At 60.1% G+C, this 57671-nt stretch carries 49 protein-coding genes (1 of these 49 cut by a window edge); 27 read left to right on the top strand and 22 right to left on the bottom strand.

Going from position 1 to position 57671, the window contains the following annotated elements; genetic code table 11:
- Both HMPREF3140_RS21545 and HMPREF3140_RS21540 read right to left on the bottom strand, forming a co-directional pair.
- Positions 1-1668 carry the 5' portion of an arylsulfatase gene (locus tag HMPREF3140_RS21545; protein WP_023279761.1) on the bottom strand. The gene continues 66 nt to the left of window position 1, outside the view, so only the first 1668 of its 1734 coding nucleotides appear in the window; it begins with the start codon at positions 1666-1668; the stop codon falls past the left edge of the window.
- A 44-nt stretch (positions 1669-1712) separates the two neighbouring features.
- Positions 1713-2900, bottom strand: coding sequence for an anaerobic sulfatase maturase (locus HMPREF3140_RS21540; RefSeq protein ID WP_023279760.1), 1188 nt, complete (start codon positions 2898-2900; stop codon positions 1713-1715).
- A gap of 425 nt (positions 2901-3325) precedes the next feature.
- Here HMPREF3140_RS21540 and HMPREF3140_RS21535 point away from each other — a divergent pair, with 425 nt between their 5' ends.
- The 5 genes from HMPREF3140_RS21535 (at position 3326) to HMPREF3140_RS21515 (ending at position 7180) form a co-directional block, all read left to right on the top strand.
- A complete protein-coding gene (locus HMPREF3140_RS21535) occupies positions 3326-4009 on the top strand; it encodes a helix-turn-helix transcriptional regulator (protein ID WP_002892774.1) in 684 nt (227 codons plus the stop codon).
- A 117-nt stretch (positions 4010-4126) separates the two neighbouring features.
- Positions 4127-5299, top strand: coding sequence for an MFS transporter (locus HMPREF3140_RS21530; protein WP_070553096.1), 1173 nt, complete (start codon positions 4127-4129; stop codon positions 5297-5299).
- Positions 5300-5315: 16 nt separating this feature from the next.
- Positions 5316-6431 carry a class II histone deacetylase gene (locus tag HMPREF3140_RS21525; RefSeq protein ID WP_004178883.1) on the top strand — a complete coding sequence of 372 codons (1116 nt, stop codon included), beginning with the start codon at positions 5316-5318 and terminating at the stop codon, positions 6429-6431.
- An 83-nt stretch (positions 6432-6514) separates the two neighbouring features.
- The gene (locus HMPREF3140_RS21520) at positions 6515-6817 is read left to right on the top strand and encodes a type II toxin-antitoxin system HigB family toxin (RefSeq protein WP_004178884.1); all 303 of its coding nucleotides are present in this window, start codon (positions 6515-6517) and stop codon (positions 6815-6817) included.
- A complete protein-coding gene (locus tag HMPREF3140_RS21515; protein WP_004178885.1) occupies positions 6818-7180 on the top strand; it encodes a helix-turn-helix domain-containing protein in 363 nt (120 codons plus the stop codon). It begins immediately after the preceding gene.
- A 17-nt stretch (positions 7181-7197) separates the two neighbouring features.
- Here HMPREF3140_RS21515 and HMPREF3140_RS21510 read toward each other — a convergent pair whose 3' ends face one another.
- The 4 genes from HMPREF3140_RS21510 to HMPREF3140_RS21495 form a co-directional block, all read right to left on the bottom strand.
- A complete protein-coding gene (locus HMPREF3140_RS21510; protein ID WP_004178886.1) occupies positions 7198-7740 on the bottom strand; it encodes a DUF3156 family protein in 543 nt (180 codons plus the stop codon).
- Positions 7718-9217 carry an APC family permease gene (locus tag HMPREF3140_RS21505; RefSeq protein WP_032410968.1) on the bottom strand — a complete coding sequence of 500 codons (1500 nt, stop codon included), beginning with the start codon at positions 9215-9217 and terminating at the stop codon, positions 7718-7720. Before HMPREF3140_RS21505 ends, HMPREF3140_RS21510 begins: the two co-directional genes overlap by 23 nt.
- A 372-nt stretch (positions 9218-9589) precedes the next feature.
- A complete protein-coding gene (locus HMPREF3140_RS21500; protein WP_032410970.1) occupies positions 9590-9955 on the bottom strand; it encodes a cupin domain-containing protein in 366 nt (121 codons plus the stop codon).
- A 13-nt stretch (positions 9956-9968) separates the two neighbouring features.
- A complete protein-coding gene (locus HMPREF3140_RS21495) occupies positions 9969-11270 on the bottom strand; it encodes an NAD(P)/FAD-dependent oxidoreductase (protein ID WP_017900836.1) in 1302 nt (433 codons plus the stop codon).
- A gap of 158 nt (positions 11271-11428) precedes the next feature.
- Here HMPREF3140_RS21495 and HMPREF3140_RS21490 point away from each other — a divergent pair, with 158 nt between their 5' ends.
- From HMPREF3140_RS21490 to HMPREF3140_RS21460, 7 genes are all read left to right on the top strand, one after another.
- Positions 11429-12913, top strand: coding sequence for an aldehyde dehydrogenase family protein (locus HMPREF3140_RS21490; protein ID WP_070553095.1), 1485 nt, complete (start codon positions 11429-11431; stop codon positions 12911-12913).
- 394 nt (positions 12914-13307) lie between these two features.
- Positions 13308-14390, top strand: a complete 1083-nt coding sequence (locus tag HMPREF3140_RS21485; protein ID WP_032410972.1) for a YncE family protein — start codon at positions 13308-13310, stop codon at positions 14388-14390.
- A 59-nt stretch (positions 14391-14449) separates the two neighbouring features.
- Positions 14450-16648 (top strand): TonB-dependent receptor, encoded by a 2199-nt coding sequence (locus HMPREF3140_RS21480; RefSeq protein ID WP_023341148.1) that lies wholly within the window; start codon positions 14450-14452, stop codon positions 16646-16648.
- Positions 16649-16754: 106 nt separating this feature from the next.
- Positions 16755-18131 carry a phenylalanine transporter gene (gene pheP, locus HMPREF3140_RS21475; RefSeq protein ID WP_004151811.1) on the top strand — a complete coding sequence of 459 codons (1377 nt, stop codon included), beginning with the start codon at positions 16755-16757 and terminating at the stop codon, positions 18129-18131.
- Between the two features lie 187 nt (positions 18132-18318).
- Positions 18319-19524 (top strand): MFS transporter, encoded by a 1206-nt coding sequence (locus tag HMPREF3140_RS21470; RefSeq protein ID WP_004198867.1) that lies wholly within the window; start codon positions 18319-18321, stop codon positions 19522-19524.
- A gap of 16 nt (positions 19525-19540) precedes the next feature.
- Positions 19541-20563, top strand: a complete 1023-nt coding sequence (locus HMPREF3140_RS21465) for a sugar phosphate isomerase/epimerase family protein (RefSeq protein ID WP_004183285.1) — start codon at positions 19541-19543, stop codon at positions 20561-20563.
- Between the two features lies 1 nt (position 20564).
- Positions 20565-21716, top strand: coding sequence for a Gfo/Idh/MocA family protein (locus tag HMPREF3140_RS21460; RefSeq protein WP_020802265.1), 1152 nt, complete (start codon positions 20565-20567; stop codon positions 21714-21716).
- A gap of 19 nt (positions 21717-21735) precedes the next feature.
- Here the strand turns inward: HMPREF3140_RS21460 and HMPREF3140_RS21455 are convergent, their stop codons facing one another.
- Positions 21736-22152 carry an Exc2 family lipoprotein gene (locus HMPREF3140_RS21455; protein WP_004151814.1) on the bottom strand — a complete coding sequence of 139 codons (417 nt, stop codon included), beginning with the start codon at positions 22150-22152 and terminating at the stop codon, positions 21736-21738.
- Between the two features lie 248 nt (positions 22153-22400).
- Between HMPREF3140_RS21455 and HMPREF3140_RS21450 the strand changes: the two genes are divergently transcribed.
- Complete coding sequence (locus HMPREF3140_RS21450; protein WP_002892939.1) at positions 22401-23381, top strand: LacI family DNA-binding transcriptional regulator; 981 nt, start codon at positions 22401-22403, stop codon at positions 23379-23381.
- 3 nt (positions 23382-23384) lie between these two features.
- Here the strand turns inward: HMPREF3140_RS21450 and HMPREF3140_RS21445 are convergent, their stop codons facing one another.
- Positions 23385-24629: a mechanosensitive ion channel family protein gene (locus tag HMPREF3140_RS21445; RefSeq protein ID WP_070553094.1), complete on the bottom strand. Its 1245-nt coding sequence runs from the start codon at positions 24627-24629 to the stop codon at positions 23385-23387.
- Between the two features lie 70 nt (positions 24630-24699).
- The gene (locus HMPREF3140_RS21440; protein WP_032410977.1) at positions 24700-26127 is read right to left on the bottom strand and encodes an MFS transporter; all 1428 of its coding nucleotides are present in this window, start codon (positions 26125-26127) and stop codon (positions 24700-24702) included.
- A 108-nt stretch (positions 26128-26235) separates the two neighbouring features.
- Between HMPREF3140_RS21440 and HMPREF3140_RS21435 the strand changes: the two genes are divergently transcribed.
- The 3 genes from HMPREF3140_RS21435 (at position 26236) to HMPREF3140_RS21425 (ending at position 31632) form a co-directional block, all read left to right on the top strand.
- Positions 26236-27102 carry a helix-turn-helix transcriptional regulator gene (locus HMPREF3140_RS21435; RefSeq protein ID WP_070553093.1) on the top strand — a complete coding sequence of 289 codons (867 nt, stop codon included), beginning with the start codon at positions 26236-26238 and terminating at the stop codon, positions 27100-27102.
- A 669-nt stretch (positions 27103-27771) separates the two neighbouring features.
- Positions 27772-28806, top strand: coding sequence for a DUF2157 domain-containing protein (locus HMPREF3140_RS21430; protein WP_032410979.1), 1035 nt, complete (start codon positions 27772-27774; stop codon positions 28804-28806).
- Positions 28807-28902: 96 nt separating this feature from the next.
- Complete coding sequence (locus HMPREF3140_RS21425; RefSeq protein WP_070553092.1) at positions 28903-31632, top strand: sigma 54-interacting transcriptional regulator; 2730 nt, start codon at positions 28903-28905, stop codon at positions 31630-31632.
- Positions 31633-31684: 52 nt separating this feature from the next.
- Here the strand turns inward: HMPREF3140_RS21425 and HMPREF3140_RS21420 are convergent, their stop codons facing one another.
- From HMPREF3140_RS21420 to HMPREF3140_RS21380, 9 genes are all read right to left on the bottom strand, one after another.
- A complete protein-coding gene (locus tag HMPREF3140_RS21420; RefSeq protein ID WP_004147471.1) occupies positions 31685-32671 on the bottom strand; it encodes an SIS domain-containing protein in 987 nt (328 codons plus the stop codon).
- 64 nt (positions 32672-32735) lie between these two features.
- Positions 32736-33797 carry an SIS domain-containing protein gene (locus HMPREF3140_RS21415; RefSeq protein WP_032410982.1) on the bottom strand — a complete coding sequence of 354 codons (1062 nt, stop codon included), beginning with the start codon at positions 33795-33797 and terminating at the stop codon, positions 32736-32738.
- A gap of 17 nt (positions 33798-33814) precedes the next feature.
- On the bottom strand, positions 33815-34669 hold the full coding sequence (locus HMPREF3140_RS21410) for a PTS system mannose/fructose/sorbose family transporter subunit IID (protein ID WP_004176976.1): 855 nt from the start codon (positions 34667-34669) through the stop codon (positions 33815-33817).
- Between the two features lie 2 nt (positions 34670-34671).
- Positions 34672-35415, bottom strand: coding sequence for a PTS mannose/fructose/sorbose/N-acetylgalactosamine transporter subunit IIC (locus HMPREF3140_RS21405; RefSeq protein WP_004183295.1), 744 nt, complete (start codon positions 35413-35415; stop codon positions 34672-34674).
- 14 nt (positions 35416-35429) lie between these two features.
- On the bottom strand, positions 35430-35900 hold the full coding sequence (locus tag HMPREF3140_RS21400) for a PTS sugar transporter subunit IIB (protein ID WP_004176974.1): 471 nt from the start codon (positions 35898-35900) through the stop codon (positions 35430-35432).
- Positions 35893-36327, bottom strand: coding sequence for a PTS sugar transporter subunit IIA (locus HMPREF3140_RS21395; protein ID WP_002893017.1), 435 nt, complete (start codon positions 36325-36327; stop codon positions 35893-35895). The genes HMPREF3140_RS21400 and HMPREF3140_RS21395 overlap by 8 nt, the downstream gene beginning before the upstream one ends.
- A 247-nt stretch (positions 36328-36574) precedes the next feature.
- A complete protein-coding gene (gene nfsB, locus HMPREF3140_RS21390) occupies positions 36575-37228 on the bottom strand; it encodes an oxygen-insensitive NAD(P)H nitroreductase (RefSeq protein WP_004178896.1) in 654 nt (217 codons plus the stop codon).
- A 119-nt stretch (positions 37229-37347) separates the two neighbouring features.
- Positions 37348-37716: an MmcQ/YjbR family DNA-binding protein gene (locus HMPREF3140_RS21385; RefSeq protein ID WP_004142557.1), complete on the bottom strand. Its 369-nt coding sequence runs from the start codon at positions 37714-37716 to the stop codon at positions 37348-37350.
- Positions 37716-38297 (bottom strand): TetR/AcrR family transcriptional regulator, encoded by a 582-nt coding sequence (locus tag HMPREF3140_RS21380; RefSeq protein WP_004176968.1) that lies wholly within the window; start codon positions 38295-38297, stop codon positions 37716-37718. The genes HMPREF3140_RS21385 and HMPREF3140_RS21380 overlap by 1 nt, the downstream gene beginning before the upstream one ends.
- 179 nt (positions 38298-38476) lie before the next feature.
- Between HMPREF3140_RS21380 and HMPREF3140_RS21375 the strand changes: the two genes are divergently transcribed.
- Together HMPREF3140_RS21375 and HMPREF3140_RS21370 are read left to right on the top strand one after the other, a co-directional pair.
- Positions 38477-39592, top strand: coding sequence for an MBL fold metallo-hydrolase (locus HMPREF3140_RS21375; RefSeq protein WP_165454719.1), 1116 nt, complete (start codon positions 38477-38479; stop codon positions 39590-39592).
- Positions 39593-39622: 30 nt separating this feature from the next.
- The gene (locus HMPREF3140_RS21370) at positions 39623-39964 is read left to right on the top strand and encodes a RamA family antibiotic efflux transcriptional regulator (RefSeq protein ID WP_002893035.1); all 342 of its coding nucleotides are present in this window, start codon (positions 39623-39625) and stop codon (positions 39962-39964) included.
- Between the two features lie 17 nt (positions 39965-39981).
- Here the strand turns inward: HMPREF3140_RS21370 and HMPREF3140_RS21365 are convergent, their stop codons facing one another.
- Entirely contained in the window at positions 39982-40230 is a 249-nt protein-coding gene (locus HMPREF3140_RS21365; RefSeq protein WP_002893037.1) for a DUF1158 domain-containing protein, read from the bottom strand.
- Positions 40231-40732: 502 nt separating this feature from the next.
- Between HMPREF3140_RS21365 and HMPREF3140_RS21355 the strand changes: the two genes are divergently transcribed.
- The 3 genes from HMPREF3140_RS21355 to HMPREF3140_RS21345 are packed head-to-tail and all read left to right on the top strand — an operon-like array spanning position 40733 to position 47694.
- Positions 40733-43456, top strand: coding sequence for a cation-transporting P-type ATPase (locus HMPREF3140_RS21355; RefSeq protein WP_032410986.1), 2724 nt, complete (start codon positions 40733-40735; stop codon positions 43454-43456).
- Between the two features lie 52 nt (positions 43457-43508).
- Positions 43509-44588, top strand: coding sequence for an efflux RND transporter periplasmic adaptor subunit (locus HMPREF3140_RS21350; RefSeq protein ID WP_032410987.1), 1080 nt, complete (start codon positions 43509-43511; stop codon positions 44586-44588).
- 13 nt (positions 44589-44601) lie between these two features.
- Complete coding sequence (locus HMPREF3140_RS21345; protein ID WP_032410988.1) at positions 44602-47694, top strand: efflux RND transporter permease subunit; 3093 nt, start codon at positions 44602-44604, stop codon at positions 47692-47694.
- 348 nt (positions 47695-48042) lie between these two features.
- Here the strand turns inward: HMPREF3140_RS21345 and HMPREF3140_RS21340 are convergent, their stop codons facing one another.
- Together HMPREF3140_RS21340 and HMPREF3140_RS21335 are read right to left on the bottom strand one after the other, a co-directional pair.
- Complete coding sequence (locus tag HMPREF3140_RS21340) at positions 48043-48762, bottom strand: phosphodiester glycosidase family protein (RefSeq protein WP_032410990.1); 720 nt, start codon at positions 48760-48762, stop codon at positions 48043-48045.
- Positions 48763-48809: 47 nt separating this feature from the next.
- Complete coding sequence (locus HMPREF3140_RS21335; RefSeq protein ID WP_004176954.1) at positions 48810-49925, bottom strand: YbdK family carboxylate-amine ligase; 1116 nt, start codon at positions 49923-49925, stop codon at positions 48810-48812.
- A gap of 326 nt (positions 49926-50251) precedes the next feature.
- On the opposite strand from HMPREF3140_RS21335, the gene HMPREF3140_RS21330 reads away from it, so the two are divergent.
- The 6 genes from HMPREF3140_RS21330 (at position 50252) to HMPREF3140_RS21305 (ending at position 57194) form a co-directional block, all read left to right on the top strand.
- Complete coding sequence (locus HMPREF3140_RS21330) at positions 50252-51919, top strand: ABC transporter substrate-binding protein (RefSeq protein ID WP_023279744.1); 1668 nt, start codon at positions 50252-50254, stop codon at positions 51917-51919.
- A gap of 18 nt (positions 51920-51937) precedes the next feature.
- The gene (locus HMPREF3140_RS21325) at positions 51938-52891 is read left to right on the top strand and encodes an ABC transporter permease (protein WP_004178910.1); all 954 of its coding nucleotides are present in this window, start codon (positions 51938-51940) and stop codon (positions 52889-52891) included.
- Positions 52892-52893: 2 nt separating this feature from the next.
- On the top strand, positions 52894-53787 hold the full coding sequence (locus tag HMPREF3140_RS21320; protein WP_004178912.1) for an ABC transporter permease: 894 nt from the start codon (positions 52894-52896) through the stop codon (positions 53785-53787).
- Positions 53788-53790: 3 nt separating this feature from the next.
- Entirely contained in the window at positions 53791-54828 is a 1038-nt protein-coding gene (locus HMPREF3140_RS21315) for an ABC transporter ATP-binding protein (protein WP_004223507.1), read from the top strand.
- The gene (locus HMPREF3140_RS21310) at positions 54818-55828 is read left to right on the top strand and encodes an ABC transporter ATP-binding protein (protein WP_032410991.1); all 1011 of its coding nucleotides are present in this window, start codon (positions 54818-54820) and stop codon (positions 55826-55828) included. Before HMPREF3140_RS21315 ends, HMPREF3140_RS21310 begins: the two co-directional genes overlap by 11 nt.
- Before the next feature lie 97 nt (positions 55829-55925).
- Complete coding sequence (locus tag HMPREF3140_RS21305; RefSeq protein ID WP_012737600.1) at positions 55926-57194, top strand: Zn-dependent hydrolase; 1269 nt, start codon at positions 55926-55928, stop codon at positions 57192-57194.
- Positions 57195-57297: 103 nt separating this feature from the next.
- On the opposite strand, the gene HMPREF3140_RS29400 is transcribed toward HMPREF3140_RS21305, so the two are convergent.
- On the bottom strand, positions 57298-57671 hold a 374-nt coding region (locus tag HMPREF3140_RS29400), incomplete at its 5' end, for a DMT family transporter (protein ID WP_228705084.1).

Here is a 57671-nt window from a genome sequence, read left to right as displayed (position 1 = left end):
CGCCAGATAGCGCCCGGTTTTGCTATCGATACCGACGTAGTCGATCATTTTGCCCTGCGCTTTGGTAACCATGGTGCGCTTAGCAAATGCCTCGTAGGCCTCGCTCATGGCTTTGACCCGATCGGGATGTTCGGCCGCGACATCATGCGTCTCCAGCGGGTCGTCGTGCAGATTAAACAGCTGCCACGGCGCGTCGCCGGCGGTGAGGCCGTGCGGCACCAGCCGTCGCAGCTTCCATTCGCCATCGACCCAGGCCGCCTGATGATGCAGTTCAACCCCGTAGTTGCCGCGCGGCGGCTCCTGTACTTCGCCGGTGAGATAGCGCTTAAAGCTGACGCCGATCATCGGCAACACCGGCTTTTTCGCCAGCGACTTGTTCGGATCGATGCCGGCGAATTCATATAGCGTCGGCGCCACGTCATACACCGCCATCGTCGAGGCGTCGATTTTACCGTGGCGGGTGATCCCGGGACCGGAGATCATAAAGTCGGTATTGATGCCGCCCTGGGCGCTGGTGGTTTTGTGATAATTGGCGTAGGGGGCGTTGCTGACGTTGGCCCAGTGGGGGCCGTAGGAGACAAATGATCCTTTGCGGCCGACGTTGTCATAGCTGTTATCGAACTGCTTCCAGAATTCCGGGGTAGATTCGTAGTAGAAACCCTGCGCCGGGTTGGCGCCGTTATCGGTTAAAAAGACCAGCAGGGTATTTTTATCGCGCCCGGTTTGTTTCAGCGTCTCCATCAGGGTGCCGATTTGCGCGTCCATATTGGCGATCATCGCCGCATACACCTGCATCACTTTCGCCGTATATTTCTGCTGCTCTGGCGTTAGCGCCTCCCACTCTTTATCCAGCTCCAGATGCGGCAGCGGGGTATCGTCATGGATAATTCCCAGCGCTTTCAGGCGGGCGATGCGCTGGCGATAGACCTCGGCGTAACCCTGCTCATACTGGCCTTTGAAGCGCTTAATCCACTCGTCCGGCGCCTGCAGGGGATCATGAGGGGCGGTGAAGGCCAGCCAGGCGAAGACCGGCTGTTCCTTCGGCGTCGCTTTAATCCAGCTGTTCATCTGGCGGGCGTAGGCTTCGCTGGAGTAAAAATCATCCGGTAGGGAGACGCGCTCGCCGTCGCGGGTGTAGTAGGTGTGGAAGGCTTCAACGGTCCCCAGCGGTATCGCGTCGTTAAAGTGGCTGGTGCCGCCGCCCATAAAGGCGAAGGCGTGGTTAAAGCCGCGATCTTTCGGCGTGGCGCCGGGAACAAAACCGAGGTGCCATTTACCGGCCATCAGGGTGTTATACCCCGCGTCTTTAAAGCGCTCGGCCATGGTGGTGACGCGGTCGGTCAGCCGCAGCTCGTAGCCCTCCTTGCCAATGGTGCTGTCGTACCACCACATGCCGCCCATCCCAGCCTGCTGGTTACTGTTGCCGGTGAGCAGCATTGAGCGCGCCGGGGCCGACATCGGCGAGGTGTAATACTGGCTCATACGCATTCCCTGCTCGGCCATCGCCTGCAGGTTGGGGGTGGGGATCTCGCCGCCAAAGGGGCTGATGTCCGAGTAGCCCATATCATCGGCGATAATCACGATGACGTTTGGACGCTCCTGCTGCGCGGCGTGCGCGCCACCGGCGAGGATCATGCTGACCGCCGCGGCCATGGCTTTTTTGTTCACGACTGACTCTCCTGTTCAGAGGGGGATATCATCAGGGTAAGGCGCTACGCAGTATGCGCAGTCCCAACAAACGCGGCCCGCCAGGCCTTCAGGCCATTAAGGTCGCGGGAAAAGGGGCGTACTGGTGCGAGGATGTCGCTAAAGAAGCGGTAGTAGCCGCCGCAGAGGCGGTTGTTGCCTGCGGCGTTGAGATGCGCCGGGCAGCCGCCCTGGCAGACCATTTTTACCGAGCAAGTCTGGCATTCGCGGCGCAGACTTTTCTGCTGACCGAACGGCAGTTGCACCGAGGCGTCGACCGCGGCGGCGAGCGTCTGCTCATCGAGGCGGCCCAGCCGATGTTCGGCGTTGATCAGGTGGTCGCAGGCGTAGAGCTGTCCGTCGGGCTCCATCACCAGGTTGCTGCCGCAGCGGGCGCTGTGCACGCAGCTGCCGCTGGTATGAGTGAAATACTGCGCCCACGCCTGTTCGATATTGATAACGAACACCCGCCCCCTATCGCAGCGCTTCCGCCACTGTCGCCAGATGCCGACCATAAAACGTCCCCAGTTATCGGCGCTGAGCTGGTATCCTTCGCGCAGGGCCGCGCCTTCGCTCATCAGCGGCTGAAACTGCAGATAGCGCGCGCCGAGGCTGACCAGCCGGTCATAAATCGCCGCCGCGTGGGCCGCCATCTCGTTATGCACCACCACCAGCAGATTAAAGTCCACTTGATGCTGATGGAGCAGGTCAATGCCGCGCAGCGCTGCCGACCAGGTCGACCGGCCGCGTTTATCCGGACGATGGTAGTCCTGCAGCGCTTCGTTGCCTTCGAGGCTCAACCCGATAATAAAGCCATGTTCGCGGAACAGTCGGCACCATGCGTCGTTGATCAGCGTCCCGTTGGTCTGCAGGCTGTTGCTGATAGTCACGCCGTCGGGGGCATAGCGCTCCTGCAGGGCGAGCGCTTTTTTGTAGAAGCTCAGGCCGGCCAGCAGCGGCTCGCCCCCCTGCCAGACAAAGTTGATTTCCCGCGCGCCGGCGGGCTGGGCGGCAATATAGCGGCGGATAAACTGCTCCAGCCGCGCGTCATCCATCTTGTTGACCGGCGTTTCGTCCTGCGGGTAATAGCAATAGCGGCAGGCGAGATTGCAGGCGGGGCCAATCGGCTTCATCAGAATATGAAACGGCACCGGCGAGCGCGGCTCAGCGGCCAGCGGAATTTGCTGCTGGCGCAGGGCGGCGATATTCAGCATCGGCTTATCCTCGGTTAATGACCGGTGCTGTTGATATTATTTTGGCAACAGCGGGTCTGGCGTAATCACATGATTAAGCCGCGGCGAAAATTAATTGCATCCTGTTAAGGGTATAAGTGAAAAAAAACAAAAATCCATCGTTCTTTAGGATGAGAATCACGCGTCGGGAATAGGGTTTTTTTATCACCAGGGGCAGGTACGCCGGGTGTTAATCTTATTTGTTTATGTTTTAACGCCGCTATCGTAAAGCATGGCCGGGGTGTTTTTTAAATGCTTTATATAACAGTGTATTGCTGAAAATTTTGTAACGGCTATCACATTGTTAATATGTTAATGATTGTGTTACTTAAATGTGAAATGTATGCTTCAATTATCAGTAGTCATCCATGTGTCATGTACCATCATCTCGACGGGGAGGCCCTATCATGTCTGCTTTGTTAAAAGCCAGCCGTAATGATGCGATAATAGCCCGTTGTTTACAGACTATTTCCCAGTTAATTCCACTAACTTCAGCGGTGTTTTATCGAGTAAATAATCGTTTAAAACCCGAAAACTATATATTGCATAATATTTCCGATAATACGCACCAACAATATCTGGAAAACTTCCAGCCGCTGGATCCGCTTCTGCCGTCGCACTTTAGCCACCAGAACACCACCGTGGCGGCGATGACGCCGCGGCTCTGCGACCGCAACCGGCATTACTATCATGAATTTATGTTGCCGAATAACGTGCGCGACATGACCGAGATCTTTATCCGCCGCGAGCGGCGGATCGTCGCCGGTATCTCGCTGATGCGCGACGTGCCTTTCTCCAGCGAAGAGCGCCAGCGGGCCCAGGCGGTGCTGCCGCTGGTAGAGCTGGCCATTCGCGACTGCCTGCAGGAAGAAGATGATCTGCCCGCCATCCTGACGGCGAAAGAGCGGGAAATCGTCGGCATGGTGCGCGAAGGCGCCAGCAATAAGCTGATTGCCCGCCAGCTGGATATCTCGCTCTCGACGGTAAAAACGCACCTGCGCAATATTTTCGCCAAGACCGAAGTGGTCAATCGTACCGAACTGGTTTCCCGAACCTGGATGCCGGCCGCTCAGCGTACGCTGCATCTGTGATCTGACTTTCGCATCCCGCGCGCGCCGTGGCAGCACGGCGTTTTCCTGATGCCTGTGGGTATCACTCCCTGGAGGATCCTCCGGGGGGAGGCTTTTTTGACCGGAGCACGCCCTACGATGTCGAGTACACCTCTCACTGATAATGCGCTTTCCCGGCCCGCCGGGCTGGTGGTGTCCCTGCGTTTGCTGGCGGCGATCGTGATTTTTGCCGCTATTGCGCCGGGTATTCTGATGACCGCGCCGGCGGTGGCGGCGCAGCTGGCCAGCGAATGGCAGCTAAAACCCGGGCAGATCGGCTGGCTGTTCTCAGCGGAGCTGGGGGCGATGAGCCTGGCGACGCTCCCGGCGTGGTGGTGGATGAGCCGCCTCGACTGGCGGTGGGTTGCCCTGACGGCCGGGATGGTGTTTCTGGCCGCCAACCTCGCCTCGGCGGTGGTCACCCAGTATGAGACGCTGCTGGCGGCGCGCTTTATCGCCTCGCTGGCGGGCGGCACGTTGATGATTTTGTGCATCAGCTGCGCGGCCGGAACGCCGAACCCGTCGCGGGTCTACGCCTTCTGGGTGCTCGGGCAACTGCTGTTAGGGATGCTTGGCCTGCTGGCGCTGCCCGGCCTGTTCGCGACCTTTGGCCTGAAGGTGGTGTATCTGATCCTCGCCGCCATCATGCTCTGCTGTTTGCCGCTGGTATCCGCTTTCCCTCCGCGCTTTCAACCGCTTTCAGTCTCCCGCCAGCAGCCGTCGACGGCGCTGTGGCGTCAGGCGCTGGCGGTGCTGGCGGGGCTCACTTTCTATATCAGCCTTAGCGCCGTGTGGACCTTTATCGGCACCATCGGCAGCGCGGCGGGGCTGAGCCCGACGCAGGTCGGTCTGGTGCTGGCGGCGGCGACGGTTTGCGGCATTATCGGCGCCGGCGGCGCGGCCCTGCGCGGCACCCGGCGGGCCGATCGTTTACCGGTGTGGCTGGGCTACGGCCTGTTGATCGTCAGCGTTGGGCTGCTGATCGGCCAGCCGCTGCTGGTGCGTTACGCCATCGCGGCGCTGCTGTTTAAGTTCACCTGGACCTTCGTGCTGCCCTTTATTCTCGCCCGCGTGGCCGGGCTCGATAACAGCGGTCGGCTAATGAACAGCATCAATCTGGTGATCGGCGGCGGCATGGCGGCTGGCCCGGCGCTTGCGGGGGCCTTACTGCAACACTTCGCCAGCGCCGACCCGCTGCTGGCGGCGGCAGGCGTCTGCGCGCTGCTGTCACTGATTTTAATTGTGGCGGCATCCGCCGCCGGGAAGGCTTAGCCCACGGGAGGATAGAGTGAAAAGAAAAACCGGTTTCTTTTTTGATGAACGTTGTTTCTGGCACAGTACCGGTCTGCACGCGGTGACGCTGCCAGTGGGCGGGTGGGTACAGCCGCCCGCCGGCGGCGGTCATGCTGAATCGCCAGAGACCAAACGGCGGATGAAAAACCTGATGGATGTCTCCGGGCTGACGCCGCAGCTGGCGCTGCGCAGCGCGGCGCCGGCGAGCCTTGAGGACCTGCGGCGGATCCACCCCGACAGCTATCTGGAGCGCTTCAAGGCGATAAGCGATAACGGCGGCGGCATGCTCGGCAAAGAGGCGCCGCTGGGGCCGGGCAGTTATGAAATCGCCTGTCTTTCCGCCGGGCTGGCCTGTGCGGCGGTGGAAGCGGTGCTGAAGGGGGAGCTGGATAACGCCTATTCGCTGTCGCGCCCGCCCGGACACCACTGCCTGCCGGACCAGTCGATGGGATTTTGTTTCCTCGCCAATATTCCCATTGCCGTCGAGCGAGCGAAAGCGCAGCTGGGGCTGGGCAAGGTGGCGATCATTGACTGGGATGTTCACCACGGTAACGGCACCCAGCATATCTACCTGCAGCGCGACGACGTACTGACTATCTCCTTGCATCAGGACGGCTGCTTCCCGCCGGGCTACGCCGGCGAGGACGATCGCGGCGTGGGCGCGGGCGAAGGTTACAACATCAATATTCCGCTGTTGGCCGGGGCGGGGGATGACAGCTGGCGCTATGCGCTGGAAACTATCGTTATTCCGGCGCTGGCGCGTTTTGAGCCGGAGCTGATCATCATCGCCTGCGGCTATGACGCCAACGCCATGGATCCATTAGCGCGGATGCAGCTGCACAGCGATAGCTTCCGGGCGATGACCGAACAGGTCCAGCAGGCGGCGGATCGCCTGTGCGGCGGGAAACTGGTGATGGTGCACGAGGGCGGCTACGCCGAATCCTACGTGCCGTTCTGCGGCCTGGCGGTGATGGAAGCCCTGAGCGGCATCCGCACCGAGGTCCAGGATCCGCTGCTGGAATTTATTCAACAGCAGCAGCCGCGCGCCACGTTCGCGCAGTTCCAGCGCCAGGCCATCGATCGGCTGGCGCAGCAGTTTGGCCTGCAATAGTCGCTCACGCTCACGTTGATCCCTAAAGTCCCAATATGGGACTTTTACTTTACTTAGTCCCGAAATGGGACTAGTCTCTGCCCATGAAGATAATCTCAGTGAAAACCTTAAGGGACTTCTGGGCGGAGAATCCCGACGCTGAACAACCGCTAAAGGCCTGGGTAGACGAAGCGACAAAAGCAGACTGGAAAACCCCGGCGGAGATAAAGGACCAATACCGCAGCGCAAGTATTCTGAAAAATAAGCGGGTGGTATTCAACATTAAAGGAAATGATTACCGGTTAATCGTAGCCGTTGCTTATCTGCGGGGGTGGGTGTTCGTTAAGTTTATCGGTTCGCATAAGGAATATGACGAGATAAACGCTGAGACGATAGAGAGGAAGTAAATGATGAATGTGAAGCCTATCCGCACTGAACAAGATTACGAGGCCGCGTTACGCGCGGTTGAACCTTTTTTTGATAATGAACCTGCGCCGGACACGCCGGAAGGGGATTTTTTTGAGGTGATGTGCCTGCTGATTGCTGAATATGAAAAAAAGCACTATCCCATCGAGCCGCCGACGCCGATAGAGGCGATCAAGTTTCGCATGGAGCAGCAGGGGCTGACCGTCAAAGATCTGGAGCCGGCGATTGGTAAATCGAATCGCGTGTATGAAATTCTCAATGGTACGCGCAACCTGACGCTCCCGATGATTCGCCGGCTTCACGCACAGTTCGGCATTCCTCTGGAGAGTCTGATCGGCGCGTGATGGCGCGGGCATCCGGCTCACTCATGCATCCACTGACTTACTGCCTGATTAACCATCGCCAGCACGCTGAGCAGCAGCATCCGCTGCTGCGCTTCCAGCCGCAGATAACGGCGCAGCGGCGGCATTTTACAGACCACTTCGCTGGCGGCCCAGGGTTCAATGCTGCAGCGCCAGCCGCTACTATCAAAGGTCAGCGAAAAGCGGCGGTAATCCAGCTCGCTTAAGGTCTGCTGGAGATTAGGAAAACCGTTGAGATAGCCGGCGAGTTCCTCGCTGCCTTTGCCGCCGATAAAGCGGATCGGCTGGCGTTTCCACCAGCCGGATTGATGGGCGCGAATGTTACCGCGCACTGGCCGGGTCACCGGCCCCTCGACGACAAACTCGCAGCTGTGAATGCTGGCCATAAACAGCCGCTTCTGACGCACGCTGAAGGTGACGGCGGTGGCGTCGTTCAAGCGCAGCAGCGCGCTGCGTTCGCTCAGCTTTTCGCTGGGCCAGCCCGCCAGATCGCGCTGCACCGCGTTCATTAACGGCGTTTCAAACCAGGGGACGGAGGACATCTGGCGTCATCTCCCCGCGGGTCTGTTTTTCATAATTGTTGATGGCGCGCTCCACCACCTCTTCCACTACCAGCGGCTTGAACGGATTGACGCGCTGCACGCACACCGTCCAGAACAGGGCGTAAGCGGCGGTCAGGCCGAGCATTATGCCGAAAGGCACCAGCACCTGGCGGCTGTCCATCCCGGGCGGCGTGATATTGACGATAGCGATGATGATCCCGACGCTGGAGATAATCTGCGGCAGCGGGAACCACGGCGAGCGGTAGGCGCGCGGCAGGTCCGGGCGGCGAATGCGCAGCATCACCACCGACAGAGTAACCAGCAGATAGGCGACGCCCCAGGCGCAGACCGCGGCGAGGATCAGCGGCACGATGCGGTCCAGATCGCCGTTCAGATACCAGGCGTGCAGGCAGGGGATCGCCACCCCGATGGCAATGGCGATCACCGGCGTCTTAAAGCGCGGATGCAGCCAGGTCAGGAAACGGGGCAGCGCGCCGTCCAGCGCCATGCCGTAGATAATACGCGGCACGGCGGCCATCAGCGTATTGATGGTGGCGCAGCCGGCCAACAGTAGCCCGACCCCCAGCCAGTACTGGCCGGCGTGGCCCATCACCCGTTCGGCGAAGGCCGGGATCGCCATCGGTGTATCCAGCAGATGGACGTTGTTGGCCGCGTCGAGCACGGTATTCTCCACCTGGCGGTTGATCGCCGCGCCGTAGATAAACATGCAGCTGGCGACCCCCAGCAGGCCCAGCGCCATCGCCCGCGGTATGGTGCGGTGGGCCTGTTTGATCTCCGCCGCCATCGGCGTCACCAGTTCGCAACCGACGAACATAAACATCGCCATGCCGATATAGCCGAACAGGCCGTTGATATCGCTAACGTTCAGCGGCGTGCCGAACCAGCCGGAAAGATGAGTCACCGGCGCCATAAAAATGCCGCACAGGCCGAAAATGGTCAGCGTGGTCCACATGCCGAAGGTCAGCACCACTTCGACCTTGCCGAAGATTTCCACGCCGATGGCGTTGAGCAAGCCGAAAATCACCACCATGCCGACGCCCACCATCCAGGTATTCTGGTGAGCGGCCATCTGGGCGTTAATCGACTCGAAGTTCACCAGCGCCATAATGCCCGCCAGGATCGTCTCCGCCGTCCCGGCGAAGATATGGACGATCAGATAGGCGCACAGCGCGCCGGTGATAGCGAAGAAGCGGCCCATGCCGCAGGAGATATAGTCGTACACCGAACCGGTGGTGGGAATGAGCGTCGCCGCCTCGGCAAAGGTGGTGACCTGCGCCTGCATCATAATAAAGGCCAGCAGCACCGCCAGCGCGAAGGTATCGCCGCCCATGCCGAAGCCGCTGGTGACCGTCAGGATCACCGGGCTGGCCATGATCAGCCCGACGGAGCTGGCGAGGGTGGTCGGGAAGCCGACGACGCCGCGCTCAAGATGGCTGGCGAGTCTGTTACTAAACATAGTCAACCTCTGCACAATAATGGGGTAGCAGGGAATAGCCAGCGCCACTCCCGGATAGTCATAATTTAGGCGGGCATCCTGCTCAACGAATATCGTCCGGAAGGTGGAGGGCGGCGCATGATTCTGTGACGCAGTCGATGAATGTCGCGGCGGATAAACAATATGACCCCGAAAACCGGGGCCATCCGTCTTGCCACGTTGCGCCTGTTTCTGCCGGATGGCGGCTGCGCCTTATCCGGCCTACGGTCCGTGCGGCCTGCCTTTAATTTGGCCTCAACCCCCCCGGTGGCGCTGCCGCTTACCGGGGCTACAGCGCTGCGCGATTTGGTAGCCCGGAGAAGGCGTAATGCGCCGCCGGGCATTATCAGTTTGTTAGCGGGTCTCGACGTTCGCCAGGTAGTGCTTCACAAAGCGCGGCGTCAGAATTTTCCACTCTACTTCGGTGCCCTGTTTAACAAACCAGCTGTCGCCCGGCGCAAAGCGCTGCGGCTCGCCGCCGTCGACGGTCAGCTCCACTTCGCCCTCCAGCACTGTGGCGTGCTCGGTAAACGGATAGGTCATGGTAAAGCTCCCCTCAGTGGACGAAAACAGTCCGCAGGTAAAGGCGTCCTGCGGCTCGCCGTAGATCATCGCGCCCGCTACCTGCGGGTCGCCGGCGGTCGGCGTCGCGCCGAGCAGGCTGACGCTGCCGATCGGCTGCAGATCAGGTACCGGGTGTTTAAGTTTAAAAGCGTGCATAGCGTTCTCCTGGTTAACTCCGGCCTTTCCAGAAACCGGCGGTTTGATGCATCAGTTTTCCGGCCGTGACTAATAACAGACGCAGGCTGTCACGGCCGTGGATGGTCGCGTGAGGAATGCTGCTTAGCAGACGATAGCGGTCGGAACCGCCGTTGATCCCTTCGGCGAGGATTTTGCACACGATGTGCGACGGGGTGACGCCGAAGCCGGAGTACCCCTGGACGTAAAAGACGTTGTTGTGATCGCGTAGGGTGCCGATCTGCGGGAACAGGTTGGCGCTACAGGCCATCGGCCCGCCCCAGGCGAAATCGATCTTCACATCCTTCAAATAGGGGAAGACCTCCGCCAGCAAGGTGCGGTTCCAGGCGGCGAAATCGTTCGGCGTATACTCCACAAAGCGGGTGGCGCTGCCGAACAGCAGGCGGTTTTCCCGGGTGACGCGGTAGTAGTTAATTACCGGGCGAATATCACTGAAGGCGCCGCGCAGCGGGCTGATGCGCTCGATCAGTTCATCGGAGAGCGGCTCGGTCGACACCTGGTAGGAGTAAGTGACCAGCGTCTTGTTGTAGATCTCCGGCTCCATATTGTTGAGGAAACTGTCGCAGGCCCACAGTAGTTTGGCGGCTTTAACGCTGCCCATCGCGGTGCGCACTCGTACCTGTTTGCCGTAATTCACTTCCACCACCGGCGAGGATTCGAAAATCTTCACCCCCAGCGAATGGGCGGCCTGCGCCGAACCGAGCAGCATATTGAGTGAATGGATCTGGCCGCCGCCCATATGTTTCAGCGCGCCGCAGTAGACCTCGGAGCCCACCACCTGCTGCACCTCTTTTCCGGTATACAGTTCGATCTCTTCATCCGGGGTAGCGGCTTTAAACTCCTTCTCCCACTGGCGCAGCGTTTTAAGCTGTCGCTGGTTATAGGCGAGATAGCCGTAGCCGGGCACGAAATCGGCGTCGATGTTATATTTGCGGATGCGTTCGCGAATGATGCCCGCGCCGAGGTTGGCGATTTTAAACAGCGTCTCCAGCCCCTCTTTGCCGACGTGCTTTTTTACCGCTTCGATATCGTGGCCGATACCGGCCATCACCTGGCCGCCGTTGCGCCCGGTGCCGCCGTAGCCGAGATGGCGCGCCTCCAGCACCACCACGTTGGTGATCCCCTGTTCCGCCAGCTCAAGGGCGGTGTTAATGCCAGAGAAGCCGCCGCCGATAATTACCACATCGGCTTCAATATCTTCCCGTAGCGCCGGGAAATGGAGGTGATATTTCTTCGTCGCGCCGTAGTAGTTCAGCGCATCGATCTTGATGTTCATCGCGTTACCCTGTGGTCTTGCCTGGCTCAAGACCCTCATCACAGCACGCCGCGCGGGCGTTGAATATCGTCCGGAAGAATGACGTTCTTTAGAACGATAGGCTGCGGCGGGAAGCCGTGCTGTGATGGGTTAACTTTGCTGAAAAACGGGTGCTGACGATGAGCGAGATAACCTTACTGGCGGAAGTGACCGCCTTCTTACGCCAGCCGCACGGGCAGTTTATTGCCGGTCAACGTGAGGCGGGCCGCGGCGCGCCGTTCGCGGTGATCAACCCGGCGACCGGGCAGGCGATTGCCGAGGTCACCGCGGCGGATAGTGACCAGGCGGATCGCGCTATGGAGAGCGCCCGCCAGGCGTTTAGTCAGTGGCGCGAGATGCCGGCGCTGGCGCGCGGCGCGCTGCTGCTGAAGCTGGCGGACACGCTGGCAGAGCATCGCGAAGCGCTGGCGCAGCTGGAAAGTCTCTGTTCCGGCAAAACTATCACGCTGGCGCGGATGCTCGAGCTGGACCAGTCGGTGGCGTTCCTGCGCTACTTCGCCGGCTGGGCGGGGAAAGTCACCGGTGAAACGCTGGATGTCTCGCTGCCATCGATGGCCGGGGAGAAATATACCGCCTTTACCCGCCGCCAGCCGCTTGGGGTGGTGGTTGGCATCGTGCCGTGGAACTTCTCCATCATGATTGCCATCTGGAAGCTGGCGGCGGCCCTGGTCTGCGGCTGCACCATCGTCCTCAAGCCGAGCGAATATACGCCGCTGACGCTGCTGCGCGTGGCGGAGCTGGCAAAAGCGGTGGGTATCCCGGATGGGGTGATTAACGTGGTCAACGGCGCCGGCGGCGAGATTGCCCAGCGGCTGATTACGCATCCGGCCTGCGCCAAGGTGAGCTTCACCGGCTCGGTGGCCACCGGTGAAAAAGTCCAGCAGTCGGCCAGTGCGTCAGGTAAACGGGTGACCCTTGAGCTGGGGGGCAAAAACGCCGCGCTGTTCCTCGATGACCTGACGCCGGAGGCGATGGTCAACGGCATTATTGAAGCTGGCTACCTGAACCAGGGGCAGATTTGCGCCGCTGCGGAGCGTTTTTATCTGCCGCAGGGAAAACTGGATGCGGTACTGGCGCTGCTGAAAGACAAGCTCAGCGCTTTTGCGCCGGGGTCGCCGCTGGATGAACGGACGCTGATGGGGCCGCTGGCCAACCGCCAGCAGTATGACAAAGTTTTGCGGCTCATTCAGACCGCCCGCGACGAGGGCGATACCATCGTCTGCGGCGGCGAAGCGCTGCCGGGGGAGGGCTATTTCCTGCAGCCGACCGCGGTCAAAGTGCGCAGCGAAGAGAGCACCCTGATGCGGGAGGAGACCTTCGGTCCGGTGTGCAGTTTTATCGGCTATCGCAGTGAAGAAGAGGCGCTGGCGCGGATGAATGCCTCACCGTATGGCCTGGCGGCCAGCGTCTGGTCGGATAATATTCGTCAGGCGCTACGCTACTCGGAGGCGATTGAGGCCGGCATCGTATGGGTCAATATGCATACCTTCCTCGACCCGGCGGTACCGTTCGGCGGCATGAAGGGCTCGGGCATCGGGCGCGAATTCGGCAGCGCGTTTATCGATGATTATACGGAGCTGAAGTCGGTGATGGTGCGCTATTAATCGCCGTTCAGCGACATAGCGCTGTCATGTGTCGCTTTGCGCCAGATAGGCAACACATTGTGTGCCTTCTGGCCTGCAATCCGGGCGGTGCACGGCATCGCTTCCGGGACGCTTTTCCCGTCACGGATCCTTTCTTCCCCTCCTAATCCGCCATTGCCGTAAAAAAATCAGCAGATTATCTTTTTTGCCCGCCAGGACTTGTTTGATATTAGATAATGAGTATAGTTCTCATTCTCTTTTTCATTCGTAATTTTGGCAAGGTTCGAGCTGCGCCAGTGAGTCGTTCACTAAGAGTCGCGAAGGCGTAGGGTGACGTAAAGACAGCAGGCTGGAAACACACAATATCGGCCGCTGCGCGTCCATCGGGTCATTGATTTTTTATAGGGTTGATCCAATGAAATACACACTTCCGGCGTTGACGCTGGCCATCAGCGCGGCGTTAAGCGGCTGCGCGACGCCTCATTCCTCTGCCGTTTCCCAACCGGTTGTCGACTCGCCAGTCCCTAACGTGGCGCAACCGCTGCAGCGCCAGCTAGCGGAAGGGCTGTACGAGATGGCGTTAAGCCCGCAGGGTGATGCGCTGTACGTCGCCAGCGCTGAAGGCTTTAAAAATGTACAGGGCGGGGCGGTTTACACACTGGATCCGCACACCCTCAATACCATCGGCCTGACGCATACCGATCTGAAAAACTTCGCTTTACAGCTCTCTGCGGAGGGTAAAATGCTGTATGTCAGCAATTCGCTGGACGGCGGCATCAGCGCTATCGACACCGCCACCGGCAAGGTAAAAAACCGCCTGCTGTTCAGCGAGCGCAATGAAAAAGGTCGCCCTTATGGGGCCCGTCAGCTGCTGTTGCTGAATAATACTCTCTACGTTGGCGCGGTCGCCGACCCGGCGCAAATCTGGGTGGTTGACGCCACTACCCTGAAGCTGAAAACGCGGATTAAAAATACCGGTAAATGGATGACCGGCCTGCACTACTCCGCGCAAACCGGTCGCGTGTACGCCGCTAACGGCAGCGGTGAAATTCTGGTGATCAACCCGCGTAACCAACGCATTGAACAGCGCTGGAAGCCGCTGGGCGACAAGCCGGCGCTGCTGCTTAATATGGCCGAAGATAGCGACACCGGCCGTCTGTTCGTGACCGACAACTCGAAAGCGAAAACCACTCTGGTGCTGGATATCCACAGCGGCAAGCTGCTTAAACAGCTCGACGTCGGCGATTCGCTGGCGGTGCAGTTCAATAAGAAACGCCACGAAATTTATATTTCACAGCGTGAATCCGGCAAGGTCATCAGCCTTGACGCCAGCCGCTACACGCTCAAGAAAAGCTGGGCGCTGCCGGCCAATCCCAACAGCCTGCTGCTTTCCGCCGATGGTCAGACGCTGTTTGTCACCGTCAAACAGCCCTTCAATAAAGACCACTCCACTAAAGGCCCGGACAGCGTCGTACGTATCGACCTGAACGCGCAATAAAAATAACGGGTCCGGCGACGGGCCCTTTGATTCATTTATCCTCATCCATGGGGCAAATTATGCACACCACGCACTATTCATCCTTCCCGCTGCGTAAAACGCTGCTGGCCTTAGCCATCGGCGCCGCCAGTCAAACGGCGATGGCCGCGGACGCTGCCGCCGCGAAGCAGCCTGGCGAAGAGACCCTCATCGTCGAGGCTAACGAAACCAGCGATTTTAAATCCGGCGGCGACCTGGTGGTTCCGGCATTCCTCGATGGCCAGATCGCCCACGGCGGCCGTCTGGGGATGCTTGGCGAACAAAAAGCGATGGACGTCCCGTTTAACGTCATCGGCTATACCTCGAAGCTGATTCAGGATCAGCAGGCGAAAACTATCGCCGATGTCGTCAGTAACGACGCTGGCGTGCAGGCCGTACAGGGCTACGGCAACTTCGCCGAGACCTATCGAATCCGCGGGTTTAAGCTCGATGGCGATGACATGACGATGGGCGGCCTGGCGGGCGTGGTGCCGCGTCAGGTGATGGACACCCAGATGCTGGAGCGCGTTGAAATTTTCAAAGGGGCTAACAGCCTGCTTAACGGCGCGGCCAGCAGCGGCGTCGGCGGGATGATTAACCTCGAGCCGAAGCGGGCGGAAGATCTGCCGACCGCACGCGTTGGCGTCGACTATACCTCTGATTCTCAGGTGGGCGGCACCCTCGACCTGGGGCGCCGTTTCGGCGACAACAACCAGTTCGGCGCTCGGGTCAACCTGGTGCACCGCGAGGGTGAAGGCGCTATCGATAATGATAAACGCCGTACCACGCTGGCTTCGCTGGGGCTTGATTACCGCGGCGACCGTTTCCGCTCCTCGCTCGATTTCGGCTATCAGAAGAAAACGTTCCACGGCGGTACGATGGGCGTCAATATCAGCGGCGTGGATTTCGTTCCGGCGCTGCCGGACAACAGCAAAAACTACAGCCAGAAGTGGGGCTATAGCGATATTGAAAGCGAGTTCGGCATGGCGAAGGCAGAATATGACCTGACCGATAGCTGGACGGTATACAGCGCCCTCGGCGGCCAGCATTCGCATGAAATTGGTACCTACAGCGCGCCGAAGCTTCTGAATAAAAACGGCGATGCGACGGTGGGCCGCCTGGATACTAACCGCATTATCGACGCGATCAGCGGCATGGGCGGGGTACGCGGCGATTTCAATACCGGCGCGATTTCGCATAAGGTGAACCTCGGCTATGCGGCGCAGGTGCATACCGATGCGACCGCCTGGCGGATGTCGGCGAAGAATCCGACCACCAATATCTATGACAACCGTGATGTGGCGATGCCGGATAACGCCTATTTTGGCGGCAACTACCACGATCCGCTGGTCACCTCGCGCAGCCGTACGCAGGGCTGGCTGCTGAGTGATACCCTCGGCTTCTTTAACGATAAAGTGCTGTTTACCGCCGCCGCTCGTCATCAGAAAGTGGTTGTGCGCAACTACAGCAACGCCACCGGGCTGGAAGATACCTCTTCGCGTTATACCCAAAGCCGCTGGATGCCGACGTTTGGCCTGGTGTACAAGCCGTGGGAGCAGCTGTCGCTGTATGCTAACCATACCGAAGCGCTGCAGCCGGGCTCTGTGGCGCCGACGACGGCGGCCAATGCCGGGCAGAGTACCGGGATCGCGCACTCGAAGCAGGACGAAGTGGGCGTCAAGATCGACTACGGTACGATCGGAGGATCGCTGGCGCTGTTTGAAATCAAAAAACCGAACGCCATTTCCGATACCGCTGGCAATTACGGCCTCGACGGCGAGCAGCGTAACCGCGGCGTAGAGATGAACGTCTTTGGCGAGCCGATGCTGGGACTGCGTCTTAACGCCAGTACCGTCTGGCTGGATGCCAAACAGACTAAAACCGCTGAAGGCGCCACCGACGGTAAAGATGCCATCGGGGTGGCTAACTTCTACGCGGTGCTCGGCGCCGAGTATGATATCAAGCCGGTGGAAGGCCTGACCGCGACCGCGCGCGTCAATCATAGCGGCTCGCAGTATGCCGATGCGGCCAATACCAAGAAGCTGGATAGCTACACCACCCTGGATTTAGGCCTGCGCTATCGTATGCGTCTGAACGCCGACCAGAACGAAATGATCTGGCGCGTCGGGGTGACCAACGTGACCAACGAGAAGTACTGGTCTGGCATTGACGATACCGGTACCTATCTGTTCGAAGGCGATCCGCGTACCGTCCGCGTCTCAATGAGCTACGACTTCTGACGCTAAAAAAGCGGGGCGGGCGGCTGACGCTCGCCCCACGCAACTTGCGACAATCCCCCCTAAGTGATAAAAGGTGCCCCTTCACAAAAACACACAGGGGAACGACGTGAAAGACGCGTCAACGTCGTCGGAGACCGTCACGGAAAGTGGCCCGACGCTTCATCGCGGTTTACAGAACCGACATATTCAACTTATCGCCCTTGGCGGCGCGATTGGCACCGGCCTGTTTCTCGGCATTGGTCCCGCGATTCAAATGGCCGGCCCGGCGGTCTTACTGGGCTACGCCGTGGCCGGGATTGTCGCTTTTCTGATCATGCGCCAGCTGGGCGAAATGGTGGTGGAAGAGCCAGTATCCGGTTCCTTTGCCCACTTTGCCTATAAGTACTGGGGGCCGTTCGCCGGCTTTCTCTCCGGCTGGAACTACTGGGTGATGTTCGTGCTGGTAGGGATGGCGGAGCTGACCGCCGCCGGGATCTATATGCAGTACTGGCTTCCCGACGTGCCCACCTGGGTTTGGGCGGCGGCTTTCTTCATCATTATTAACGCCGTCAACCTGGTCAACGTACGCTTGTATGGCGAAGCGGAGTTCTGGTTCGCGCTGATCAAGGTGCTGGCGATTATCGGCATGATTGCCTTCGGCCTGTGGATGCTGTTCGGCGGCCACGGCGGCAGCAAAGCCGGGTTCGACAATCTGTGGAAACACGGCGGCTTCCTCGCCACCGGCTGGCACGGACTTATTCTGTCGCTGGCGGTGATCATGTTCTCCTTCGGCGGGCTGGAGCTTATCGGCATCACCGCCGCCGAAGCGCAAAACCCGGAAAAGAGCATTCCCAAAGCGGTCAATCAGGTGGTCTATCGTATCCTGCTGTTCTATATCGGTTCGCTGGTGGTGCTGCTGGCGCTCTACCCGTGGGTGGAGATCAAATCCGACAGCAGCCCGTTTGTGATGATTTTCCATAATCTGGACAGCAACCTGGTGGCCTCCGCGCTGAACTTCGTCATTCTGGTGGCCTCGCTGTCGGTGTATAACAGCGGTGTGTACTCCAACAGCCGGATGCTGTTCGGCCTGTCGGTGCAGGGTAATGCGCCGAAATTTCTCGCCCGCGTCAGCAAGCGCGGCGTGCCGGTGAACTCCCTGCTGCTCTCCGGGATTATCACTTCGCTGGTGGTGGTGCTGAACTACCTGCTGCCGCATGAAGCGCTGGGGCTGCTGATGGCCCTGGTGGTGGCGACGTTGCTGCTGAACTGGATCATGATCTGTATGGCGCACCTGAAGTTCCGCGCCGCCCAGCGCCGCAAAGGGCGCGAATCGAAGTTCAAAGCGCTGCTGGCGCCCGCCAGCAACTACTTCTGCATTGCTTTCCTTGGGCTGATCCTGGCGCTGATGTGCACTATCGACGGCATGCGTCTGTCGGCGATCCTGCTGCCGGTGTGGATCCTGTTCCTGTTTATCGCCTTCAAACTGCTGCGCCGCCCGGCGTAAGCGAGATGCCCCGCCGTCCGGCGGGGCTGCCTGCCTTTTTATTGTGATCCTCTTCGCAGGCGGCGCATTTGCCTGGCGATCTTCTTTTTGTAATCGATTACTTTTGTTTTGAGCGGTTTTGTAATCGATTACTTTTCTGAGGGCGAGCAACATGGTCACAACAACAGAAGGTCGGGAAAGTGTCCGCGTGAGCCACCGTTTTCTGGTGCCGCGGCTGTCGTTAATGATGTTTATGCAGTTTTTTATCTGGGGCAGCTGGTCGGTGACCCTGGGGCTGGTGATGACCCGCTATGAGATGTCATTGCTGATCGGCGATGCGTTCTCCGCCGGGCCGATCGCCTCCATCTTGTCTCCCTTTGTGCTGGGGATGCTGGTGGATCGCTTTTTCGCCTCGCAGAAGGTGATGGCGGTGATGCACCTGGCCGGGGCGGCGATCCTGTGGTTTGTCCCGCAGGCGCTGGTGGCGCAGAACGGCGCCCTGCTGATTGGCCTGCTGTTCGGCTATACGCTGTGCTATATGCCGACCCTGGCGCTGACCAACAATATCGCCTTCCACAGCCTGGCCAATGTCGATAAAACCTTCCCGGTGGTCCGCGTGTTCGGCACCATCGGCTGGATTATCGCCGGGATCTGCATCGGGGTGACCGGTATCTCTGATACCACCGGCATCTTCACGCTGGCGGCGCTCTGTTCGGTCGCGCTGGCGCTCTACAGCCTGACGCTGCCGCACACCCCGGCGCCGGCCAAAGGCATGCCGGTTCAGTTTCGCGACCTGCTGTGCGCGGACGCCTTCGCGCTGCTGAAAACCCGCCATTTCCTGATTTTCTCCCTCTGCGCCACCTTAATTTCCGTGCCGTTAGGCACCTATTACGCCTATACCGCGTCGTATCTGGCGGATGCCGGCGTCAAAGATGTCAGCACCGCGATGTCCTTCGGTCAGATGTCAGAGATCGTCTTTATGCTGGTGATCCCGTTGCTGTTCCGTCGCCTCGGGGTGAAATACATGCTGCTCATCGGCATGGCGGCGTGGTTCGTCCGCTACGCCTTTTTCGCTCTCGGAGTCAGCGAGGAGGGGCGCTTCCTGCTCTATCTGGGCATTTTGCTGCACGGCGTGTGCTATGACTTTTTCTTTGTCGTTGGCTTTATCTACACCGACCGCGTGGCGGGCGAGAAGGTAAAAGGCCAGGCGCAGAGCATGATTGTGATGTTCACCTACGGGATCGGCATGCTGCTGGGCTCGCAGATCTCCGGCGCGCTGTATAACCATCTGGTGGCCGGCCAGAGCGTGCCTCAGGCCTGGGTGACCTTCTGGTGGATCCCGGCGGTGGCCGCCGCGGTTATCGCGCTGATTTTCCTTTTCTCTTTCCAGTACAACGAGAAAGAGCCGCACTAATTTTTCAGGAGGGGGTATGAAAACGATTAAGGGACCGGGCATTTTTCTGGCGCAGTTTATCGTGCCGCAGGCGCCGTTCAACACCCTGGCGGGGATAGCGCAGTGGGCCGCCGGCCTGGGGTACAAGGCATTGCAGATCCCCTGCAACCACCCGGCGATTTTTGATGTCGAGCGGGCGGCGGCGAGCCAGACCTACTGCGACGAGGTCAGCGGCATCCTGGCGGAGCATGGGCTGGTGATCAGCGAGCTGTCCACTCACCTTGAAGGACAGCTGGTGGCGGTGCATCCGGCGTATGACGCGGCGTTTGACGCCTTTGCCCCGGCGGCGCTGCATGGCGATCCGCAGGCGCGCCAGCGCTGGGCGGTGGAGAAAGTGCGCCAGGCGGCGGTAGCCTCCGGCCGCCTGGGGCTGCAGGCGCACGCGACCTTTTCCGGGGCGCTGGCATGGCCCTTTTTTTATCCGTGGCCGCCGCATAATCAGCCGCTTCTGGATGAGGCCTTTGCCGAGCTGGCCCGGCGCTGGCGGCCGCTGCTGGACCTCTTCGACGAGCAGGGGGTCGATGTCTGCTATGAGATCCACCCCGGCGAAGACCTGCACGATGGCGTGACCTTTGAGCGTTTTCTTGCGCTGGTGGATAACCATCCGCGCTGCAATATGCTCTATGACCCGAGCCACCTGCATCTGCAGCAGATGGACTACTTGGCCTATATCGATATCTATCATGCGCGTATTAAAGCGTTTCACGTCAAGGACGCCGAATTTCGCCGCAACGGGCGCAATGGCGTCTACGGTGGATACCAGCCCTGGCAGCAGCGGGCCGGGCGTTTCCGCTCTCCCGGCGACGGGCAGATCGACTTCAAAGGGGTGTTCAGTAAGCTGACCGAATATGATTTTGCCGGCTGGGCGGTGCTGGAGTGGGAGTGCTGCCTGAAGGATAGTGAGACCGGCGCGCGCGAGGGCAGCGAGTTTATCCGCCGCCATATCATTCCCGTTGCCGGACGGGCCTTCGATGACTTTGCCGCCGGCGGGAGGGAGTAACATGATTCAGGTTGCGATTATCGGGGCAGGGTTTATTGGCCCGGCGCATCTGGAGGCGCTGCGGCGGCTGGGAGATGTCGAGGTGGTGGCGTTGTGCGACAGCCGCCTTGAGGCGGCGCAGCGCAAGGCGCGAGCGCTGAACATTGCCCATGCCTACGACAGCGTGGAGGCGCTGCTGGCCCATCCGGGGCTGCAGGTGGTGCATAACTGTACGCCCAACCATCTACATGCCCAGATTAACCGGCAGATCCTCGCCGCCGGGCTGCACGTCTTCTCCGAAAAACCGCTGTGTATGACGGCGGAGGAGGCGCGGGAGCTGGTGGCGCTTGCCGCCCGGGCCGGCGTGGTGCATGGCGTCAGCTTCGTCTACCGCCAGTTCGCTATGGTCCAGCAGGCGGCGGCGATGATCCGCCATGGCGAGGTCGGCAGAATCTTCGCGGCCCACGGCAGCTATTTACAGGACTGGATGCTGCTGGAGACCGACTACAACTGGCGGGTCGATTCGGCGCAGGGCGGCGCGTCGCGGACGGTGGCCGACATCGGCTCCCACTGGTGCGATACCGTGCAGTTTATGACCGGTCGGCGGATTGTCGAGGTGATGGCGGATCTGTCTATCGTCTGGCCAACGCGTAAAGCGCCGGTCAATGGCAAAGCGACCTTCAGCGCCGTTCACGAGGCGCAGGCATATGAAACGCGGCCTGTCGATACCGAGGACTTTGGCTCGGTGCTGTTGCGTTTTGACGATGGCAGCAAAGGCAGCTTTATGGTCTCTCAGGTGAGCGCCGGGCGGAAAAACCGTCTGGCGGTGGAGATTAACGGCAGCCTCTGTTCTCTGGCCTGGGATCAGGAAGTGCCCCAGCGGCTGTGGATCGGCCACCGCGAGCAGCCGGATCGCCTGCTCAGCGATGACCCGAGCCTGCTGCGGCCGGAAATCGCTGACAGCGCCCATTACCCCGGCGGCCATATTGAGGGCTGGCCGGACGCCTTTAAGAATATGATGGGGCATTTTTATCAGGCGGTGCGCGCCGGGAAGATGCCGGCGGCCGGGGTCCGGCGCTTCGCCGCTTTCGACGACGGCGCCGATGTGATGTACATCATCGAGGCGATCGTCAAAAGCCATCAGGAACAGCGCTGGGTCAGCGTCGAACGCTGAGCGCAGGTGGGGCGCAGGATTATTTCACCCCAAGATAGCCGTCGAGATAGGCACCGGAGAGCTCGTTGCCGAACAGGACGGCATCTTTATTTTCCATCGCATTATCCCATTTGTCGCTGGCATTGCCGGTGAAGGCGTGCTCGGTGCGGGTGCCCTGCGCCGCCTGCTGTTTGATGGCTTCCGCGGTGCGGCGGGCATCGCTTTCGCTCATGCCAGCGGCTTTATCCTGCTGTCCGCGGGCATACATCGCCGTAAAGGTCGGCAGGTTTAAACGGTAATTTTCCTGGCGGTTGACGGTGAAGTTGCCGCCGACAAAATCGGAGCGGTGGGCGACGAAGGCGTAGGCATGGCGTTCCGGTGACGATTTTGACGAGGTGCAGCCGGTGATCGTTGCCAGGGCACAGCTGAGGGCGAGAACCGCGGTGGTGAGCCTCATGGGGATATCATCCTTAATCATAAAAGAAAAAATGGGGCGCAGGCGGTCTGTTGCGCCTCCTGCGCTAATGAGAATATGAAACGGCAAAAGGATGCGCGTTAACGGGGCGGGAGAGAAGCCCTGATTATTAATAGTTTCCCGGGACACCGTCTCGCTGAGCTACGCTTTCGCGCCAGGCTGGCAGGCCAATCAGAGGTCATTTATGATAGCCTGCAGGATCCACCTCTATCGCAGGAAGTGCAGGGTTTATGTCTATTCAGAAAATTGCTCGTCTGGCCGGCGTCTCGGTGGCCACGGTGTCGCGGGTGCTGAACAACAGCGATACGGTAAAAGCCAAAAACCGTGAGCGCGTACTGCAGGCGATCAAAGAGAGCAACTATCAGCCGAACCTGCTGGCGCGTCAGCTGCGAACCGCCCGCAGCAATATGATCCTGGTGATGGTCTCCAATATCGCTAACCCCTTTTGCGCCGAGGTGGTGAAGGGGATAGAAGAAGAGGCGGAGAAGAATGGCTATCGCATTCTGCTGTGTAACTCCGGGTCGGATCTGGCCCGCTCGACCTCGGGCCTGCAGCTACTCTCCGGCAAAATGGTCGACGGCATTATTACCATGAACGCGCTCTCCAGCCTGCCGGAACTGACCACCATGATTGGCGACGCGCCCTGGGTGCAGTGCGCGGAGTATGCCGACACCGGCAGCATCTCCTGCGTCGGGATTAACGACGTTGAGGCGGCTCAGGGGGCGGTATCCCGGTTGGCCGATAGCGGCCGCCGCCGCATCGCGCTCATTAATCACGACCTTAGCTATCGCTATGCCCGCCTGCGCGAGCGCGGCTATAAAAGCGTGCTGCACGTGCACGGTCTGGCGTATCAGCAGGTGACCTACGCGCAGGATCTTAGCGCGGCGGCCGGTAAACGGGCGATGGAGCAACTGCTGTCGCAAGACGAGAAGCCCGATGCGGTGTTTGCCGTTTCGGACTCCCTCGCCGCCGGGGCGCTGCGGGCTATCGCCCAGGCCGGACTGCGGGTGCCGGGGGATATCGCGGTGATCGGCTTCGATGGCACCGAGCTGGCGGAAGTGGTCTCCCCGCAGCTGACCACCGTCGAACAGCCCTCCCGGGCGATCGGCCGTACGGCGGTGTCTCTACTGATGAAACGCATCGACGATCCCGACGCTGCCGTCGAACGGGTGATGATGGACTGGCGCGTGATAGACCGCGCCAGCGTCTGAGGATCAGCGGGAGAAGGCGCCGGTCAGCGCGCGAATATCGGTGCCGGTGGGCGTTTGATGAATGCGTAAGCCAAACTCATCCACCACGGCGAAGACATGGTCGAAAATATCCGCCTGGATCCCCTCATATTCCGCCCATACCACGGTGTTGGTGAAGCAGTAGATCTCGATCGGCAAGCCGTTGGCATCCGGCGCCAGCTGGCGCACCATCAGGGTCATATCCTGGCGGATGCGTGGATGATGGCGTAAATACTCCTGCAGATAGGCGCGGAAGGTGCCGACATTGGTCATTCGCCGCTCATTGAGAACCGACTGTTCCCCGGCGTACTGCTGGTTCCAGGCGCTAATCTCCTCGTGGCGCGAATCCATATAGGGTTTGAGTAATTTCGCCCGGATCAGGCGCTGCTTCTCCTGTTCGTCAAGAAAATGAATGCTGGTGGTGTCGATGTTAAGGCTGCGTTTGATGCGGCGGCCGCCGGAGGCCGACATGCCGCTCCAGTTTTTAAACGAGTCGGAGACCAGCGACCAGGTCGGAATGGTGGTGATGGTATTGTCCCAGTTGCGCACCTTGACCGTGGTGAGGCCGATATCGATCACCGCGCCGTCGGCGCCGTACTTTGGCATCTCCAGCCAGTCGCCAAGCTTGAGCATATCGTTGGCCGAGAGCTGAATACCGGCCACCAGACCGAGGATCGGATCTTTAAACACCAGCATCAGCACCGCGGCCATCGCGCCGAGCCCGCTAATCAGGATCGCTGGCGATTGGCCTATCAGTAGCGAAATAATCAGAATGCCGATAATAATCGCCGTCACCAGCTTAATTCCCTGGAATATGCCCTTCAGCGGCAGCTGTGAGGCGGCGGGAAATTTCTGCGCCAGCTTTAAAATGACATCCAGCAGCGAGAAGAAGGACAGCATGGCATATATCATCACCCATAGCTGAGCCACGGTGGTTAATATTTCCGCGGCCTCGCTGCCTTTTTGCAGCCACAGCACCGCCTGCACATTGACGATGATCCCCTGCAGGGTAAAGGCCAGTCGGTGAAAGAGTTTATTCTGCGTGATGATTTGCAGCCACAGATGGCTGCTGGCCAGCGCCCGTTTTTCAAATGCGCGCAGGACCACTTTGTGCAATATCAGATGCACGACCACGGCGGTGAACAAGATAATGCCGAAGATAATCATCAGCGAGCGGGTGGGGGTTATTTCAATTCCTAAGGCGGCAATTTGCGATATTAATTCCTGCATAACGTCTCCTGAATATCCAGCGGGTATGATGACCGCTGGATAGCTATTATGCAAATTACCGCCGCCGGTATTACGAGGCCACCGTCGCCGGCTGTCGGTTGAGGTGATGGCGCAGCCACAGCGCTATCGCCCCCAGCAACAGCATCATGGCCACCTCGACCAGCAGAATATCAATCAGCGCCTGCGGATAGTTGCCGCCGCCGCGACGGGCCAGCGCCAGGAACAGCGAACCAAGGATAGCCGGTCCGAGACCGAGGGTCGCCTGCTGCAGGGTGCTGAGGATTGCGCTCCCGGCCCCGGCGTCGCTGGCGCTGATATCGCGCATACCAATCCGATAAAAGCTGTTGACGATCAGCGCCTGGCCATAGCCGATCAGCGCCGTGGCGGGGACCAGCGTCAGGGCGCTGGTGGCGACGCCGAAGCGGGAGAAGGTGGCGCACAGCAGCAAGAGTCCGGCGATCTGTACCGCCAGACCGGTCAGCAGGATCCGCCCCATGCTGTAGCGGGCGATAAGCCGCGGGGCATACAGCGCCGAAATAAAATAGGCCACGCCGAGGGCGATAAAGCTATTGCCGGACTGCCACGGCGCCATCCCCAGTCCCTCCTGCATGGTCAGCGCCATGCAGAACATAAAGCCGGACCAGGCGCTGAAAAACAGCAGGGCGATGGCCATCCCGAAGCGGATGCTGGTCAACTGCAGCAGACGCGGCGGCAGCAGGGGATGGTCGCCACGCTGCTGCTGGCGCAGGGCGCTCTGACGCATGGCGAACAGCAGCGGCAGGACCGCCACCAGCATCAGCTGCAGCCACAGCGGCCAGTGCAGCTCCGGACCGAGGGCCATCGGGAACAGCAGGCAGCAGAGGATCAGCGCGAGGTACAGCGTACCCTGCCAGTCAATCCGCGACGGCGTCTCGCGACGGGTTTCCGGCACATAGCGGCGGCTCAGAGCCAGCACCAGCAGGCAGATCGGCACATTGATAAAAAAGGCGTTGCGCCAGCCCAGCCCGGCGATGTCCGCCGACACCAGCCAGCCGCCGCCCATCTGACCGACGATAAAGGCAATCCCGCCGATCCCGCCATACAGGCTGATGGCCCGGGCGTGGGCGGGGCCTTTGAGGGTGACGTGCAGGGTCGCGAGGATCTGCGGCACAATCAGCGCCGCCCCGGCGCCCTGCAGGGTGCGGGCCGCCAGCAGGGCGCCGATGCTGTTCGCCATCCCGCACAGCAGGGAAGCGATGCCAAAGAGGGCGACGCCCCACATAAACAGGCGCCGGCGGCCATAGTTATCGCCAAGCTTACTGCCCATCGCCAGGCAGACGGCAAAGGCGACGCCGTACAGCGCGACGATAAGCTCCAGCTGCGTGGCGCTGGCCGCCAGGGTGTGGGTGATGGCGTCCAGCGCCACATTGGTGATCGAGGTATCAATAAGCGGCAGCATCTGGCCGCTCAGCAGCAGCAACAGACCGGCGCGGCCGGGTGAAACAGCAGACGTATTCATGGGATTCTCCATTGCGTCATTCAGCAGACCGACGTAGCATTACCGATAAATTAAACGGGTACCAGTTCCTGTCTATACTGGTATTGGCACTACTATGCTGGAGGGGTGATGACCACGATGCCGCAACGGGAGTCGACGATCGCCGTGCCGGACGATCGACGCAAACAGCTGGGGGCCTTTCTGCGCGCCCGCCGTGAAAGCCTCGATCCGCAGCGCCTGGGGTTGCCCCGGGTGGGCCGCCGGCGCACGCCGGGTCTGCGCCGGGAAGAGGTGGCGATGCTCGCCGACGTCGGCGTTACCTGGTACACCTGGCTGGAGCAGGGGCGGGAGGTGAATCCGTCGGAGGCGGTGCTGGTGGGGGAGGCGAATGCCCTGCAGTGCAGTCCGCTGGAGACCCGGCATCTGTTCGTGCTCGCCGGGCTGACCCCGCCGGAAGCCACCCAGGTGACGGTGTGCGAAGGCATCAGCCCAGGGACCCGCCGGATGCTGGACAGCCTGATGCCGCAGCCGGCCAGCATTCAGAAACCGAACTTTGATATTGTGGCGTGGAACGACAGCTTCTGCCGCCTGATGGGCATCGATTTCGCCACCCTCCCGGAAGAAGATCGCAACTGCATTTATCTCTATCTGACCCATGAGACCTGGCGCAGCCGGATCGAAAATCGCGATGTGCTGCCGACCTTCGTCTCCTATTTCCGCGCCGCGATGGCCGAGCACCGCGGCGATCCGGCGTGGGAAAACAAACTGGCGCGCTTTTTCGCCGCCTCGTCGGAGTTTGAAGCGCTGTGGCATCAGCGCTACGAGGTGCGCGGCGTGGAAAACCAGATTAAACATTTTAACCACCCGCAGCTCGGGCGATTCAGCCTGCAGCAGATGTACTGGTATTCGGCGCCGCGCAACGGCTCGCGCCTGCTGGTCTACCTGCCGATGGACGAGGCGGGCGAGCAGGCGCTGGCGTGGCTGGACCAACATTAATCACAGGGAATCAGATGGCTGGCAATGTGCCATCTTCGGGTATTGCCCGGCCGGCGCTGCTGGACGGTTCCCTCTCCCTCCGGGAGTAGGGGGGAAGGCAAAGCCCTGCCGGGAAGTCTTTTATGTTATCTGTGGCTTCAGCGCACATTGCGCTCCCGGTTAGTCTTCTGCGTTATGTCACTTATGGGGCAGGGAGCGCACAGGGGGCGGCCAGTCGCCGCCGCCCCCTGTACCCCCGGGCTCCGGCCAGCAACATCGCCACTGCGTGGTCCCTTCGACTTATCCCTGCAGGCTTCGGGTCGGGCCGAGGCAGCGTCCGTGCAAAACACGGCCCTCAGCCCGCATCCATGCGGGCTGCCCCGGCCTTCCGGGAACGTCTCAGCGATGTTGAGGCCGCAACACCGGCAGTTTCAGTCGCACAAGTGGGTAAGTTAACGGCTGGCTGCTACGGACCGTAGGCCGGGTAAGGCGCCAGCCGCCACCCGGCAATAAAGCGGCTCCGTGCCTGATATCATGCTCGGCGGCGCTGCGCTTACGCGGGCTTACGGTAAGGAGTAACAATCTGATATATAAATGGTTAAGTAGGCCGGGGAGGGCGACAGCCGCTGCCCGGCAGAAAGGCGAGCATATTAGCGAAAACAGGTTTGTCATCAGTCTCAAGGAATGCCTATGAACGTAACCCGAAAAGAGCAGCGCATTATTCAGCGCGCGCTGAATGCCTGGCAGGCCAGCGGGGAGTTAACCCCCTCGGACAGCCAGCGGCTGGCGCAAACGATGCGCGTCTCCCCCTTCGACTGGCGGCGCCTGAGCCGCTATGCCTTCTGGACCGCGCTGGCCTGCGTGCTGATTTCCCTGGGTAGTCTGTTCGCCGACAGCGAGCTGGTGGCGTGGCTGCTGAGCCTGTTCAGCCACTCGGCGCTGATGCGGATCCTGCTGCCTGCGCTGCTGGCAGTCGCCTGCTACGGCTGGGGTTTTCGCCGCCAGCGGCGGGAGACGCAGTGGCACTACAGCACAGAGGCGATTTTGTTTCTGGGCGTCGTCTTTACCGCCGTGGCGCTATGGCAGCTTGGCGAACGGCTGGATAACGGCAGCGGCCATATCGCACCGCTGTTTCTGGCCGGATGCGTGATTTACGGTGCCATCGGCTATATTGCCCGCTCCGGGCTGGTGTGGCTCTTTTTTCTGCTGGCGCTGGGCAACTGGTTCGGCGCGGAAACCGGCTACGTCTCGGGGTGGGGCGCCTACTGGCTGGGCATGAACTACCCGATTCGCTTCGTCCTGTTCGGCGGCGCGCTGCTGGCGCTCTGCTACGGCGCGCAATCCCTGCTTCGCCAGCGGCAGCTGTTTACCGTCAGCAAGGCGATGGGCCTCACGTACCTGTTTATTGCGCTGTGGATCCTGTCGATTTTCGGCAATTACGACGCAGACAGCTGGTACCAGGTGAGCCAGGCGCGACTCCTGCCGTGGGGGCTGCTGTTTGCCGTAGCGGCCGGCGTCTGCATTTTTATCAGCCTGAAAACCGATGACGGAATGCTGCGCGGCTTCGGACTAACCTTCCTGGCGATCAATCTCTATACCCGTTTCTTTGAGTTTTTCTGGAACGGGATGCACAAGGTGCTGTTTTTCCTGATCCTTGCCGTCTCGCTGGCGGTGATTGGCCGCTATGCCGAGCGCATCTGGCATGCGGGGAACGTTAAGCCATGAAAAATTAAGCGTTTTTAAAGAAGTGTGGCTGGCGGCAGCGACGTCCTGCGCGAATTGTCGTATAAGCGAATTTTACGCTTTTGACAGGGGAGCGAGATGAATAAGGAGTCGATTTTTCGCCAACTAGAACAACGGATCGCCGGGCGAGCGCTGACGGCGGAAGCGCTGGGCGAGTTTAACGCTATGGCCATCGCCGATAGCTTGAAGCAAAAACGCAGCATCATCAGCCATCATCTGAATAATCTCCATCGCGAGCAGCGGGTGGTCAAAGTGAACGGTCGCCCGGTGCTGTTTTTACCCGTTACCGTTCTGCGCGATCATCACCGCCTGGCGGTTCGGCACGGCGAATACGCCTCCATTCAGGCGCTGTGCGCGGATCGTCAGGATAGTCTGGCGCAGCTGATTGGCGCGCAGGGCAGCCTGCAGGAAGCATTGCGCCAGTGCAAGGCTGCCATCAGCTACCCTGGCGCAGGTCTGCCGCTGCTGCTGCGGGGCCCTACTGGCACCGGGAAAAGTTTTCTAGCTCGCCAGCTCTGGCACTACGCAATAGATGAAGGTATTTTACCTGCCGATGCGCCTTTTACCGTATTTAACTGCGCCGAGTACGCGAATAATCCAGAACTACTGACCTCGAAGTTATTTGGTCATGCGAAGGGGGCCTTTACCGGCGCCGATAAGGCCGTTCCTGGTCTTATCGAGACCAGCAACGGCGGGGTGTTGTTTATCGATGAGGTTCATCGGCTGCCGCCCGAAGGCCAGGAAAAGTTGTTTCATTTTATGGATAACGGTAGCTGGCGCCGGCTGGGGGAGAGCGCCGACGAGCGCAGCGCCACGGTGCGGCTAATTTTTGCTTCAACCGAGGATCTGGAAAAACACTTCCTGGCGACCTTTATTCGCCGTATTCCGGTGATTGTAAAAATTCTGCCGATCGCTGAACGCGGCCAATTCGAGCGGCTGGCGTTTATCCACCACTTTTTCCGCCGTGAAGCCCAGCGTTTGAACCACGATCTGGCGCTGGATGGCGAAATCGTCAGCCAGCTAATGCGTGAAACGCTTGAAGGAAATGTCGGTGGGCTGGAAAATTTGATTCGCAATATTTGCGCCAGCGCCTGGACATTTGGCGAACGTGATAGCGGTCTTTTACATATAAAAGCGGGTTTGCTGCCCGACCGATTACTGGCGGATGCGCCTTTTACCCTTCAGCAAAATAGCGAGCGGGTTATGATTTACCGCGATGGCGACGCGCAGCCTCTTTTTTCTGGTCGTCACCATGAATACCAACGGCTAACGGAAAATATTTGTAGCCTGTGCGAGGAGTTGGCTCAGGATAATATTAGCGTGCGGACCTTTGAAAAGCTTATTTATCAGAACGTGATGCTCTATCTTGATGCGCTGATGAATCAGGAGAGTACGGTCTCTCTGCAGGACAAACGGCTGCGCTTTATTGAAGATGTGGGCAAAGCAATCGCTGTCAATTATGACCTTCAGCTAAATGTCGAATTCGCTTATCTTACCGGCCGCTACCTCACCAGCCTCCCTCTGGCGCCGCGCAGCGTTGCTGAGCCCGTGCGTCTGGTGATGCAGCGCTGGCTGGACTCCTCGGCGGGGCTGGCGCAACGCATCGCGGAGAAACTACTGGATGTCGTCAATAATAAATACGATCTGCTCATCGATACGCTTGACCGTCTGGCGATTACCGCCATTGTCAGTAATGCTATCGATGCGACCAGCGGCGGAAAAGTGAAAGCGCTGATAATCGCCCACGGTTATTCGACCGCCAGCAGCATTGCCGGCGTTGCCAACCGCCTGATTGGCGAGAAGATCTACCAGGCCATGGATATGCCGATGGAGGTGGCGTTTAACGATGTCAGTCGCGCCGTGGTTGATTATCTCCAGCATACGGACACGCGTGCGGGTGTGATGGTGCTTATTGATATGGGCTACACCAAGGAGATTGCCGATGCGCTTTTGTCGGTGATTAACGGCCCGCTGGTAGTGGTGGATAACGTCACGACCCGCATGGCGCTGAACGTTGCCAGCGAGATCGCGTTGGGAAAAAACATCGAACAAATCGCCGAAGAGATCGTGCCGCTTAATCAGTCGCGTTGGGATGTGTTCTGGCCCGCAGAAAAAAAAGAGCGTGTGCTGCTGGTGACCTGTATTACAGGTATCGGTACCGCATTTAAATTTAAAAATCTGATGGAGAAGAGCCTGCTCAACGATTTTGATATTAACATCATCGCCTGCGAGTATACGCGCTTAAAAAACAGTCGTACGGCGGTATCGTTGCTCCACCAGTATGAAGTTATTGCGGTCGTGGGTACCCACGACCCGCAGCTGGCCGGAGTGCCCTGGGTTGGCATTGAGGAACTACTTGGCGAGCAGGGGCATCGACATCTGAGTCAGCTCTTAAGCGGCTATCTTAATGAAAAGCAAATTGCGCTGATTAATAAAAATATGGTTCGTGAGTTTTCACTGCATAACGTTGTCAACTCTCTGACGATACTGAATGCTGGAAAAACCATGGGCCATATCGAAACCATTATCGCTGAGTGGCAAAATACGCTTGGTTTTCATTTTAATAATAACTTAATTATCAGTTTATATGTGCATCTCAGCTGTATGATTGAGCGTCTGGTAATGCGTAATGAAATTAGCCATTATAAAGATCTTGAGCAATTTACCCGCCAGCATGGCGAATTTATTGCCATGGTGAATCACTCGTTCCAGCGCCTGAAAATACTCTATAACGTGGCGCTACCGGTAGCGGAAATTGGCTATATTCACGATATTTTTGAATTACGTATTGAAGATTTTAGCTGGTAATCCTCAACGCAGCCCCGGAGAATTACGCCGGGGCTGGCAGGCGGTTAGCGAATCAATATTCGACTTTCCACATATAGCGGCGGGTGGTCAGCGGGTGGTTGCGAGCGGTGGCCAGCGCCAGGTTGTAAACATCCAGTACGCAGTTGTGCAGCAGGCCGCAGAAATATTCGCGCACGCTGGCGTGCAGTGCGTCGATTCCCACCTTTTCCACGTCAATAATCTGCAGTTTTCCCTGGTAACGTTCGATAAAGCGGATCGCGCGATCATCCAGCGGGCGGGTGCGGCCGCTGCTTTTTAATAAAATAAACGGCGTTCCCGTTTCGGTAATCTCAAAGGGGCCGTGGAAATACTCGCCGCTGTGGATGCTGGCGGAGTTAATCCACTGCATCTCCAACAGAATACAGATGGATTCCTGATGCGCGGCGCCGAATGAGGGGCCGCTGCCCATCATGTAGATGACCTTTTCGGTCTTCCAGGCTTCGGCAAAATGGCGCGCATCCGCCTGAACCTGCTGCTGAGCGCCGCGTACCACGGATTCAAAACTGGCAAAGGCGCTGACCATCTCATCGTAATGGGCGTATCCCTCAGTTTGCGCAAGCACTTCCAGCGCCAGCCACAGGCTGTATGCCGCTTTTTGCTGCGTCGGATCGACGGTTTCGGGATAGCGCGCCCAGCAGTATTCAATAGTGTAATCGCTGTGTTCGCACAGCGGCGTGCCGGGGGTATATACCAGTCCAATAGTGGCGGCGCCCTTCTGACGCGCGATGCGGGCGGCTTCCACCGTTTCAGCGGTGTTGCCCTGCTGCGAGGCGAGGATCACTACGCTGTTTTTACCTAACGCGTTCGGCGTCGCATGGACAAATTCATTACTGGTAACATAGCCGACGGCCAGCTTTTTAGCTTCACAATCGAGAAAATATTTCCCCGGCCAGAAACCGGTTAATGAACCACCGCAGCCAACAAACCATACGCGCTCAATGTGCTGCTTAGATAAAATATCGCGAATAATAGTATGTGCGTTTTGATGAGCTATAGACATATTGGTCTCCTTGGGATGTAACGGGTCCTCCGCTGAAACGCGGATAACTTTTACTATGCGTCAATTAATTGAGTTGTTTACTTCTCATTTTCTGGTGGAAATGCGGATCCTTCGGTATTGCGGGATCGATGCCCTTCACTGGCGGCAGTCGGGCACAAACCATTTGTAACGGAATAATATATTCAAAGACCGCAAAGTCGGGATCGTTAATAAATGCGAAGGGCATATTTTTGCTGTTATTTTCGACTTGTGGACCAATGCGATAAATATGCTGAGTCCAGCCGCCAAGTATTTCCGCCAGGCGATCCTGACGCTCATCGGGAAACGGATCGAGCATGATCAGGGTAGAGCGCTCGTCGAAGGCGTTATAGATCCCGTGGATGAACTCCTCAAATTCGTAACCGGCAACCGGACAGCGTAGCGTTTCAAGCATCTTTAGCGCACCTTCCTGAACGGTGCCAAACAGCCTTGCCGGACCGGTCAGGCGAATGTCCGCGCTGTCGATAAGCGGTCGGGCATGATTGAGAACCCACGCCTGCGAGGCCTCAATGAGCGTCGGCAAATGATTAAACGTGGTATCCATGCGGACGAGTAGCGCCTTGCGCTCCTCATCGCTCAGGCGCCGCTGGCGACTGGCGACAGCAAGCGTTAGCAGCATCAGATTAAGTATGGTGCAGTGATACCCTTTGGTTTTGGCGCCAGCCCGCTCTTCTCCACAGGGTACTGTTAAGACCAAATCTGCCGCCCGGTCGATAACGGCTGGCGCTTCCCCGGCCATGGAAGCGGTAAGATGCCCGGCTGCCCGGGCGCGTTCCATTGCGGCGAGGGTAGAGAGGCTGCCGCCTCCCTGAGAAATACCGATGACCAGCGCTTTGTCGCTGAGGGTCAGCGCCGAATCATCCAGCAGAAAAGGCCAGTAGACATCAACGGGTAGCCCGCACCACTGCTGCATAAACGAGCGGGCGGTCAGCGCGCCGTGATAAGAGGTACCGGAGCCGGTCAGGATAATACGCGTGACGCCGCGCTCCGTTAGCGCTTTTGCCGCCTGCCAGAGGTCTTCCCGCGTCTGCGTCAGCATAGCGAGCAGACAGGCGGGTGTTTCATTCATATAGTCTTCTACGTGCATGGGTGATATTCCTCTTCTTAAAGCAGGCCTAGCGCGCTGGCCGCCATGCCAAACGCGACGGTTCCTAGCAGGATCCAGTTAATATTGACTCCCTTGCGGATCAACTTGTACATCCCAAGGGTGAAAAGCAGCGGCAGCAGCGAAGGAAGTATTTTGTCAATAAACTCCTGCGCCTTCATGGTGGTCTGCCCGGCGGTAAAGCTGAGCGGGGTGGTGATATCTATCATGCTGGCGGTCATCGCGCCGACGACCATGAGGCCAACAATTGATGCGATATAGGTCACCCGGTCCATAAGGCCGCTTTGGTAAATTCTCATCAGCCAGGTCGTACCCGCCCGGTAGCCGAGCTTCAGGCCATACCAGCGGCACAAAAGATGCGGCAGGTTATAAACTAACAGCGCCAGTATCGGTCCCAGCAGGCTGCCCTGCTGGGCGAAATAGATACCCATCCCGGCGGCGATAACCTTTAATGATCCCCAGAATATGGAGTCGCCGATGCCCGCCAGCGGCCCCATCAGGCTGGTTTTAATCGCGTTTATCGACTCCTCATTAAATTCGGGGTTACGCTGGTTCTCTTCTTCCATGGCAATCGACAGGCCGAAGATAAAGGTCGAGAGATGGGGCGTGGTGTTAAACAGCACCAGATGACGCTGCAGGGCGCGCCCCAGCTCCGTTGGGTCCTGATAGATGCGCTTCAGGGCTGGCGACATTGCGAAGGCATAGCCCATATGCTGCTGGCGCTCGTAGTTCCAGGAGCCCTGTAGCGTAAAGGAGCGCCAGAACACGCTGCGTAAATCGCGGGCGGTGATGCGGCTTGCATCATCGCTTTGCGGCTGGGTAGCGCCAGTCACAGTTTGCGTCATTTCGCTCATGATTAGCTCTCCTGCTGCTTAAGATTAAGGAACTGGCTGATGATAAATGCCAACACCACAGCGAACAGCGCGATGGCGATGATATCCAGTTTGGTATATGCCGCTATCAGAAATCCCAGACCGAGGTACGGCATCAGTTTGCTGCTGAGCATCATGCTGATCAGCAGGGCGAAGCCGAGCGCTGGCAGGATCTTACTGGCGACGATCAATCCATTGGTTATCACCGGCGGAATGGCCTCCAGGAACCAGCTTACCGCCGAAGAACCAAGCAGAATGGCAAAAAATACCGGTAGAAATCCGTTTAAAAAATAGAGTAGCGTCGGACCGGCGAGGTGCATCAGGCCGACCATTCGGGTATTACCCTGTGCCGCATAGCGGTCCGCCAGATGACCAAAGCGGGCGTTCACCACGCGCACCAGGATTCCCAGCGTCTGCGCCAGCATTGAGACAGGGATGGCGATGGTGAGCGCAGCCTCTGGACCACGACCGGACATGATCGAAAACGCGGTGGCCAATACGGAGCCGGTCACGATATCTGGCGGGTGCGCGGCGCCGATGGCGACGTTGCCGAGGAAAATAAGCTCCAGCGTAGCGCCAATCAGAATCCCCTCATGTAAATTACCGCAGACCAGACCGGTGAGGGCGCACATCACCAGCGGTCGATCGATCATTGATACCCCAAGCAGGCGACCATCAAGTATCCCCAGGGCAGCGATCAGTCCGAGTAACGTTGCGGTGAGCAACATAGTGACCTCCGAAGTTAAAGTTGGTCGTTAAGGAGTTCAGCCGAGTGGGCGGGTACCTGACGCATCTCCAGCCGAATACCTTTTTCTTTTAGCGCTCTGCTATGGGCGATTTCCTCTTCGGTCAGATAGATGGCCTTGCCGAATTGTCTTGCCCCTTCCTTCTGTGGCAGACCGCCGTAATTTATTGCGCTAATTCCCGGGACTTTTTCCACTAGCGCGAGGGTTTCCGCAGTATTGCCAAGGACCACCATGACTTTTTTATGATCCAACTTGCCGCTGTTAAGCTTTTCCGCCGCCTGTTCAACGGTGGCGATGTCCAGCGTGACGCCCGCTGGCTTTGCCAGGTTAAGCGACATCGTAATGAAGGCATCCGCCGCGGCTTTGGCGTTGGCGACGATGATATGGTCGATATCCAGCGCTCGGGTCCAGGCAAAAACCACCTGGCCGTGCAGCAGCCGATAATCAATGCGCACGAGTTTAATCATGAGATTCTCCCTGTGGGTCAGAGGATGGTTGTGTTATTAGAGGATTGATGAAAACAATGGATTCACGCGCCGCGCTGGTGGCGTAGATAATCGCGGCCTCGGTAGTGGCTTCTTCGCACAGCAGAAACTCCAGCAGCAGAGTCAGATTGATGCCGGCGACCACGAAAACGTTGCGATGTCGCATCAAGACGCTCACGGCGCTATTGTTGATACTGCCGCCAAGCAGGTCGGTGAAGATCACCACTTCATCACCATTCGCCTGGACGATGAGATGCTCCAGGGTTTGCTCCAGCTGTTCGGTGGTCACGATATCTTCGTCATAGGCGCAGACCGGGATAACGCCGTGTTCGTCGCCAATCAGCAGCGACAAACTGTTCACCAGTCCGCGAGCAAAATGGCCGTGGCTGGCCACATAGATATGTTTCACCCGGTTTCTCCTTCATCCAGATAGCGGTATCTGTTAAGAGCAAAGGGCGTGCCAGAAATGAAAAGTATTATTTATCAATTAATTAAATCGTCTGGTTCACACTAAAGTCGTTATTCCTGGCACAAGCGGGATTATGAGCGCCAGAAACTTGGCACAAACGGCAGAAAAGAGGGGGAAAGAGTGGGTGAAGAAAGTCCCGGGCGAGACGCTGCTGCGCCATGGCCCGGGCGTTCCCGGCAGAAGGGAATTAAATCTCGGTAATGGTCGTCGACTGCGGCAGACGCGACTTCGGCAGGGTAGCGTTGAAATCTTCTACGCTATGGTGGCCGACCGGGACTACCACCAGGCTGGTGTAGCCCTGGGCTTTCAGGTCAAATTCCTCATCGAGGATCGCAAAATCGACCCCTTCAATCGGCACGGCGTCGAGACCCATCGCCGCTACGCCCAGCAGGAAATTGCCGACGTTGAGATACACCTGTTTCGCCATCCACTGATCGTCATCTTTCAGCTCTTTGCGGTGCATATCGGCAAAGAAGGTGCGACCCTTGTGGTTAGCGGCTTTTGCGTCCGGGGTGGCGAAACGGCCATCGGCCTCTTCCTGATCCACCACGCGCTGCAGCCAGGCGTCGTCCATCGCGGTTTTCGCGCAGAACACCACCACGTGCGAGGCGTCGAGAATTTTACGTTCGTTGAACACGTAGGTGCCGCTGGCGGCTTTCGCCACGCGAGCTTTCCCTTCATCGGTGCTGGCGACAATAAAGTGCCACGGCTGGGAGTTGGTGCTAGACGGGCTGTACTGCAGCAGCGTTTTCAGCTGTTCCGCTTCCCCGGCAGTCAGCTTTTTCGTGGCGTCAAAGGCCTTGGTGGAATAGCGCTTCAAAGCGACCGATACGATATCCATAACTCTTCCTCACAGTTTACAGCACCTTACCGGTGCGTTCAGGAGAGGAAGAGTACAGCGAAGATCGCAAAATGATAAGGGTGAAAAATGCGATAACACTTATCGCATTTGGCTGAAAATCAGCGCGGACGCAGGCGCTGCTGCGCCTTTTTACTCAGCTTGTTCACCACCTGATGCCACGAATCGTCAATCAGCTCGGCCAACAGATCCTCGCTGATATCCTCTCCTGGCACCACCGTGATCCAGTGTTTCTTGTTCATATGGTAGCCGGGTTCGATACTGCGATAAATTTGCTGATTCAGCAGCGACTTCTGCGGCTCGGCCTTGAGATTGACCAGCGCCCGCCCGCGAATAGTCATGGTGATCATAAAGATGCGGCCGTCGACCTTAAACACGTCGTACTCTGGCCCAAAGGGCCAGCAGTGTTCGGTAAACGGGTAGGTCAGGGCGATACGGTGAGCGCAGGGATGCAGTGTTTCCGGCGTCATTAGGCGTCCGCCTCATGCAGGGCGTGCCACATGGCTTCAAAGCCGAGGGCGATAATCTCCCGGGCGCGCTGCGGATCGTGGCTGGCGAATTCGATGGTGGTTTCCGCCAGCGACAGAAACAGGGCGTCGCCAAAGGCGCGGTACGCCTCGCTGAGGAATATCTCTTTCACCGACAGCTGGCACATTTCGTTGAGCTCCGGAAAGCTCTCTTTTACCTGGCGGCGGGTTTCGTCGGTGATGCGCTCGCTGAGCGCCATCCGGCGGATCGCTTTGTGCTCCATCGGGTTGCGCACGCCCCAGTCGATATAGCTGTTCCAGATATTGCGCGCGTTCTCTTTCGGGCGCTTCTCGTCCGGATCCAGCCCGGCGATCATTGTGCGCACCAGGCGCAGCTTAATCGCGAGGTACAGCTCGTTGAGCAACTCATCCTTGGTGGCGAAATAGCGAAACAGCGTTCCCTCGGCCACACCGGCGCTGCGGGCGATGGCCGACGTCGAGGCGGCTATGCCGGACTGGGCGAAAGCCGCGGTGGCAGCTTCCAGTAACGCTTGCTTTTTATCTTCACTCTTTGGACGAGCCACTACTTTTTTCCTCACGCAGGTTTAAACAAACCGCCGATCTTGGCACGTCTGACCAGGTCGCTGCAACGGCGGAACGCAAAAATTGAAAATCGTCTTGACGACTTTCATCGCTTTCCTAATAATGAGTGCGTACTCACTCATAATCAAGTTATATCATAAAGCCTCCGGGATGGGGGCTTTTGTCTGGTCAGGATATGAACCGTGTCACTTTCAGCGTGGTCGCCATCATGTTACTCGCAGCAGCAACGACATTGCCGTTTGTTCTTAATGCCGGTTTTGGTAAGGCGCCGCAGGGGGCACAGCTTAGCCAGGTGGAAGCGTCTCCCCACTACCGGGATGGCCAGTTCCATAACCAATTGCCCACGCCAGGGTTCACCGGGCAGAAAAATATGCTGGCGGCGTGGTGGGATTTCCTGATGACCAAACGGGAAAACGCCCGTCCCGCGCAACCGCTGCCGCTGGTGAAGACCGATCTGGCGACGCTGCCCCTCGGGCAGGACGTGATGGTCTGGCTCGGCCACTCCTCCTGGTACCTGCAGCTGGCGGGAAAACGCATCCTGATCGACCCGGTGTTCAGCGATTACGCGGCGCCGTTCTCCTTTATCAATAAAGCCTTCCCCGGCGACTATCCGTGGCGGGCGGAAGGGATGCCGGAGATCGATCTGCTGATCATCTCCCACGATCACTACGACCATCTGGATTACGCCACCATTCGCGCCTTACTGCCGAAAATTAAGCGGGTCATTACGCCGCTGGGGGTCGGATCGCATCTGCGCTACTGGGGAATGGACGGGGCGCTGATTACCGAAGCGGACTGGCAGCAGGCGGTACCGGCCAGCGACGAGCTCACCGTCCACGTGCTGCCGGCGCGGCACTTTTCCGGCCGTGGGCTGAAGCGTAACCAGACGCTGTGGGCCAGTTTTCTGTTCGTTACCCGGCAGCAAAAGATTTATTACAGCGGCGACAGCGGGTATGGGCCGCACTTTAAAGCAATAGGCGATGAGTTCGGTCCGGTCGATCTGGCGATCATGGAGAACGGGCAGTATGACCAGGACTGGAAATATATCCACATGATGCCGGTTGAAACGGCTCAGGCTGCCGACGACCTGCGCGCTCGCGCGGTGCTGCCTGGGCATGCAGGACGATTCGTTTTGGCGAAACACAGCTGGGATGAACCGTATCAACGGCTGGCGGCTGCCAGCGAAGGAAGGGCCTGGCGTCTGCTGACGCCTGTGCAGGGCGAGCCGGTGTGGGTCGCCGATAAGACGCAATCATTTAACGCCTGGTGGCGCTAAGCGCCAGTGCAGTATCAGAGGAGAGAGCATATGACGATTTCCGCTCAGGTGATTGATACTATCGTCGAGTGGATTGATGATAACCTGCATCAACCGCTGCGTATTGATGATATCGCTCGCCATGCCGGGTATTCGAAATGGCATCTGCAACGGCTGTTTTTACAGTACAAAGGGGAGAGCCTGGGGCGCTATATTCGCGAAAGGAAGCTGCTGCTGGCCGCCCGCGATCTGCGCGACACCGATCAGCGGGTCTACGATATCTGCCTCAAGTATGGCTTTGATTCGCAACAGACCTTTACCCGCGTCTTTACCCGGACCTTCAATCAGCCGCCGGGCGCCTACCGCAAAGAGAACCACAGTCGCGCCCACTGAGGCGCGCCTCTCCTGGTTTACCGCTCGAGGGAAAACCAGCGACGCCACACCCAGCGCAGCACCAGATACTCAATGGCGCCCAGCGCTAAGAACCACAGACAAAACAGCACCGTATAGAGCTGGTTGAGATCCATCATATGGAATGTCTCAACCAGCTTTTGCGCCAGCGTCAGGCCCAGCGAAGGCGCGGGCAACAGCAGACAGGAGAGCAGGGCCAGCAGTAAGATCCCGGCGGCGGAGAGCAGCGTTTCCAGTGGATGTTTCATGTCATGTTAATCATCAGTTAAAAAACATATTGTCCGGTAAAATAATGCTTAACGCAATATGCTTTGTTTTTTTACTCGCTATAACACGACTATTTTAAATATTATCGCCTGCCTTTCGCTCTCATGTTAATTAATCTGAAATAATTTGTAATTAAGTTAATTGCAGCCGGGTGTAAATTAACGTCATTATTATGCCAGCGCTTTTACAAAACTGTAAGTGCTATATCCCACCAGCGTAGCAATGATGATAGCTAACGCGATGTACAGCGCCAGACGGCGCCCGCGGTAGATTCCAAACATATTTTACCTCGTTTAGTTTTGGTTTATTAATATTCTGTAATAGTTGGTTTGTGGAATTAACTTATCACAAAATTTTTATTTTGCGAAAAATTTAGACTTGTATTGGTTCACATTTTTATCGGCATTTTTGCCCTCTTTTACTTAATTGGCCAGGAATGATTTCAGGCTTTCCGACTCACGGAATTTATAAGGAAAATGTAAATTGACCAAGATGAATAACCCAAAGTTTACGACGCCCTCGGGCGACACCGCGCCACGGCAGGTCTGGCAGCAGACCGTTGACGCAGTGCTGGCGCAGACCAAAAGCCAGGCCGCTGGGTTAAGTTCCGCAGACGCCGCCGAGCGCCTGAATACCTGTGGGCCGAACGCGCTGCCGGAAAAGAAAGGCAAACCGGGCTGGCTGCGCTTTCTCGCCCACTTTAACGACGTACTGATTTACGTGCTGCTGGCCGCCGCGGCGCTGACCGCCATCATGGGGCACTGGGTCGATACCCTGGTGATCCTCGGCGTGACGGTGATTAACGCCCTGATCGGCCATATCCAGGAGAGCAACGCCGAAAAATCGCTGCAGGGGATCCGCAACATGCTCTCCAGCGATGCCCGCGTCCAGCGTAACGGCAAGCATGAGACTATCCCGACGCGCGGCCTGGTTCCGGGGGATATCGTTATCCTGCGCGCCGGCGACCGCGTGCCGGCGGATATGCGCCTGATTGAAACCCACAACCTGCGGGTGGAAGAGGCGATCCTCACCGGCGAGTCGACGGTGGTGGATAAAATCACCGACGCGCTGGAGGGCGATCTGCCGCTGGGCGACCGGGTGAACATGGTCTTCTCCGGGACCACCGTCAGCGCCGGCGGCGGCGTCGGCGTGGTGACCGCCACCGGCGCGCAGACCGAACTCGGCCATATCAACCAGATGATGGCGGGTATTGAGAAGCACCGTACCCCGCTGCTGGTGCAGATGGATAAGCTCGGCAAAGCGATTTTCGCCATTATTCTCGCCATGATGGTGGCGCTGTTTATCTTCAGCCTCGCGCTGCGGGATATCCCGATGGGCGAGCTGCTGCTGTCGCTGATTAGCCTGGCGGTAGCCGCGGTACCGGAAGGACTGCCGGCGATCATCTCGATTATTCTGTCGCTCGGCGTGCAGACGATGGCGCGCAAGCGGGCGATTATTCGTAAGCTGCCGACCGTGGAAACCCTCGGCGCCATGACCGTGGTCTGCTCGGATAAAACCGGCACCCTGACGATGAACGAAATGACCGTCAAAGCGATCATCACCGCCGACTGCTGCTATCGGGTGGAAGGCGACAGCTACGAGCCGCAGGGGCGGATCTTCCTCGAGGGGAGCGATGAGCCCGTGCAGGTTCAGCCCGGCACCGTGCTGGAGACCTGGCTGCGCACCATCGACCTGTGTAACGACAGCCAGCTTACCCAGGATGAGCGCGGTCTGTGGGGGATCACCGGCGGGCCGACCGAAGGGGCGCTTAAAGTGCTGGCGGCGAAAGCGCAGCTCCCGGCGGTGGAGGCCCGTCTGGTGGCCAAGATCCCCTTTGACTCGCAGTACAAATATATGTCGACCCTGCAGCACATCGATGGCGATGCCCGGGTGCTGATCACCGGTGCGCCGGACGTTATCTTCGCCATGTGCCGCGAGCAGATGAGCCGCCACGGCGCGGTGCCGTTCGAGGCGCAGTACTGGGAAGAGGAGATGGCGCGCTTCGCCCGTCAGGGACTGCGGATGGTGGCGGCGGCCTGTAAGCCGGCCAGCCTTGATGCCACCACCCTCAACCATGAGGACCTGCAGGAGGGACTGATTTTCCTCGGCATCGCCGGGATGATGGATCCCCCGCGTCCGGAAGCCATTGACGCCATCCACGCCTGCCAGACCGCCGGCATACGCGTGAAAATGATCACCGGCGACCACCCGCAGACGGCGATGAGCATCGGCCAGATGCTGGGGATCACCAACAGCAGCCAGGCCATGACCGGCTACCAGCTGGAGCACATGGACGATGCGGCGCTGGCGAAGGCGGCGGTGGAGTACGACATCTTTGCCCGTACCAGCCCGGAGCATAAGCTGCGCCTGGTTAAAGCCCTGCAGGATAACGGCGAAGTGGTCGGCATGACCGGCGACGGCGTTAACGACGCGCCGGCGCTGCGCCAGGCCGACGTGGGTATCGCCATGGGTATCAAAGGCACCGAAGTCACCAAAGAGGCGGCCGACATGGTGTTAACCGATGATAACTTCGCCACCATCGCCAGCTCGGTAAAAGAGGGCCGTCGGGTCTATGACAACCTGAAGAAGACCATCCTCTTCATCATGCCGACCAACCTGGCGCAGGGGCTGCTGATCATCATCGCCCTGCTGGCGGGGAACATTATTCCGCTGACCCCGGTGCTGATCCTGTGGATGAACATGGCGACGTCGGCGACGCTCTCCTTCGGCCTGGCCTTTGAGGCCGCAGAGCGCAACGTGATGAACCGTCCGCCGCGTAAAACCGGCCAGCATGTGATGGATGGTTTCGCCGTGTGGCGAGTGGCTTTCGTCGGGTCGATGATCGCGATTGCCGCCTTTATCCTTGAGGCCTGGCTGGCGCCGCGCGGCCACAGTCCGGAGTTTATCCGCACCGTGCTGCTGCAGATGCTGGTGACGGCGCAGTGGGTCTACATGATCAACTGCCGCAGCAGCGACAGCTTCTCCCTGAGCATGGGTCTGCTGCGCAACAAAGGCATCTGGCTGGTGACCGGCGTCCTGCTGCTGATGCAGCTGGTCATTATCTATGTCCCGCTGATGCAGAGCATGTTTGGTACGGAAGCGCTGCCGCTGCGCTACTGGTTTGTCACTCTGGTCATCGGCGTCGCCATGTTCCTGGTGGTGGAAATAGAGAAGCGTCTGACGCGCCGGTTCCGCAAAACGGCCTGAACAATCTCGCGCGCCTCGCTGCAGGCGCGCGTTACTGTCGCAAGGATCCTCTATGATTAAAACCTTCCGCTTTGCTCTGCTGGCCTGCGGTCTGGTCGTCGGCGCCCTGACGGCGACCGCCGCGCCGGCGGTGCCGGTCCGCGTCGCCACGGTTGAACTGGCTCCTCATGCTGAAGAACGCGCTATCCCCGGGCGGGTCGAGGCGATCCGCGCCGTCGACATTCGCGCGCGCACCGAAGGGGTGATTGTTCAGCGCCACTTCCAGGACGGCCAGTATGTTACCGAAGGCGACCTGCTGTTTACCCTCGACGACGCGCAGCCCCGCGCGGCGCTGGCTCTGGCGCAGGCCGAGCTGAAAAGCGCCGAAGCCTCATTACGTCAGTCGCAGCAGTTGCTCACTCGCTACGAGCGGCTTATCAACAACCACTCCATCAGCCGCAACGACGTCGATACGGCCCGGATGCAGCGCGACGTCGCCGCCGCTGCCGTACAGCAGGCCAAAGCCCGCGTCGAGGCCCAGCAGATTGTGCTCAGCTACACCCGGATTGCGGCGCCGGTGACCGGTCGCGTGGGCCATAGCGCCTTTCACGTCGGGACGCTGGTCAATTCGTCCAGCGGCGTGCTGGTGGACATTGTGCAGTTGGATCCGGTGCGGGTCTCGTTCGCCCTCGACGAAGCCGCGTTTTTCAGCAAAACCGGCCAGCACGCCGATATCCACGCTCTGAAGCAGGCGTGGCTGGCGCAGATTGAGGTTGATGGTAAACGGCGCGACGGGGTGTTGACCTCTATCGATAACCGGATCGACGCCCGCACCGGCAGCGTAGCGGTGCGGGCCGAGTTTGCCAATCCGCAGCACCGTCTGCTGCCGGGCGGCAGCGTGACGATCCTGTTCCGTCCGCAGGAACTGCCGTCGCGAGTGATGGTCCCTGCTGCCGCCGTGCAGCAGGATCCGCAGGGCTTTTTCAGCTGGGTGCTGAAGCCGGACCACACCGCCGGGCAGCGTCGTCTGACCCTCGCGGGGCAGCAGGGGCAGCAGTTTGCGGTCGAGAAAGGGCTGCAGGCGGGCGAGCAGGTGATCACCGACGGCGCGCAGCGGTTGCGCGAAGGCGCCGCGGTGCAGGTGCTGAACTAGCTAAGGAGAAGGGATGCTGACCTTTTTTATCCGTCGTCCGCGATTTGCCATGGTGATCGCGCTGCTGCTGACCTTTGTCGGCGCAGTGTCGCTGAAGCTGATCCCGGTGGAGCAGTACCCGGCGATCACCCCCCCGGTGGTGAACGTCAGCGCCAGCTGGCCGGGCGCCAGCGCGTCAGACGTGGCGGAAGCCATCGCCGCCCCGCTGGAGACCCAGCTCAACGGCGTCGATCATATGCTGTATATGGAGTCCACCAGCTCGGATGAGGGGACGTACCGCCTGAGCATAACCTTCGCGGCAGGCACCGACGCCGACCTGGCGGCGATCGACGTGCAAAACCGGGTGTCGCAGGCGCTGGCGCAGCTCCCGGCGGAGGTGCAGCAGAATGGGGTCCAGGTCCGCAAGCGCGCCAGCAACCTGCTGATGGGGGTGAGCCTCTACTCGCCGCTGGGCACGCTGTCGCCGCTGTTTGTCAGCAACTACGCCAGCACCCAGGTGCGCGAGGCGCTGGCCCGCCTGCCCGGCGTCGGCGAGGTGCAGATGTTTGGCGCCCGGGATTACAGCATGCGTATCTGGCTGCGCCCGGACCGCATGAACGCGCTCAACATCACCACGGATGATGTCGCCCAGGCGCTGCGCGAGCAAAATGTGCAGGGCGCGGCGGGGCAGGTGGGCACCCCGCCGGTATTTAACGGCCAGCAGCAGACGCTGACCATCAACGGGCTGGGGCGTCTGAACGAGGCGGCCAGCTTTGGCGAGATTATCCTCCGCCGCGGCGCGCAGGGGCAGCTGGTGCGCCTCGCCGACGTGGCGACCATTGAGCTGGGCGCCCGCAGCTACAGCTCCGGCGCCCAGCTGAACGGTAAAGCGTCGGCCTATCTGGGGATCTATCCGACGCCCACCGCCAACGCCCTGCAGGTCGCCAGCGCAGTGCGTGCGGAGCTTAACCGCCTGCACACTCGCTTTCCGGCGGATCTCACCTGGGAGGTGAAGTTCGATACCACCCGCTTTGTGGCGGCGACGATCAAAGAGATCGGCGTCTCGCTGGCGCTGACCCTGCTGGCGGTGGTCGTGGTGGTGTCGCTGTTTTTGCAGAGCTGGCGGGCGACGCTGATCGTAGTGCTGGCGATCCCGGTGTCACTGATCGGCACCTTTGCGGTGCTCTATCTGCTGGGCTACAGCGCCAACACCCTCAGCCTGTTCGCGATCATTCTCGCCCTGACGATGGTGGTGGATGACGCCATTGTGGTGGTGGAGAATGTGGAAACCAAAATGGCGGAAGGGCTGGATCGCCTGCAGGCCACCGCCCAGGCGCTGCGGCAGATCGCCGGGCCGGTGATCGCCACGACCCTGGTGCTGCTGGCGGTGTTTGTGCCGGTGGCGCTGCTCCCGGGGATCGTCGGCGAGCTGTACCGGCAGTTTGCCGTGACGCTCTCCACCGCGGTGGCCCTGTCGAGCCTGGTGGCGCTAACCCTGACGCCGGCCCTCTGCGCGCTGCTGCTGCGCCCGCGTCCTGCCCGGCCAGCGGCGGTGTGGCGGGCGTTTAACCGTCTTCTCGACGGCACCCGCGACGGCTATGGCCGGCTGGTAGGCTGGATGAACCGCCGTCCCTGGCTGGCGCTGGCGGCGACGGTGGCGGCAGGCGCGCTGGTGGCGTTCAGCTTCACCTCGATGCCGAAAGGCTTCCTGCCGCAGGAAGATCAGGGTTACCTGTTTGCCAGCGTGCAGCTGCCGGAGGCGGCGTCGCTGGAGCGTACCGAAGCGGTGATGACCCAGGCGCGCAAGCTGCTGATGGCTAACCCGGCGGTGGAGGATGTGATTCAGGTGTCCGGGTTCAACATTCTCAACGGCACCAGCGCCTCTAACGGCGGGTTTATCTCGGTAATGCTCAAGGACTGGCATCAGCGGCCGCCGCTGGATGCGGTGATGGCGGATATTCAGCGCCAGCTGCTGTCGCTACCCGAGGCGACGATCATGACCTTCGCGCCGCCGACCCTGCCGGGCCTGGGCAATGCCTCGGGGTTTGATCTGCGCATCATGGCGCAGGCTGGTCAGTCGTCGGCGGAGCTGGAGCAGGTGACGCGGGAGATCCTCCAGCTGGCGAACCAGCATCCGCAGCTGAGCCGGGTGTTTACCACCTGGAGCAGCAACGTGCCGCAGCTGACCCTGACGGTCGACCGCGACCGGGCGGCGCTGCTGGATGTGCCGGTGGCGCACATCTTCAGCAGCCTGCAGACGGCGTTCGGCGGCACGCGCGCCGGCGATTTCAGCCGTAACAATCGTGTCTATCATGTGGTGATGCAAAATGAGATGCAGTGGCGCGAGCGGGCTGAGCAGATTAGCGAGCTGTACGTCCGCAGCCGCGACGGCGAGCGGGTGCGGCTGAGCAATCTGGTCACCATTACGCCGACGGTGGGGGCGTCGTTTATTCAGCAGTACAATCAGTTCCCGTCCGTGTCGGTGAGCGGTTCAGCGGCCGAGGGGGTCAGCAGCCGCACGGCGATGGCGGCCATGGAGCAGATTTTGCAGGCCCATCTACCGCCGGGATATGACTATGCCTGGAGCGGGATCTCCTGGCAGGAGCAGCAGACCAGTAATCAGGCGGTGTGGATCGTGCTGGCGGCGGTGGCGATGGCGTGGCTGTTCCTGGTGGCGCAGTATGAGAGCTGGACGCTGCCGGCGAGCGTCATGCTCTCGGTGCTGTTCGCCATCGGCGGAGCGCTGCTCTGGCTGTGGACCGCGGGCTATGCCAACGATGTGTATGTTCAGATAGGGCTGGTGCTGCTGATCGCCCTGGCGGCGAAGAATGCGATTCTGATCGTTGAGTTCGCCCGCAGCCGGCGCGAGGAGGGGCTGTCGATAGTCGACGCTGCGCGAGAGGGGGCTACCCGCCGCTTCCGCGCGGTAATGATGACCGCGGTGTCGTTTATTATCGGTATCATGCCGATGATGCTCGCCACCGGCGCCGGGGCGCAGAGCCGGCGGATCATCGGCACCACGGTATTCAGCGGGATGCTGGTGGCGACGATGGTTGGCATCCTGTTTATCCCGTCGCTGTATGTACTGTTTCAACGTATGCGCGAGTGGGCGCATCGGCGGGGGTAAGCGCGGCGCTACCGGTCGGTAACGGGGATACTCCAGGCTGCAACGACTACCGGGCGGTCCCCTCTCCCTTTGGGAGAGGGGGAGGGTGAGGGTGGGTTTTGCGTTCACGTTGCGTTTGGGCGTGAACCCCGCCTTATCTGCCGACCTCCGGTTCGCTGATTTCAGCGGGAATCAGCCCTGCTGCACGCCCGTAGATTTCAGGAGCCACACCATAGCGAACATACTCTGTAGGCCCGGTAAGCGCAGCGCCACCGGGCAAGGACATCGGGCACGGCGGCAATACCTTGCCCGGCCTGTCGTTAATTTATTCACTCTCCTGGCTGGAATGGCCGCCCCCAAATGCGCCCGCTATTTTCTCTCCACCGTTATCATGGTCACGAACGGATGATACTGCCACGGCACGCTGCCGCCTTTGCGGTACATCTTCGACAGGGTGCCGTCGAGATAAAGCATCTGCCGCACGCCAAGCTCTGACTGCGCATAGCAGGCAAAATCGTAAAAGTTGGTCTCGCGATCGCTGAGCATAAACACCACCCGGCCCTGCTTATCGATACCAACCCCGTTGCGCAGCTTGCGCGAACTGGCGGAGGGCTTCAGTCGCCAGTTGATGACGCCATTTTCAATCAGCATCGGGCCGGACTGCACCGCATAGCGGATGGCGGGAGAGGGTTTGTACGCCGGCAGCGGCACGATTTTCGCCCGGCCGTTTTCCACCAGGAATACGCCGCCGGGGCGGATAAAGAAGTTCCCGCCGCCGGCGGAGCGGTTGACCGGCGTCAGCCGTTTGCCGTCTTCGATATACAGCCCCAGCGGCGCGTAGGCCTTATCGTAAATGCCGCCGTTCATCGCCATCTGCACTCGGCCGTCGCCATCGATACCCGCCAGCAGCGAACGCAGGGAACCCCAGGCTTTGCCGTGCCGATCCTGCCAGTACATCGCAATGCGCTCTTTCTGCGCATCCACCCGATAGCTCTGCAGGGTCAGCGTCGGGTCGGTGAGGGTACAGGCGGCGCTGGCGACGGCGGCCAGGGGCAGCAGCGCCAGAGGGAGCAGGCAACGTAATAACATGGGCAGTCCTTTCTATAGTCTGCGCCGAGTATACCCGCCTCGCTGCCTTATGCCGCCCAAATCTCACAGTGTTTTTGCACCAGCCCGGAAAGCGAACCGCCGTTGGCGATAAAGTCGCGCATCTGCTGCGCCTCGCTGTGCGGCGATTTCGCCTGGCGAACCACCGCCTCCAGCGCTGCCGTCGCCTTCAGCTGATGGGCGAAAGGGGCCAGCCGGTCGGCGAGCTGCAGGATCTCCTGGCGGATGCTGCGCTGCTCCCCGCTGCGCACGTCGGTGAGGGTCCCGTCCAGCCCGTAGCGGCAGGCCTGATAGCGGTTAAAGGGGTACAGCAGATAATCATCAGGCTGGTGCTTAAAAGGGCGCTCCGTCAACAGCCAGCAGGCCAGGGTCTGAATAAAGCCGGCGATGTGGATCGCCTGGGCAAGGGTCAAGGGGGTGTCCATCACCCGCACCTCGACGGTACCAAACTGCGGGCTGGGGCGAATATCCCAGTGCAGATCCTTCATGCTGTCGATCATGCTGGTGTAGCTCAGCTGGCGGAACAGGCGACGAAACCCCTGCCAGTCGGCCACCCACGGCATCGGACCGTTGTCGGGATAGGAGGAGAAGCGGTTCAGGCGTGAACAGGCGAAGCGGCTGTCGGTACTGTCAAACCACGGTGAGGCGGCGTTAAGGGCGATGAAGTGCGGTACAAAGCGCGACAGGCCATGCAGCAGATAGATGGCGTCGTCACCGCTCTGGCAGCCGACGTGCACATGCTGGCCAAAGACCGTCGCCTGCTGTGCCAGATAGCCAAAATGCTCGACGGTTTTGACATAGCGCGGGTTATCGCTGATTTGCTGGCGCTGCCAGGCATGAAAGGGGTGGGAACCGCCGCCGCAGATCTGCAGATGATGGCGCAGCGCCGCGCGCTGGACCGCCTGCTGGATGGCGCTGAGCTGGATTTGCGCATGGCTGATGTCGCGGCACACCCCGGTGGCGATCTCCAGCATGCTCTCGGTGATGTCGTGTTTGGCTTCTCCCACGGTCAGCTCATGCTGGACGTCGGCAATCAGCGTCGAGGCATCCTGGCTGAGATCGTAACCCGGCGGGTTCACCACCTGCAGCTCCAGTTCGATACCGAGGGTAAAAGGATCGGAGCGGTGAAAATCGGCTAAAGGCATAGTCTCTCCCGGTCGATGTGTTCCCTGAAGTATAGAAGGGATTGATCCCGACGGAGAATACGCGGCGGCGGTGGACGGGGGATGAATAAAAAGTGACGCAGAGTGATTATTTGAAATTTGCCATATAGCGGCTGGTGCAATTCTGCAACATATTTCCCGCTGGCGGTGCGGCGGAATAAGATGCAATTATTTTCCCATAATTATCATGGTGATAATATAAGTCATTCTTATTTTACCGGTCGGTTTTGGCCTATTTTCGTCCGCGTAAGAGCTGGTACGCATTTTGCCTGTTAATCCGTGACACTTTATTTAACAGGGATCATGTGATGCACAAAAAGACGTTATTTTCGCGTGCCGGTCGTCTCGCCGTGGCGGTGAGCGGCGCACTGGCCCTGGCGGGCGCCGCCTTACCTGCCAACGCCTCCACGCTGCGGATCGCCATGACCGCCGCGGATATTCCGTTAACCCTTGGCCAGCCGGATCAAGGCTATGAGGGCAACCGCTTTACCGGCATCCCGCTGTACGACGCGCTGGTGGAGTGGGATCTGTCGCAAGGTGAAAAGCCCAGCGGTCTGGTGCCGGGGCTGGCGACCGAGTGGCACATCGATCCGCAGAACACCAGCCGCTGGATTTTCACCCTGCGTCCGGGGGTGAAGTTTCATGATGGGACGGAGGTGAACGCCGACGCCATCGTCTGGAACGTGGATAAGGTGCTGAATAAAGCGGCGCCGCAGTACGCCCCGGGTCAGATCGGCAACACCCTGTCGCGCATGCCGACCCTCACCGGCGCAGAGAAAATTGACGACCACACCGTGGCGCTGACCACCTCGGAACCGGATGCGCTGCTGCCGTACAACATCACCAACCTGTTTATCGTCTCGCCGACGGCGTGGCAGAAGCAGTATGACGCGGTGCCGGCCAGCGTGAGAGATAGCGCCGCGCGCAGCAAACAGGCGTGGACCGCCTTCGCCGCCCACGCGGTGGGTAGCGGCCCGTTCAAACTGGAGAAGCTGGTGCCGCGTCAGCAGCTGATCCTCGATAAAAACCCCGACTACTGGAACAAAGATCGCATTCCCCGGGTGGATAAAGTGGTGCTGATCCCCTTGCCGGAGGCCAACGCCCGTACCGCGGCGCTGTTGTCGAAGCAGGTGGACTGGATTGAAGCCCCGGCGCCGGACGCCATCGATCAGATCAAGTCTCAGGGTTTTCACCTCTACGCCAACACCCAGCCGCATCTGTGGCCCTGGCAGTTCTCCTTTGAAAAAGGATCGCCGTGGCAGGACATCCGCGTGCGCAAAGCGGCCAACTTGTGTCTGAACCGTGCCGAGCTGAAGAGCTACCTCGGCGGCTACATGACCGAGGCCACTGGGGTCTACGAGGCTGACAGCCCGTGGCATGGCAAACCCACCTTCCAGATAAAATATGACCCGGACGCCGCCCGCCAGCTAATGACCGAGGCCGGATACAATGCCAGCAAACCGCTGCGCGTCACGGTGGCTACCTCGGCCTCCGGCTCCGGGCAGATGCAGCCCTTGCCGATGAACGAGTATATCCAGCAGAGCCTGAAGAGCTGCTTCTTCAATGTGGATATCAAAGTGGTGGAATGGAACACCCTGTTTACCAACTGGCGCCTGGGCGCCCGGGACCCCTCGGCGAAAGGGATCGATGCGATCAACGTCAGCGCCGCGGTTAACGATCCTTACTTTGGCCTGATCCGCTTCTCGACGGCCAAAGCGTTTCCGCCGGTGGCGACCAACTGGGGTTACTTTTCCACGCCGGAGACGGAGAAGCTGGCCGCCGCCGTCAAGCACGCCTTTACCCCGGCGGAGATGAACAAAGCGGCCGGTGAGTTGCACGCCGCGCTGGTGGATCAGGTGCCATTCCTGTTTGTCGCCCACGACGTCGGGCCGCGTGCGATTTCCCCTGCGGTGACCGGGGTGGTGCAACCGCAGAGCTGGTTTATCGACCTCAGCCTGGTGAGCAAAAAAGAGTAATCGCGAAAGGGGCGACCGATGATCAATACGCTGCTATACCGCATTCTGCTGGCTATCCCCACCATGCTGGGGGTGGCGGTGATCTGTTTCATGCTGGTGCAGATCGCCCCGGGCGACCCGCTGGTGTCGGTGATGCCGCCGGACGCCTCGGAGGCGCTGCGTCAGACATTAATGCAGGCTTACGGCTTTGATAAGCCGCTGCCCCTGCAGTTTATCCACTGGCTGTGGCGGGCGCTGCACGGCGACCTTGGTATGTCGGTCGCCACCGGCCGCCCGGTGATAGACGAAGTGATGACCGCGGTGGCTTACTCTCTGCGCCTGGCGCTGCTGGCGACGGCGATCGGTTTTGTCCTCGGCAGCCTGTTCGGCTTTGTCGCTGGCTATTTTCGCAACAGCGTCATTGACCGTCTGGCCTCGGTATTGTCGGTGTTTGGCGTCAGCGTGCCGCACTACTGGCTGGGGATGCTGCTGGTGATCCTCTGCAGCGTCAAGTTCGCGCTGCTGCCGGCCACCGGCGGCGGGCCGATAGGCGAGGTGGGCTGGCAATGGGACTGGGCGCACCTGCAGTTCATGCTGCTGCCGGCCCTCACCCTGTCGGTGATCCCGACCGGGATTATCGCCCGCACCGTGCGCTCGCAGGTGGCCGATATCCTCAGCCAGGAGTTTATCGTTGGCCTGCGCGCCCGCGGGCTCAACGAGTCGCGCATCTTTGTCCATGTCATGAAAAATGCCGCGCCCACCGCGCTGGCGGTGATGGGGCTGCAGGTGGGCTATCTGATGGGCGGCTCGATCCTTGTGGAGACCGTTTTCTCCTGGCCGGGAACCGGATTGCTGCTCAATACCGCCATTTTTCAGCGCGACCTGCCCCTGCTGCAGGGCACCATCTGGGTGCTGGCGCTGTTTTTCGTGCTGCTCAACCTGCTGGTGGATATTCTGCAGACCACCCTCGATCCGCGTATTAAGAGGAGCTGACCATGGTGGATACGGCAACGACGAAAGCGGTCCCGGCCGCAGCGGCCCACGCTACCCGGCAAGGTTACTGGCGCGGCGTGCTGCGCCGCCTACTGCGCGACCCCGGCGGGGTGGTGGTGGGCGTGGTGATCCTCCTGCTGCTGGCCCTGGCGCTGTTCGGTCCGTGGCTTATCGTCAAAGATCCCTATCAAACGTCGATGTTCCTGCGCCTGAAACCCATCGGCAGCGATGGCTTCCCGCTGGGCTCGGATGAGCTGGGACGCGACATGCTGTCGCGGCTGATCCTTGGCACCCGACTGTCGCTGTTTATGGGAATTGTCCCGGTGGTGTTCGCCTTTTTTATCGGCGGGGCCATCGGGATTATCGCCGGCTATACGGGCGGCAAAACCAATACCGTGATTATGCGCACCGTGGATGTGTTCTATGCCTTTCCCTCCGTCCTGCTGGCGATTGCGCTGTCGGGAGCGTTGGGGGCGGGCATCGGCAATGCGCTGTTGTCGCTGACCCTCGTGTTTGTCCCGCAGGTGGCGCGGATTGCCGAGAGCGTGACCGCCCAGGTGCGGCATATGGACTATATCGACGCCGCCCGGGCCACTGGCGCCAGCGCGTTGACCATTATCCGCGTCCAGGTGTTGGGCAACGTGCTCGGGCCGATCTTCGTCTTCTCCACCGGGCTGATTTCGGTGTGCATGATCCTCGCCTCCGGCCTGTCGTTTCTCGGCCTCGGCGTGCGGCCGCCGGAGCCCGAGTGGGGGCTGATGCTCAATACGCTGCGCACGGCAATCTATACCCAGCCGTGGGTGGCCGCCCTGCCGGGCCTGATGATTTTTATCACCTCCATTTCGTTCAATATCCTCGCGGACCGCCTGCGTGCGGCAATGGCGATTAAGGAGTAAGCGATGCAACCCTTTATCAATATCGACCTTGGCGGGCCGGCGCAGCCGCTGCTGAAGGTCAATCACCTGCTGAAGTACTTTCGCGGCGGCAAAGGCCGGGAGGTGGTGCAGGCGGTGGACGATATCAGCTTCACGGTGATGAAAGGCGAAACCCTGGGGGTGGTCGGCGAGTCGGGCTGCGGCAAATCGACCACCGCCCGGCTGCTGATGCAGTTGCTCACCCAGGACAGCGGCGAACTGATCTTCGACGGACAGGGGGTCGGCTCGTCACGTCTGCCGCTGAAAGCCTACCGTCGCCAGGTGCAGATGGTCTTCCAGGATAGCTATGCTTCGCTCAATCCGCGCCTGACCATGGAGGAGAGCATCGCCTTCGGCCAGCGCGTCCACGGCGTCAGCGCCAGAGAGGCCAGCGAATATGCCCGCTATCTGCTGGCGCACGTTGGCCTTGAGCCGGCGCGCTTTGCCGACCGCTACCCGCATGCGCTCTCCGGCGGCCAGCGGCAGCGGGTGAATATCGCCCGCGCGCTGGCGATGAAGCCGCGGCTGGTGATCCTCGATGAGGCAGTGTCGGCGCTGGATAAATCGGTGGAAGCCCAGGTGCTGCAGCTGCTGCAGGAGCTGAAACGGACTCTTGAGCTGACCTACGTGTTCATCAGCCACGATCTGCACGTGGTTCGCTGGCTGTCGGATCGGATCCTCGTCATGTACCTTGGCGAAGTGGTGGAGATTGGCCCGGCGGAGCAGCTGTTTACCGCCTCCGCCCACCCCTATACCCGGGCGCTGTTAAGCTCGATGCCCTCCATGGACCCGGAAAACCGCACCCTGACCTCGCCGCTGAGCGGCGATCCCCCCAGCCCCATCGCGCCGCCGAGCGGCTGCCGCTTTCACACCCGCTGCCCGCATGCGAAGGCGGTCTGCGCCGAGGTGAAACCGCGGCTGGAGGCGGTCGGGGAGGGGCACCAGAGCGCCTGCCTGATGGCGCAGCCGGCCTCGCCCTGGCATCAAAGCATCCCCCTTAAGGAGGTCAGCCATGTCGGATAACGCCTTTGTCCATGTGCGCGACCTGCGGGTCGTCTTTCGCCGCGACGGGCAGACCATCAACGCGGTCAACGGGGTCTCCTTTGAGGTACAAAAGGGGGAGGTGATGGCGCTGATTGGCGAGTCGGGTTCCGGCAAGAGCGTGACCCTGCGGGCGCTAATGCGCCTGCACCCGCCAGGGAGCAGTGAGCTCTCCGGCACCCTGCAGGTGGGGGACGACGAGGTGCTGACGATGAGCGCCAGCCAGCTGCGGCACTATCGCGGCGGACGCTGCGCGATGATTTTTCAGGAGCCGCTGCTGGCCTTCGATCCGGTCTACACCGTCGGGCAGCAGATTATTGAAGGGCTGCGCCGCCACGAAGGGCTGTCGCGCCAGGCGGCCCGGGACAGGGCGCTGGAGGCCCTGAGCCAGGTGCGCATTCCCAGCCCCGAGCGGCGGCTGGATGCTTACCCGCACGAGATGTCCGGCGGAATGCGCCAGCGGGCGATGATCGCCCTTGCGCTCTCCTGTAACCCGCAGCTGCTGCTGGCGGATGAGCCGACCACCGCCCTCGACGCCACGGTGCAAATCCAGATCCTGATCCTGCTGCGCGAGCAGCAAAAGCAGCGCGGGCTGTCGATCGTGTTTGTGACCCACGATATCGGCGCCGCGGTGGAGATCGCCGACCGGGTGGCGGTGATGTACGCCGGGCGGATCGTCGAGGAAGCGTCGATGAGCGAGATCCTGCGCCACCCGCGCCATCCTTATACCCAGGTGCTGCTGGGCAGTCGGCCGAAAGAGGGGCTTAAGAAAGGTGATGCCCTGCACTGCATTCCCGGCGCGCCGCCGGATCTGGCGCGCTTGCCGCCCGGCTGCGCATTTGCCGAGCGCTGCCCGCACCGTCGCCCGGTCTGTGAGCAGAGTCTGCCGCCGACGGAATCCGTCGCGGAACGCCACGCGGTGAGTTGCCACCGCTGGCGCGAGCTGGCGATTGACGCTAACGCCCAGGCCCTGGCCGTCTGATCGGCGGCAAAAAACCATACAGGATGAAGACCAGGCGTTGATAGCGCATTTCCACCGCCGGTTACGCTGGCGGCGACCTTGATGTCAGGAGACCACCATGAGCAGTGATGTACTTTTTACCCCCGCGACCGACACCACCGGCTGGCGCATCAATGGCGACCGCCTGTGGGCGTCGTTAATGGATCTCGCGCAGATCGGCGCCACGCCGAAGGGCGGCTGCCGCCGTCTGACCCTCACCGACCTCGACCGCCAGGGGCGGGACAAGGTAATAGGCTGGGCGCGGGAGGCCGGGATGAGCGTCACCATCGATAAAATAGGCAATGTATTTATGCGCCGGGAAGGCCGCAACCCCGGCCTGCCGCCCATCGTCTCCGGCAGCCATATCGACACTCAGCCCACCGGCGGCAAATTTGACGGCAACTACGGCGTGCTGGCGGCGCTGGAGGTGGTGCGCACGCTCAACGATCTGCAGATTGCCACCGAGGCGCCGATTGAGGTGGTGTTCTGGACCAACGAAGAGGGGTCGCGCTTTGTGCCGGTGATGATGGGCTCTGGGGTCTTTGCCGGCGTCTTCCCGCTGGAGGAGACCTGGGCCGTCACGGATAAAGAGGGCATCAGCGTCGGCGAGGCGCTGGCGCAGATCGGCTATATTGGCGAGCAGACCCCGGGGGAGCATCCCGTCGGCGCCTATTTTGAGGCGCACATTGAGCAGGGGCCGATTCTCGAAGATGAAGCGAAAACCATCGGTATCGTGCAGGGCGTGCTGGGGATCCGCTGGTACGACTGCGTGGTCACCGGCCAGGCCTCGCACGCCGGACCCACGCCGATGCGCCTGCGTCAGGATGCCCTACAGGTGGCGACCCGCATTATGCAGGAAGTGGTGGCCATTGCCGGGCGCAGCGAAGAGGGACGCGGCACGGTCGGTAGCGTGCAGGTGTGGCCCAACAGCCGCAACGTGGTGCCCGGGGAGGTCACCTTCTCCATTGATATGCGCAATCTCAGCGATGCGCTGGTGGACGAGATGGATCGCCAGCTGCGGGCGTTTATCGCGGAGGTTGAGCGGGAGAGCGGTCTGCAGGTGGCCCTGAAGCAGGTAAGCCACTATCCGGCGGCGCCGTTCGATGCCGAATGCCAGCAGGCCATTGCCGATGCCGCGCAGCGGCTGGGCTATCCGGCGCGGCCGATCGTCTCCGGCGCCGGGCATGACGCAGTGTATATGAGCTACCTGGCGCCCACCGGGATGATTTTTATCCCCTGCAAGGACGGGATCAGCCATAACGAAATTGAGTATGCCTCGCCGGAGCACGTCGCCGCCGGCGCCAACGTGCTGCTGCAGGTGATGCTTCAGTACGCGCGGCCGGTGTAGACGGTCGTCCTCCCCGGCGACGCGACCTCCAGCCGTTTATCATGCTATAGCCCGGGTAAGGCGGTTACGCCGCCGCGACCCGGGACGGCGGATGACGGGGCGGTCAATCACGGCTCTGGCTCCCTGCGCCAACCCGCTGGCGGCCAAATTTGCGCGAGCCCACCACGCACAGCACCACGCCCAGCGTGACCGCCAGCATCAAGGGGCTGACGGTTTCGTGCAACAGCGCCGCCGACAGGCCTAGTCCGAAGAACGGCTGTAATAGCTGGAGCTGGCCGACGGCGGCGATCCCGCCCGCGGCCAGCCCTTTGTACCAAAAGATGAAACCGATCAGCATGCTGAACAGCGACACATAGCTGAGCGCCGCCCAGGAGGAGGCCGAGATGGCATGCCAGGAGGCGGGCTGAACCAGCAGCGAGGCGGGGAGCATCAACGGCAGGGCAATCACCAGCGCCCAGCAGATCACCTGCCAGCCGC

Source organism: Klebsiella sp. HMSC16A12, assembly GCF_001808265.1.
Lineage (GTDB): Bacteria > Pseudomonadota > Gammaproteobacteria > Enterobacterales > Enterobacteriaceae > Klebsiella > Klebsiella pneumoniae.
Note: the sequence above shows the minus strand (reverse complement) of the source record. Positions and strands in the feature narration are given on the sequence as shown.

Coding starts and splice junctions, on each gene's coding strand:
- HMPREF3140_RS21540 (WP_023279760.1), bottom strand. CDS start 2,900: ATGCTGAATATCGCCGCCCTGCGCCAGCAGCAAATTCCGCTGGCCGCT.
- HMPREF3140_RS21535 (WP_002892774.1), top strand. CDS start 3,326: ATGTCTGCTTTGTTAAAAGCCAGCCGTAATGATGCGATAATAGCCCGT.
- HMPREF3140_RS21530 (WP_070553096.1), top strand. CDS start 4,127: ATGTCGAGTACACCTCTCACTGATAATGCGCTTTCCCGGCCCGCCGGG.
- HMPREF3140_RS21520 (WP_004178884.1), top strand. CDS start 6,515: ATGAAGATAATCTCAGTGAAAACCTTAAGGGACTTCTGGGCGGAGAAT.
- HMPREF3140_RS21515 (WP_004178885.1), top strand. CDS start 6,818: ATGATGAATGTGAAGCCTATCCGCACTGAACAAGATTACGAGGCCGCG.
- HMPREF3140_RS21510 (WP_004178886.1), bottom strand. CDS start 7,740: ATGTCCTCCGTCCCCTGGTTTGAAACGCCGTTAATGAACGCGGTGCAG.
- HMPREF3140_RS21505 (WP_032410968.1), bottom strand. CDS start 9,217: ATGTTTAGTAACAGACTCGCCAGCCATCTTGAGCGCGGCGTCGTCGGC.
- HMPREF3140_RS21500 (WP_032410970.1), bottom strand. CDS start 9,955: ATGCACGCTTTTAAACTTAAACACCCGGTACCTGATCTGCAGCCGATC.
- HMPREF3140_RS21495 (WP_017900836.1), bottom strand. CDS start 11,270: ATGAACATCAAGATCGATGCGCTGAACTACTACGGCGCGACGAAGAAA.
- HMPREF3140_RS21490 (WP_070553095.1), top strand. CDS start 11,429: ATGAGCGAGATAACCTTACTGGCGGAAGTGACCGCCTTCTTACGCCAG.
- HMPREF3140_RS21485 (WP_032410972.1), top strand. CDS start 13,308: ATGAAATACACACTTCCGGCGTTGACGCTGGCCATCAGCGCGGCGTTA.
- HMPREF3140_RS21480 (WP_023341148.1), top strand. CDS start 14,450: ATGCACACCACGCACTATTCATCCTTCCCGCTGCGTAAAACGCTGCTG.
- HMPREF3140_RS21465 (WP_004183285.1), top strand. CDS start 19,541: ATGAAAACGATTAAGGGACCGGGCATTTTTCTGGCGCAGTTTATCGTG.
- HMPREF3140_RS21460 (WP_020802265.1), top strand. CDS start 20,565: ATGATTCAGGTTGCGATTATCGGGGCAGGGTTTATTGGCCCGGCGCAT.
- HMPREF3140_RS21455 (WP_004151814.1), bottom strand. CDS start 22,152: ATGAGGCTCACCACCGCGGTTCTCGCCCTCAGCTGTGCCCTGGCAACG.
- HMPREF3140_RS21450 (WP_002892939.1), top strand. CDS start 22,401: ATGTCTATTCAGAAAATTGCTCGTCTGGCCGGCGTCTCGGTGGCCACG.
- HMPREF3140_RS21445 (WP_070553094.1), bottom strand. CDS start 24,629: ATGCAGGAATTAATATCGCAAATTGCCGCCTTAGGAATTGAAATAACC.
- HMPREF3140_RS21440 (WP_032410977.1), bottom strand. CDS start 26,127: ATGAATACGTCTGCTGTTTCACCCGGCCGCGCCGGTCTGTTGCTGCTG.
- HMPREF3140_RS21435 (WP_070553093.1), top strand. CDS start 26,236: ATGACCACGATGCCGCAACGGGAGTCGACGATCGCCGTGCCGGACGAT.
- HMPREF3140_RS21430 (WP_032410979.1), top strand. CDS start 27,772: ATGAACGTAACCCGAAAAGAGCAGCGCATTATTCAGCGCGCGCTGAAT.
- HMPREF3140_RS21425 (WP_070553092.1), top strand. CDS start 28,903: ATGAATAAGGAGTCGATTTTTCGCCAACTAGAACAACGGATCGCCGGG.
- HMPREF3140_RS21420 (WP_004147471.1), bottom strand. CDS start 32,671: ATGTCTATAGCTCATCAAAACGCACATACTATTATTCGCGATATTTTA.
- HMPREF3140_RS21415 (WP_032410982.1), bottom strand. CDS start 33,797: ATGCACGTAGAAGACTATATGAATGAAACACCCGCCTGTCTGCTCGCT.
- HMPREF3140_RS21410 (WP_004176976.1), bottom strand. CDS start 34,669: ATGAGCGAAATGACGCAAACTGTGACTGGCGCTACCCAGCCGCAAAGC.
- HMPREF3140_RS21405 (WP_004183295.1), bottom strand. CDS start 35,415: ATGTTGCTCACCGCAACGTTACTCGGACTGATCGCTGCCCTGGGGATA.
- HMPREF3140_RS21400 (WP_004176974.1), bottom strand. CDS start 35,900: ATGATTAAACTCGTGCGCATTGATTATCGGCTGCTGCACGGCCAGGTG.
- nfsB (WP_004178896.1), bottom strand. CDS start 37,228: ATGGATATCGTATCGGTCGCTTTGAAGCGCTATTCCACCAAGGCCTTT.
- HMPREF3140_RS21385 (WP_004142557.1), bottom strand. CDS start 37,716: ATGACGCCGGAAACACTGCATCCCTGCGCTCACCGTATCGCCCTGACC.
- HMPREF3140_RS21370 (WP_002893035.1), top strand. CDS start 39,623: ATGACGATTTCCGCTCAGGTGATTGATACTATCGTCGAGTGGATTGAT.
- HMPREF3140_RS21365 (WP_002893037.1), bottom strand. CDS start 40,230: ATGAAACATCCACTGGAAACGCTGCTCTCCGCCGCCGGGATCTTACTG.
- HMPREF3140_RS21350 (WP_032410987.1), top strand. CDS start 43,509: ATGATTAAAACCTTCCGCTTTGCTCTGCTGGCCTGCGGTCTGGTCGTC.
- HMPREF3140_RS21345 (WP_032410988.1), top strand. CDS start 44,602: ATGCTGACCTTTTTTATCCGTCGTCCGCGATTTGCCATGGTGATCGCG.
- HMPREF3140_RS21340 (WP_032410990.1), bottom strand. CDS start 48,762: ATGTTATTACGTTGCCTGCTCCCTCTGGCGCTGCTGCCCCTGGCCGCC.
- HMPREF3140_RS21335 (WP_004176954.1), bottom strand. CDS start 49,925: ATGCCTTTAGCCGATTTTCACCGCTCCGATCCTTTTACCCTCGGTATC.
- HMPREF3140_RS21330 (WP_023279744.1), top strand. CDS start 50,252: ATGCACAAAAAGACGTTATTTTCGCGTGCCGGTCGTCTCGCCGTGGCG.
- HMPREF3140_RS21325 (WP_004178910.1), top strand. CDS start 51,938: ATGATCAATACGCTGCTATACCGCATTCTGCTGGCTATCCCCACCATG.
- HMPREF3140_RS21320 (WP_004178912.1), top strand. CDS start 52,894: ATGGTGGATACGGCAACGACGAAAGCGGTCCCGGCCGCAGCGGCCCAC.
- HMPREF3140_RS21315 (WP_004223507.1), top strand. CDS start 53,791: ATGCAACCCTTTATCAATATCGACCTTGGCGGGCCGGCGCAGCCGCTG.
- HMPREF3140_RS21310 (WP_032410991.1), top strand. CDS start 54,818: ATGTCGGATAACGCCTTTGTCCATGTGCGCGACCTGCGGGTCGTCTTT.
- HMPREF3140_RS21305 (WP_012737600.1), top strand. CDS start 55,926: ATGAGCAGTGATGTACTTTTTACCCCCGCGACCGACACCACCGGCTGG.